General features: G+C 70.6%; 54 protein-coding genes (2 of these 54 cut by a window edge). 28 read left to right on the forward strand and 26 right to left on the reverse strand.

From position 1 onward, the window contains the following. A protein-coding gene (locus tag ACEJ41_RS12050; RefSeq protein WP_374012508.1) for a transglycosylase SLT domain-containing protein crosses the window boundary here: on the forward strand, positions 1-1030 show its 3' portion. 953 nt of this gene lie to the left of the window's left edge; only the last 1030 of its 1983 coding nucleotides appear in the window; its start codon lies beyond the left edge, outside the window; its stop codon occupies positions 1028-1030. Positions 1031-1123: 93 nt separating this feature from the next. Then, entirely contained in the window at positions 1124-2392 is a 1269-nt protein-coding gene (locus ACEJ41_RS12055) for a multifunctional CCA addition/repair protein (RefSeq protein ID WP_374012509.1), read from the forward strand. A 49-nt stretch (positions 2393-2441) separates the two neighbouring features. Here the strand turns inward: ACEJ41_RS12055 and ACEJ41_RS12060 are convergent, their stop codons facing one another. Both ACEJ41_RS12060 and nagA read right to left on the reverse strand, forming a co-directional pair. Beyond that, entirely contained in the window at positions 2442-2777 is a 336-nt protein-coding gene (locus ACEJ41_RS12060) for a hypothetical protein (protein WP_374012510.1), read from the reverse strand. A gap of 21 nt (positions 2778-2798) precedes the next feature. Beyond that, positions 2799-3947, reverse strand: a complete 1149-nt coding sequence (nagA, locus tag ACEJ41_RS12065) for an N-acetylglucosamine-6-phosphate deacetylase (RefSeq protein WP_374014139.1) — start codon at positions 3945-3947, stop codon at positions 2799-2801. Between the two features lie 136 nt (positions 3948-4083). Here nagA and ACEJ41_RS12070 point away from each other — a divergent pair, with 136 nt between their 5' ends. After that, on the forward strand, positions 4084-5073 hold the full coding sequence (locus ACEJ41_RS12070) for a glucokinase (protein WP_374012511.1): 990 nt from the start codon (positions 4084-4086) through the stop codon (positions 5071-5073). 77 nt (positions 5074-5150) lie between these two features. Here ACEJ41_RS12070 and ACEJ41_RS12075 read toward each other — a convergent pair whose 3' ends face one another. Both ACEJ41_RS12075 and ACEJ41_RS12080 read right to left on the reverse strand, forming a co-directional pair. Beyond that, positions 5151-5573, reverse strand: coding sequence for a VanZ family protein (locus tag ACEJ41_RS12075; protein WP_374012512.1), 423 nt, complete (start codon positions 5571-5573; stop codon positions 5151-5153). Continuing rightward, positions 5570-6754, reverse strand: a complete 1185-nt coding sequence (locus ACEJ41_RS12080) for a class I SAM-dependent methyltransferase (protein ID WP_374012513.1) — start codon at positions 6752-6754, stop codon at positions 5570-5572. Before ACEJ41_RS12080 ends, ACEJ41_RS12075 begins: the two co-directional genes overlap by 4 nt. A 52-nt stretch (positions 6755-6806) precedes the next feature. On the opposite strand from ACEJ41_RS12080, the gene ACEJ41_RS12085 reads away from it, so the two are divergent. Beyond that, positions 6807-7556 carry a pteridine reductase gene (locus tag ACEJ41_RS12085; RefSeq protein WP_374012514.1) on the forward strand — a complete coding sequence of 250 codons (750 nt, stop codon included), beginning with the start codon at positions 6807-6809 and terminating at the stop codon, positions 7554-7556. A 160-nt stretch (positions 7557-7716) separates the two neighbouring features. On the opposite strand, the gene folK is transcribed toward ACEJ41_RS12085, so the two are convergent. The 4 genes from folK to tsaD all read right to left on the reverse strand — a co-directional run bounded on the left by folK (position 7717) and on the right by tsaD (position 11203). Beyond that, entirely contained in the window at positions 7717-8196 is a 480-nt protein-coding gene (gene folK, locus ACEJ41_RS12090; protein WP_374014140.1) for a 2-amino-4-hydroxy-6-hydroxymethyldihydropteridine diphosphokinase, read from the reverse strand. Positions 8197-8403: 207 nt separating this feature from the next. Continuing rightward, positions 8404-9717, reverse strand: a complete 1314-nt coding sequence (locus ACEJ41_RS12095; protein WP_374012515.1) for a mechanosensitive ion channel family protein — start codon at positions 9715-9717, stop codon at positions 8404-8406. Continuing rightward, the gene (gene folB, locus ACEJ41_RS12100; RefSeq protein WP_374012516.1) at positions 9718-10083 is read right to left on the reverse strand and encodes a dihydroneopterin aldolase; all 366 of its coding nucleotides are present in this window, start codon (positions 10081-10083) and stop codon (positions 9718-9720) included. It abuts the gene before it with no gap. A gap of 88 nt (positions 10084-10171) precedes the next feature. After that, complete coding sequence (gene tsaD / locus ACEJ41_RS12105) at positions 10172-11203, reverse strand: tRNA (adenosine(37)-N6)-threonylcarbamoyltransferase complex transferase subunit TsaD (RefSeq protein ID WP_374012517.1); 1032 nt, start codon at positions 11201-11203, stop codon at positions 10172-10174. 113 nt (positions 11204-11316) lie between these two features. On the opposite strand from tsaD, the gene rpsU reads away from it, so the two are divergent. From rpsU to ACEJ41_RS12130, 5 genes are all read left to right on the forward strand, one after another. After that, positions 11317-11532 carry a 30S ribosomal protein S21 gene (gene rpsU / locus ACEJ41_RS12110; protein WP_013533886.1) on the forward strand — a complete coding sequence of 72 codons (216 nt, stop codon included), beginning with the start codon at positions 11317-11319 and terminating at the stop codon, positions 11530-11532. 144 nt (positions 11533-11676) lie between these two features. After that, a complete protein-coding gene (locus ACEJ41_RS12115; protein WP_374012518.1) occupies positions 11677-12138 on the forward strand; it encodes a GatB/YqeY domain-containing protein in 462 nt (153 codons plus the stop codon). An 85-nt stretch (positions 12139-12223) separates the two neighbouring features. Then, positions 12224-13150 carry a YihY/virulence factor BrkB family protein gene (locus ACEJ41_RS12120; RefSeq protein WP_374012519.1) on the forward strand — a complete coding sequence of 309 codons (927 nt, stop codon included), beginning with the start codon at positions 12224-12226 and terminating at the stop codon, positions 13148-13150. 954 nt (positions 13151-14104) lie between these two features. Next, the gene (gene dnaG / locus ACEJ41_RS12125; RefSeq protein ID WP_374012520.1) at positions 14105-15823 is read left to right on the forward strand and encodes a DNA primase; all 1719 of its coding nucleotides are present in this window, start codon (positions 14105-14107) and stop codon (positions 15821-15823) included. Between the two features lie 216 nt (positions 15824-16039). Continuing rightward, positions 16040-16783, forward strand: a complete 744-nt coding sequence (locus tag ACEJ41_RS12130; protein WP_374012521.1) for a TerC family protein — start codon at positions 16040-16042, stop codon at positions 16781-16783. Between the two features lie 34 nt (positions 16784-16817). Here ACEJ41_RS12130 and ACEJ41_RS12135 read toward each other — a convergent pair whose 3' ends face one another. The 4 genes from ACEJ41_RS12135 to ACEJ41_RS12150 form a co-directional block, all read right to left on the reverse strand. Continuing rightward, entirely contained in the window at positions 16818-17717 is a 900-nt protein-coding gene (locus ACEJ41_RS12135) for a heme o synthase (protein ID WP_374012522.1), read from the reverse strand. After that, positions 17714-18901, reverse strand: a complete 1188-nt coding sequence (locus tag ACEJ41_RS12140) for a heme A synthase (RefSeq protein ID WP_374012523.1) — start codon at positions 18899-18901, stop codon at positions 17714-17716. The genes ACEJ41_RS12135 and ACEJ41_RS12140 overlap by 4 nt, the downstream gene beginning before the upstream one ends. Before the next feature lie 11 nt (positions 18902-18912). Further along, complete coding sequence (locus ACEJ41_RS12145; protein WP_374012524.1) at positions 18913-19488, reverse strand: hypothetical protein; 576 nt, start codon at positions 19486-19488, stop codon at positions 18913-18915. 70 nt (positions 19489-19558) lie between these two features. Next, positions 19559-20278 carry an SURF1 family protein gene (locus ACEJ41_RS12150; protein WP_374014141.1) on the reverse strand — a complete coding sequence of 240 codons (720 nt, stop codon included), beginning with the start codon at positions 20276-20278 and terminating at the stop codon, positions 19559-19561. A 93-nt stretch (positions 20279-20371) separates the two neighbouring features. Between ACEJ41_RS12150 and ACEJ41_RS12155 the strand changes: the two genes are divergently transcribed. After that, complete coding sequence (locus ACEJ41_RS12155) at positions 20372-20590, forward strand: twin transmembrane helix small protein (RefSeq protein WP_374012525.1); 219 nt, start codon at positions 20372-20374, stop codon at positions 20588-20590. A 118-nt stretch (positions 20591-20708) separates the two neighbouring features. Here the strand turns inward: ACEJ41_RS12155 and ACEJ41_RS12160 are convergent, their stop codons facing one another. The 5 genes from ACEJ41_RS12160 to coxB form a co-directional block, all read right to left on the reverse strand. Next, a complete protein-coding gene (locus tag ACEJ41_RS12160) occupies positions 20709-21584 on the reverse strand; it encodes a cytochrome c oxidase subunit 3 (protein ID WP_374012526.1) in 876 nt (291 codons plus the stop codon). A gap of 22 nt (positions 21585-21606) precedes the next feature. Further along, positions 21607-22200 (reverse strand): cytochrome c oxidase assembly protein, encoded by a 594-nt coding sequence (locus ACEJ41_RS12165; protein WP_374012527.1) that lies wholly within the window; start codon positions 22198-22200, stop codon positions 21607-21609. Then, positions 22197-22328 carry a hypothetical protein gene (locus ACEJ41_RS12170; protein WP_374012528.1) on the reverse strand — a complete coding sequence of 44 codons (132 nt, stop codon included), beginning with the start codon at positions 22326-22328 and terminating at the stop codon, positions 22197-22199. Before ACEJ41_RS12170 ends, ACEJ41_RS12165 begins: the two co-directional genes overlap by 4 nt. Positions 22329-22384: 56 nt before the next feature. Next, positions 22385-23998 carry a cytochrome c oxidase subunit I gene (gene ctaD, locus ACEJ41_RS12175; protein ID WP_374012529.1) on the reverse strand — a complete coding sequence of 538 codons (1614 nt, stop codon included), beginning with the start codon at positions 23996-23998 and terminating at the stop codon, positions 22385-22387. A gap of 76 nt (positions 23999-24074) precedes the next feature. Further along, complete coding sequence (coxB, locus tag ACEJ41_RS12180; protein WP_374014142.1) at positions 24075-24974, reverse strand: cytochrome c oxidase subunit II; 900 nt, start codon at positions 24972-24974, stop codon at positions 24075-24077. A gap of 216 nt (positions 24975-25190) precedes the next feature. Between coxB and ACEJ41_RS12185 the strand changes: the two genes are divergently transcribed. Continuing rightward, positions 25191-25907: a helix-turn-helix domain-containing protein gene (locus tag ACEJ41_RS12185; RefSeq protein ID WP_374012530.1), complete on the forward strand. Its 717-nt coding sequence runs from the start codon at positions 25191-25193 to the stop codon at positions 25905-25907. Between the two features lie 178 nt (positions 25908-26085). Continuing rightward, positions 26086-29325 carry a bifunctional proline dehydrogenase/L-glutamate gamma-semialdehyde dehydrogenase PutA gene (gene putA, locus ACEJ41_RS12190; protein WP_374012531.1) on the forward strand — a complete coding sequence of 1080 codons (3240 nt, stop codon included), beginning with the start codon at positions 26086-26088 and terminating at the stop codon, positions 29323-29325. 29 nt (positions 29326-29354) lie between these two features. Here the strand turns inward: putA and tyrS are convergent, their stop codons facing one another. Further along, positions 29355-30581, reverse strand: coding sequence for a tyrosine--tRNA ligase (gene tyrS, locus ACEJ41_RS12195; protein ID WP_374012532.1), 1227 nt, complete (start codon positions 30579-30581; stop codon positions 29355-29357). 297 nt (positions 30582-30878) lie between these two features. Between tyrS and ACEJ41_RS12200 the strand changes: the two genes are divergently transcribed. Together ACEJ41_RS12200 and ACEJ41_RS12205 are read left to right on the forward strand one after the other, a co-directional pair. Then, positions 30879-32300 carry a peptidoglycan DD-metalloendopeptidase family protein gene (locus tag ACEJ41_RS12200; RefSeq protein ID WP_374012533.1) on the forward strand — a complete coding sequence of 474 codons (1422 nt, stop codon included), beginning with the start codon at positions 30879-30881 and terminating at the stop codon, positions 32298-32300. A 111-nt stretch (positions 32301-32411) separates the two neighbouring features. Further along, on the forward strand, positions 32412-33524 hold the full coding sequence (locus ACEJ41_RS12205) for an anhydro-N-acetylmuramic acid kinase (RefSeq protein ID WP_374012534.1): 1113 nt from the start codon (positions 32412-32414) through the stop codon (positions 33522-33524). 63 nt (positions 33525-33587) lie between these two features. On the opposite strand, the gene ACEJ41_RS12210 is transcribed toward ACEJ41_RS12205, so the two are convergent. The 3 genes from ACEJ41_RS12210 to ACEJ41_RS12220 form a co-directional block, all read right to left on the reverse strand. Further along, entirely contained in the window at positions 33588-33815 is a 228-nt protein-coding gene (locus ACEJ41_RS12210) for a hypothetical protein (protein ID WP_374014143.1), read from the reverse strand. A gap of 75 nt (positions 33816-33890) precedes the next feature. Continuing rightward, positions 33891-35183: an MFS transporter gene (locus tag ACEJ41_RS12215; protein WP_374014144.1), complete on the reverse strand. Its 1293-nt coding sequence runs from the start codon at positions 35181-35183 to the stop codon at positions 33891-33893. A 20-nt stretch (positions 35184-35203) separates the two neighbouring features. Beyond that, positions 35204-36022 (reverse strand): exodeoxyribonuclease III, encoded by an 819-nt coding sequence (locus tag ACEJ41_RS12220; protein ID WP_374012535.1) that lies wholly within the window; start codon positions 36020-36022, stop codon positions 35204-35206. Positions 36023-36598: 576 nt separating this feature from the next. Here ACEJ41_RS12220 and ACEJ41_RS12225 point away from each other — a divergent pair. From ACEJ41_RS12225 to ACEJ41_RS12235, 3 genes are all read left to right on the forward strand, one after another. Further along, the gene (locus tag ACEJ41_RS12225) at positions 36599-37192 is read left to right on the forward strand and encodes a hypothetical protein (RefSeq protein ID WP_374012536.1); all 594 of its coding nucleotides are present in this window, start codon (positions 36599-36601) and stop codon (positions 37190-37192) included. Between the two features lie 114 nt (positions 37193-37306). Then, a complete protein-coding gene (gene pyrE, locus ACEJ41_RS12230; RefSeq protein ID WP_374012537.1) occupies positions 37307-37966 on the forward strand; it encodes an orotate phosphoribosyltransferase in 660 nt (219 codons plus the stop codon). A 22-nt stretch (positions 37967-37988) separates the two neighbouring features. Then, positions 37989-38654, forward strand: a complete 666-nt coding sequence (locus tag ACEJ41_RS12235; RefSeq protein WP_374012538.1) for a hypothetical protein — start codon at positions 37989-37991, stop codon at positions 38652-38654. 120 nt (positions 38655-38774) lie between these two features. On the opposite strand, the gene ACEJ41_RS12240 is transcribed toward ACEJ41_RS12235, so the two are convergent. Genes ACEJ41_RS12240 through coaBC form a run of 3 tightly spaced genes read right to left on the reverse strand, consistent with a single transcriptional unit; the run spans position 38775 to position 42826 of the window. Next, positions 38775-41114, reverse strand: coding sequence for a phosphomannomutase/phosphoglucomutase (locus ACEJ41_RS12240; RefSeq protein WP_374012539.1), 2340 nt, complete (start codon positions 41112-41114; stop codon positions 38775-38777). Positions 41115-41132: 18 nt separating this feature from the next. Continuing rightward, positions 41133-41606 (reverse strand): dUTP diphosphatase, encoded by a 474-nt coding sequence (gene dut, locus ACEJ41_RS12245; protein ID WP_374012540.1) that lies wholly within the window; start codon positions 41604-41606, stop codon positions 41133-41135. Then, positions 41603-42826, reverse strand: coding sequence for a bifunctional phosphopantothenoylcysteine decarboxylase/phosphopantothenate--cysteine ligase CoaBC (gene coaBC, locus ACEJ41_RS12250; RefSeq protein WP_374012541.1), 1224 nt, complete (start codon positions 42824-42826; stop codon positions 41603-41605). The genes dut and coaBC overlap by 4 nt, the downstream gene beginning before the upstream one ends. A gap of 221 nt (positions 42827-43047) precedes the next feature. Here coaBC and ACEJ41_RS12255 point away from each other — a divergent pair, with 221 nt between their 5' ends. The 7 genes from ACEJ41_RS12255 to ACEJ41_RS12285 all read left to right on the forward strand — a co-directional run bounded on the left by ACEJ41_RS12255 (position 43048) and on the right by ACEJ41_RS12285 (position 48999). Beyond that, complete coding sequence (locus ACEJ41_RS12255) at positions 43048-43386, forward strand: hypothetical protein (protein ID WP_374012542.1); 339 nt, start codon at positions 43048-43050, stop codon at positions 43384-43386. A 4-nt stretch (positions 43387-43390) separates the two neighbouring features. Next, positions 43391-43810 carry a DUF2231 domain-containing protein gene (locus ACEJ41_RS12260; protein ID WP_374012543.1) on the forward strand — a complete coding sequence of 140 codons (420 nt, stop codon included), beginning with the start codon at positions 43391-43393 and terminating at the stop codon, positions 43808-43810. Positions 43811-43936: 126 nt separating this feature from the next. Next, positions 43937-44647 carry an RNA polymerase sigma factor gene (locus tag ACEJ41_RS12265; RefSeq protein WP_374012544.1) on the forward strand — a complete coding sequence of 237 codons (711 nt, stop codon included), beginning with the start codon at positions 43937-43939 and terminating at the stop codon, positions 44645-44647. Positions 44648-44798: 151 nt separating this feature from the next. After that, entirely contained in the window at positions 44799-45473 is a 675-nt protein-coding gene (gene radC / locus ACEJ41_RS12270; protein ID WP_374012545.1) for a DNA repair protein RadC, read from the forward strand. 102 nt (positions 45474-45575) lie between these two features. Beyond that, on the forward strand, positions 45576-47264 hold the full coding sequence (gene argS, locus ACEJ41_RS12275) for an arginine--tRNA ligase (RefSeq protein WP_374012546.1): 1689 nt from the start codon (positions 45576-45578) through the stop codon (positions 47262-47264). Between the two features lie 28 nt (positions 47265-47292). Further along, positions 47293-48057, forward strand: coding sequence for an SPOR domain-containing protein (locus tag ACEJ41_RS12280; protein WP_374012547.1), 765 nt, complete (start codon positions 47293-47295; stop codon positions 48055-48057). A gap of 192 nt (positions 48058-48249) precedes the next feature. Then, positions 48250-48999, forward strand: coding sequence for an SDR family NAD(P)-dependent oxidoreductase (locus ACEJ41_RS12285; protein WP_374012548.1), 750 nt, complete (start codon positions 48250-48252; stop codon positions 48997-48999). Positions 49000-49417: 418 nt separating this feature from the next. Here ACEJ41_RS12285 and speA read toward each other — a convergent pair whose 3' ends face one another. After that, on the reverse strand, positions 49418-51301 hold the full coding sequence (gene speA, locus ACEJ41_RS12290) for an arginine decarboxylase (protein WP_374012549.1): 1884 nt from the start codon (positions 51299-51301) through the stop codon (positions 49418-49420). Positions 51302-51454: 153 nt separating this feature from the next. Between speA and speE the strand changes: the two genes are divergently transcribed. Together speE and ACEJ41_RS12300 are read left to right on the forward strand one after the other, a co-directional pair. Next, complete coding sequence (gene speE, locus ACEJ41_RS12295; protein ID WP_374012550.1) at positions 51455-52315, forward strand: polyamine aminopropyltransferase; 861 nt, start codon at positions 51455-51457, stop codon at positions 52313-52315. A gap of 200 nt (positions 52316-52515) precedes the next feature. Continuing rightward, complete coding sequence (locus ACEJ41_RS12300; protein WP_374012551.1) at positions 52516-53181, forward strand: phosphotransferase; 666 nt, start codon at positions 52516-52518, stop codon at positions 53179-53181. A 31-nt stretch (positions 53182-53212) separates the two neighbouring features. Here the strand turns inward: ACEJ41_RS12300 and ACEJ41_RS12305 are convergent, their stop codons facing one another. Next, the gene (locus ACEJ41_RS12305; RefSeq protein ID WP_162310641.1) at positions 53213-53551 is read right to left on the reverse strand and encodes a P-II family nitrogen regulator; all 339 of its coding nucleotides are present in this window, start codon (positions 53549-53551) and stop codon (positions 53213-53215) included. 189 nt (positions 53552-53740) lie between these two features. Between ACEJ41_RS12305 and ACEJ41_RS12310 the strand changes: the two genes are divergently transcribed. Both ACEJ41_RS12310 and ACEJ41_RS12315 read left to right on the forward strand, forming a co-directional pair. Further along, positions 53741-54016 carry an accessory factor UbiK family protein gene (locus ACEJ41_RS12310; RefSeq protein ID WP_374012552.1) on the forward strand — a complete coding sequence of 92 codons (276 nt, stop codon included), beginning with the start codon at positions 53741-53743 and terminating at the stop codon, positions 54014-54016. A 10-nt stretch (positions 54017-54026) separates the two neighbouring features. Beyond that, a protein-coding gene (locus ACEJ41_RS12315; protein ID WP_374012553.1) for a YifB family Mg chelatase-like AAA ATPase crosses the window boundary here: on the forward strand, positions 54027-55378 show its 5' portion. It continues 163 nt past the right edge of the window; the window shows 1352 of its 1515 coding nt (coding positions 1-1352); the start codon lies at positions 54027-54029; the stop codon falls past the right edge of the window.

Raw genomic sequence — 55378 nt, forward strand, 5'->3', positions numbered from 1 at the left:
GTTCCGGGTGCGCGAGGCGCTGGCCCGTGCCGACTGGAGCGGCGCGCTGGACGCGCTGCGCAAGCTGCCGGCCTCCATGCGCAACGACTCGCGCTGGCAGTGGTTCGAAGCGCGCATGCTGGAAAAGCTCGGCCGTGGCCCCGAAGCGCTGGCGATGTTCCAGCGCACCGCCACCGCGCCGAACTTCCACGGCTTCCTGGCCGCCGACCGGCTCGGCCTGCCGTACGCGCTGTGCCCGTGGACCCATGCGCAGACGCCGGCGCTGCGCGCCGAAGTGGCACGCGATCCGGCACTGGTACGCGCGCTGGCCCTGTACCGCATCGACCGTGCGGGCTGGGCCGTGCGCGAGTGGAACCACGCCATGGCGCGTTTCGACGATGAGCGGCGCCACATGGCCGTGGCCATCGCCCAGGACAATGGCTGGTTCGACCGCGCCGTGTTCGCGCTGGGCAAGCGGCCGGAGGAGCAGCGCCTGTACACCCTGCGCTTCCCGCTGCACCACGATGCCGAGATCCGCGCCGCCGCGCGCCGCCATGCGCTGGACCCGGCCTGGATCGCCGCCGAGATCCGCGCCGAGAGCATCTTCAATCCCAATGCACGCTCCCACGCCAATGCACGCGGCCTGATGCAGTTGCTGCCCAGCACCGCCGCAGCAGTGGCAAAGCGCATTGGCCACGCCTATGCCGGGGCCGAGAGCCTGTACGACGCGGCCACCAACATCGCCCTGGGCAGTGCCTACCTGCGCCAGATGGAAGACAAGTACGCCACCACCTACCAGGCGATCGCCGCCTACAACGCCGGCCCGGCGCCGGTGGCGCGCTGGCTCTCGCAGCGCGGCAGCTACGACCCGGACCTGTGGATCGAGACCATCACCTACAAGGAAACCCGCGAGTACGTCGCCCGGGTGCTGGCCTTCAGCGTGATCTACGACTGGCGCCTCAACGGCGACGCACTGCCTGTCAGCGACCGCCTGATGGGCCGCACCGAAGGCAAGCGCAAGGCCTTCGCCTGCGCGGCCAAGCCGGAGTAGCCGGCGTCGGCCGCCCAGCGCGCGCCAGCGCAGTCGCCTGCACGGCGAGCGGCTGCACGGTCACCTGCACGGCAGCACGCTAGGATGCGGCGCATGGATACCTACCTGGTCGGCGGCGCGATCCGCGACGAACTGCTCGGCCTGCCGCCCGGCGACCGCGACTGGGTGGTGGTGGGCGCCACCCCGCAGCAGATGCTGGACGCCGGCTTCCGGCCGGTCGGCCGCGATTTCCCGGTATTCCTGCACCCGCACACCGGTGAGGAACACGCCCTGGCGCGCACCGAGCGCAAGAGCGGGCGCGGCCATCGCGGTTTCGTGGTCGACGCCGATCCCTCGGTCACCCTGGAACAGGACCTGCAGCGCCGCGACTTCACCATCAATGCCATCGCCCGCGATGGTGCCGGCACGCTGGTCGATCCGTATGGCGGAGTGGCCGACATCGAACGGCGCGTGCTGCGCCATGTCGGCCCGGCGTTCGCCGAAGACCCGCTGCGGGTGCTGCGCGCGGCGCGATTCATGGCCAGGCTTGCGCCGCTGGGCTTCCAGGTGGCACCGGAAACACTGGCGCTGATGCGGCAGATGGTCGAAGCCGGCGAGCTGGACACACTGGTGGCAGAGCGGGTCTGGCAGGAGTTGCGCAAGGCGCTGGCCGCCGCGCGCCCGTCGGCATTCCTGTCGACCCTGCGCGAGTGCGGCGCACTGGCGGCGGTGCTGCCCGAAGTGGACGCGCTGTACGGCGTGCCGCAGCGCGCCGAGTTCCACCCCGAGGTCGACACCGGCGTGCACCAGCAACTGGTCAGCGACATGGCCGCGCAGCTTGCGCCGGGCGATGACCTGGTCGGCTTTGCCGCGCTGACCCACGACCTGGGCAAGGCGCTCACCCCGGCGCACGTGCTGCCGCGCCACATCGGCCACGAGGCCGCCGGGCTGAAGCCGCTGGCCACGCTGTGCGAACGCCTGCGCATCCCGACCACCCATCACCGCCTGGCGCAGGCCGTGTGCCGCGAGCACCTCAACGTGCATCGCCTGGCCGAACTGCGCGATGCCACGGTGCTGGAGTTGCTGGAACGCTGCGACGCCTTCCGCCAGCCCGCGCACGTGGCGCGCATCGCACTGTGCTGCGAGGCGGACAAGCGTGGCCGCCTGGGCCACGCCGACGCGGACTATCCGCAGGGTCCGGAGCTGGTGCGCCTGCATGCGGCCGCGGCGGCGGTCAACGCGCGCGACCTGGACCTGGCCGAAGGGCTGGATGGACCGCAGGTCGGCCGTGCGCTGCGCCAGGCCCGCATCGACGCCATCGCCGCGGCACGCACGCTGCACAACGGCACGCCGCAGCCGCCGCCGCCGGCGTCGGCGCGCTGACAGCATCGAATCCGGGCGACAGGCCTGGCCCGGCGCAGCGTCGCAACACTCACTCCCGGGTCCACCACTCGCCTTCCTGGCTCCAGTCCACGCCGTGCCACTGGCTGGCCAGCCGGCGGAACTCCGCTCGGTCGATTTCCTTCCATTCGTCGCGCCAGCACCACTGCCGCGCGCCGGCAGGGAACAGCACCTTGGTCGGCCCCTTGCCGAAGATGCCGCCATGCAGTGCCCGCTGGTCCGGGCACGCGTAGTACTTCTCGACGATCAGGGCGAAGGCCGGCGGCTGCTTGCGCGCTTGCCACCACACGTTGGCAAACAGGCCCGCGATGGCCACGGCGACCACCGCGATGACGGCAAGCACGACGATGAGCACGGTCTTGAACATGGATCTCCTCACGTCCGCGGATCAGGCACCGGAGGACACCCCGCCGATCCAGGTTTCGCGCACCTGCAGCGTCTGGTCCAGCAACACCAGGTCGGCCTGCAGGCCTGCGGCAATGCGGCCGGTGCGTCCCTCCAGGCCGAGGAAGCGCGCCGGGTAGGTCGCAGCCATGCGCGCGGCCTCCTCCAGCGGCAGGCCGAGCAGTTGCACGCAGTTGCGCACGGCGGTGGCCATGTCCAGCGCCGAGCCGGCCAGGGCGCCATCGCCATTGCGCACCACCCCGTCCACGGCGGTGATGGCCTGCCCGTACAGCTCGAACGATGGGTCGTCCGAGCCCACCATCGGCATCGCATCGGTAACCAGGAAGACCTTGCCGCGCGGCTTGGCCGCCAGCGCCACGCGCAGGCTGGCCGGGTGCACGTGCACGCCGTCGACGATCACGCCGCACCAGCTGTCGCGATGCTCCAGCGCCGCGCCGACCACGCCCGGCTCGCGGCCCTGCAGCGGCGACATCGCGTTGTACAGGTGGGTGAAGCCACGCACGCCGGCGCCCAGCCCCGCGCAGGCCTGCGCGTAGGTGGCGGCGGTATGGCCGGCGGCCACGATCGCCCCGCGCGCGACGAAGGCACGGATGATGTCCGCGGGCACCTGTTCCGGCGCCAGGGTGACCAGGGTGATGCCGTTGTCCAGGGCGGTGGCCATGGCCACTTCCGCCGCGTCCGGCACGCGGAAGCGGCCGGCGTCATGCGTGCCCTTGCGCGCCGGCGCCAGGTACGGGCCTTCCAGGTGGATGCCAAGCACCCCGGGCACGCCGGCGGCGATCGCCGCGCGGACCGCGCCGATGGCGCGTTCCATCACCTGCGCGCCGTCGCTGATCAGGGTGGGCAGGAAACCGGTGGTCCCGAAGCGGCGATGCGCCCGGCCAATCGCGGCAATCGCCTCGGGGCTGGTGTCGTTGTTGAACAGCACGCCGCCACCGCCATTGACCTGCGCATCGATGAACCCCGGCAGCAGCCAGCCGCCGCCCAGGTCCTGCACGGTGCCCGCGTGCTGGCGCGCCTGCGCATCAGGCACCAGCGCGGCGATGCGCCCGGCATCGTCGAGCACCAGCGCCAGGTCGTCGTGGAAGCCGTCGTCCAGCAACACCCGGGCTCCGGCCAGCGCGCGCGCCATCATGCCTCCTGCCAGTTCGGATTGATCGGCGCCCATGATGCGGCAATCGACCGCCGCGTGGCAGTCGCGGTTGCCAGCCGGCCCGTGTGCGGACCACACTCGCGCCGGTTGCGGCCACGGGCCGCGGAGAGCTTGCGTGCACCCACATTCCCCTGCCGAGGTATTGCTGGCCGCCGACGTGGGTGGCACCTATGCACGCGTGGCGCTGCTGGAAGCCGGTGCCGGCGATGCGCCGCCGCACCTGCTGCACTACGCCAAGTACGTGAGCGCGGAGTTTGCCAGCCTTGCGCCCATCCTGGCCGACTTCCTGGCCATGGCCAGGATCAGCGTGCGGCACGCGGTCATCGCCTCGGCCGGCTGCGCGATGGACGATGGCACGGTGATCGCGGCCAACCTGCCCTGGCCGCTGCCTGCGCGCCAGCTGCAGGACCAGCTCGGGCTGCAGCAGCTGTGGCTGATCAACGATTTCGAGGCGCTGGCGCATGCCGCGGCCCGGCTGGATCCCGCGCAGGCAACCCACCTGGGTGGACCGGCGCAGCCGGCGCCTGGCCCGGTGCTGGTGCTGGGGCCGGGCACCGGCCTGGGTGCGGCGCTGTGGGTGCCCACGGCCGGCGCGCCCCGGGTGCTGGCAAGCGAAGCCGGACAGGCAGCCCTGGCGATGGCAACGCCACTGGAAGCGGCGCTGCTTGAGCACATGCGCCAGGGGCGCAGCCATGTGCCTGCCGAACACGCAATCTCCGGCCCCGGCCTGCTGCATCTTTACCGCGCGCTGGGCGCGCTGCGTGGCACGCCGGTACCGCTGGAGACACCGGCGGCACTCACCGCCGCAGCCGCCGCCGGCGACCCGCCCGCACGCGAGACCCTGGAAATCTTCTGCGGCCTGCTCGGCAGCGTGGCCGGCGACCTGGCATTGGTCAGCGGTGCCAGCACCGTATGCCTGGCCGGCGGCCTCCTGCCACACCTGGGCCCACTGCTGGACCGCGAACGCATCGTTGCGCGCTTCCTCGACAAGGGCCCGATGCGCCAGCGCCTGGCGCAGGTCTGCATCCGCCTGCTCGAGCATGGCCAGCTCGGCGTCACCGGCGCCGCGTACTGGTACCGGGAACAGGGCACCAACCCGTCCTGACCCGCGCACCACCGCACGCCCTTCGGTGATTGGCAGCCGCCGCCTGCGTGCGCAGGGCGCGGCCGGGTGCACGCGCGTCAACCGCCGCCGATGCGCCGTTCCAGGCGCAGCAGCGCATCGCGCCACGGACTCACGGCACTCAGCAGGCCCAGGATGACGCCCACGGTATTGGCCACCGCATCGGCGATGTCGGGCTGGCGGGTGGCGGTGAAACTTCCCTGCATCCACTCCAGCGCCACGCCCAGCAGCACCAGCCCGGCGCCGGCCAGGACCAGCGTCCGTCCAGGCACCAGCACCTGCACCAGGCCGGCCGCCAGCACCGCGTAGGCCAGCAGGTGTTCGACCTTGTCACCGTGCTGCGGCATCGGCATCTGCGGCGGCGGCACCAGGCTCAGGACCACCACCAGGGCCACGGCCAGCAGCCACAGGCCCAGCCACAGCAGCGGCCGGCGCAATGGCTTGAGCACGCCTTGGTGCACGCGGCGACGGGCCTGGCTCACAGCCGCCAGCTCAGGTCGCCGAACAGGAACGCCGCATCCAGGTCGACCCCGCGCGCGAACGCCATGGCCTGGAACCGCTCGCCCATCTGCTCGGGCAGGGTCAGGCGCTTGAGTTCCTGGCGCAGGCGCAGCGTGCCGGCCTCGTCGCTGCGCGCCTGCGCATCCTCCAGCAGGCGATCCACGCCATTGCCCAGCAGGAAGCTGGCCTGGCTGCAGTAGCCGGCCAGGTCGAAACCGGCGCCGGTACCGGCCTCGGCCAGCGCGGTGAAGTCCACCGATGCGGTGATGTCCTGCAACCCCGGCCAGCGCAGCACGTCCTCGTGCATGCGCTGGCGGTAGAACGCGCGCAGGGTGCCGTCGCTGCGCTGCGGCTGGTAGTACTCGCGGCGCGGATGGCCGTAGTCCACGAACAGCATCGCACCCGAACGCAGGCCGCCGGCCACCGCCTGCACCCAGTAGGGCAGCTGCGGCAGCAGTTCGGAGCGGTAGCCATCCGGCAGCGCCGCGTCCAGGCCCTGCTCGACGTGGCGCACGGCGGCGGTCATCAGCGCGTCGGCCGGCCGGTCCACGCGCACGAAACCGTCGTTGCCATCCAGCGCCACGTGCTCCTCCAACACCTCGCCGGCGCGCAGGCAGAAGCGCGGCGTGGGCAAGGCATCGATCACCTCGTTGGCAAACAGCACGCCGTCCCACGCATCCTCGAACGGGCCGTCCAGCCAGCGCACCAGGTCGAACACCGGCGGGCTCAGGGTGCGCTGCAGGTGGTCGCGCTGGCGCGCGCGCAGGTCGGCGCTGGGCTCGAGGATGGCGTAGCAATCCGGCAACGCATCCAGTTGCAGCAGCCGCTTGAGGGTGACTTCGGCAAACGCGCCACTGCCGCCGCCCAGCTCCAGCACCCGCGCCTGGGTGCCGAGCTGGCGCAGCGCCACGGCAAGCACACCGGCCACCGTGGCGGCGAACAGGCGCCCGGATTCGGGGGCGGTGACGAAATCGCCGGCCTGCCCGAACTTGGTGCTGCCGGCGCTGTAGTAGCCCAGGCCCGGCGCATACAGGCACAGCTCCATGAAGCGCGAGAACGGGATGCTGCCGCCGTCGCGGGCAATCTGGGCGCGGATGTAGCGCGCAAGTTCCTCGCTGTGGCGCAAGGCATCCGGGTCGGGCGAAGGCAGGTCGGCGTGCATCGGCGAAGATGGGCGTGGACAATGTTCAGGATAGCCCGAGCGAGCTGGCGCAATGCGACATCCACGCCCCGTGGTCCTGGTGACCGGCGCTGCGCGCCGGATCGGTGCGGCAATCGCGCGCCGGCTGCATGCCCACGGCTACGACCTGGCCCTGCACCACCATCATTCGGTGGCCGATGCGACGGACCTGGCCGCTGCGCTGGAAACCGCGCGCGACGGCAGCACCCTGCTGCTGCAGGCGGACCTGGCCCGGTTCGACCGCCTGCCCGAACTGGTGGCCGCGTGCGTGGGCCACTTCGGCCGCCTCGACGGGCTGGTCAACAATGCATCGCTGTTCCAGCCCACGCCGCTGGCCACCGCCACGCCTGCGCAGTGGGACGCGATGATGTCCACCAACGCGCGCGCGCCCTTGTTCCTGGCCATGGCCGCCGCGCCGCACCTGCGCGCGGCCGGCGGCGCGGTGGTCAACGTGACCGACCTGTATGCCGGGCGCCCGCTGCACGGGCACGCGTTCTATTCGGCCAGCAAGGCCGCGCTGGTGTCACTGACCCGTGCACTTGCCCAGGAACTGGCGCCGGACGTGCGGGTCAATGCGGTCGCCCCTGGCGCCATCCTGTGGCCGGAGCAGGCGAGTGATCCGCAGCAGGCGCAGGCCAGGCAGCGCGCGATCCTCGACGCCACCTCGCTGGGCCGCAGCGGCGCGCCCGGGGACGTGGCCGCAGCGGTGCACTGGCTGCTGTCGGCCGATGCCGGTTACGTCACCGGCCAGGTCCTGCATGTGGATGGCGGGCGCGAACGCTGAAACCGGCAGGCACCGCATCCGCAACGTGCCTGTCCACCGACGCAAAGGACCCGGGGAAAGCCGCCTCGTCGCGTGACAAGGGTGCCCCTTGTAGGAGCCGGTCTTGCCGGCGACCGCAGGACGCCTTCCAGCCATTGCGAGGTCGGCCCGAGGGACGCTCCTACAGGGAAATCGCCTCGAACGCATCGCCGTGCTGCGGATGCGCGCGCCACAGCTCGCCCAGGGTGCGGCCACTGAGCGGATCGACGAAATCCGCGGCGATGTCGGCCATCGGCTTGAGCACGAAGGCGTGCTTGAGCTCCGGGCGCGGTATCCGCACCCGCGCCCCGTCACGCAGCACCCGGTCGCCATAGAACACCACGTCCACGTCCAGGGTGCGGTCGGCCAGGCGCGGGCCGTCGCGGCGGCGGCCGTGGCGGTCCTCCAGCGCGTGCAGCCAATCCTCCAGCGCCGCCAGCGGCATGCCGGTGCGGATGGCGACGGCGTTGTTGAGGAACACTGCGCCGTCGAAGCCCACCGCCGGCGTGCGATACGCCGGGGACACGGTCATTTCACCGAAGGTGGCGCGCAATTCCGCCAGCGCCGCGCGCAGGTGGCATTCGGGCTCGATGTTGCTGCCCAGGCTGAGCAGCACCCGGATGGCTGCCGGGGTATCGCCGCTGGCGTCCGCTGCACCGTGCACCACGGCACTCACGCCCGCTGCCCGTGGCCGTGCGCGTCCGCGCCGGCCGCAACCTGGAGCGGGTCCATCTCGATGCCGGCGCGTGGAGTCATGCAATGCCCGTGGATGTGCGCGGCGATTCTAGGCAGCAGCCCGCGCCGTGACCAGCGCCGCGCAGGCGCAGGCTCAGGGCGCGGCTGCCGGCGCCGCATCGGTCCCGGCTGCGCGCGTGCCCACCAGGGCGTGGAAATCGGCGCCGCCCGGATTCTGGAACACGCGCAGGCCGAACTCCGGCAGGATCGCCAGCAGGTGGTCGAAGATGTCCGACTGGATGCCTTCGTACACCGCCCAGCGGGTGTCGTTGGTGAAGCAGTAGATCTCCAGCGGGATGCCGTCGGCACCCGGCTGCAGCTGGCGCACCAGCAGGGTCATGTCCTGGTGCACGCCCGGGTGCCGGCGCAGGTAGCGCTCGACGTACGCGCGGAAGGTACCGAGGTTGGTGATGCGGCGCGCGTTGAACGGCAGCTGCCCGTCCTCGCCGAGGCCGGCGTTCCAGTCGGCCAGCTCGCGCTCCTTCTGCGCCAGGTACTCGCGCAGCAGCACGAAGCGGCCCAGGCGCTGGCGCTCATCCACCTCAAGGAAGCGCACGCTGGACTGGTCCAGGTACAGCGAACGCTTGATCCGGCGCCCGCCCGCCTCCTGCATGCCACGCCAGTTCTTGAACGACTCGCTGATCAGCTTCTTGGTCGGGATCGTGGTGACGGTCTTGTCCCAGTTCTGCACCGTGACCGTGTGCAGGGCGATGTCGATCACGTCGCCGTCGGCGTTCTGGCTGGGCATCTCGATCCAGTCGCCGATGCGCACGCGGCCATCGCCGCTGATCTGCACGCTGGCCACCAGCGACAGCAGGGTGTCCTGGAACACCAGCATCAGCACCGCGGTTGCCGCACCCAGGCCGGTCAGCAGGTGCAGCAGCTTCACCCCGGCCAGGGTCGCGACGATCGACAGACCGGCCAGGGCGAAGATCACGATCTTGGCTACCTGCAGGTAGCCCTTGATCGGCTTGTTGCGCGCGTCGGGACGGCGCTCGTACAGCTCGTTGACCGCATCCAGCGCATGCGACACCGCCAGCGCGAGGGTCAGCACCACCCAGGCCTGGCAGGCACCGTGGACGAAGGCCACCAGTGCCGGCGGCAGGCCGGGAATCCAGCCGATGCCGGAGGAGATCACCATCGCCGGGACCACGTTGGCCAGGCGCGGGATCACCCGCATGTCGGCGATGCCGGGCTTGCCGGCCTGGTTTGCGAGCATCGCCAGCAGCCGGCGCAGGCCGCGCAGCAGGATCCGCTTGGTGACGAAGTTGGCGACGGCCGCGGCGAGGACCAGCAGCGCCAGCAGCAGTGCCGGCCAGGCCCAGGGCCACGGTGCCAGCAGTTCCCTCAGGCCGTGCAGGCCGATGGCGCTGGTCCAGTCACCAGCGCTCGATACTCCAGGATCCACTTACGACTCCTTCGACGGCGCACTGCGCTCGATGATCACGCCCACCGACTGCGCGCCGCGCACCGCGCCGGGCTTGCCCAGCCTGAGCCGTACCCAGCACACGCCGAACTCGGCGATCACCAGCTCCGCGCAGCGCTCTGCCAGCGTCTCCACCAGGCCGAAGCTTGACTGCTGCACGTACTGGACCAGGCGCTTGCTGATGGCCTTGTAGTCCAGGGTGTCGGCGATGGCGTCGCTGGCCGCCGGCCGGCGGTTGTCGAAGGCCATTTCCAGGTCCAGGCGCAGGGGCTGCCGGATCCGGCGTTCCCAGTCGTAGATGCCGATCAGCGCGTCGATTTCCAGGCCTTCGATGAATACCTTGTCCATGGAGGGGGTCCGTGGCTGGTGACCGATGATGGTAACGACTCGGGCGCCTGCCTGCCCCACATGCATGCCGCAGCGACCATCGATGCGGTCAGGCATCCGCCGTCAGCGGTGGCAGATCGGCCATGTCCCAGCGCGGAGTCACTTTCACCTGGCTGTCCTGGCGTTGCCCGGCTTCAAGCCGCAACGCGCCGGCAAAGGCGATCATCGCGCCGTTGTCGGTGCACAGCGATGGCCGCGGGAAACAGGCGCGGCCGCCGCGGCCGGCGCACATGGCCTGCAACTGCGCGCGCAGGCGCGTGTTGGCACCGACCCCGCCGGCCACCACCAGCACGTCGCTGCCGGCCGCATCCAGCGCGCGCGCGCACTTGATCGCCAAGGTATCGACCACCGCGTCCTCGAAGCCACGGGCGATGTCGGCCCGGGTCTGCGCGGACTGGTCGGACTGCTGCCACGCCAGCAGCACCTGGGTCTTGAGCCCGGAGAAGCTGAAATCCAGCCCGGGGCGGTCGGTCATCGGCCGCGAAAAGCGGTATGCGCCGGGGGTGCCCTGCTCGGCCAGCGCCGCCAGCTGCGGGCCGCCCGGATACGGCAGGCCCATCAGCTTGGCTGTCTTGTCGAATGCCTCGCCGGCGGCGTCATCCAGGGTTTCGCCCAGCAGCCGGTAGCGGCCGATGGCCTCCACCGCCACCAGTTGGGTATGCCCGCCGGACACCAGCAGGGCCACGAATGGCGGCTGCGGGGGGTTGTCTTCCATCAGCGGCGCCAGCAGGTGGCCTTCCATGTGGTGGACGGCTACCGCCGGCACGTCCAGCGCCCAGGCCAGCGCGCGCGCGGTCCCGGCACCGACCAGCAGCGCCCCGACCAGGCCCGGCCCGGCGGTGTAGGCCACGCCATCCAGGTCGGCCACGCCCAGCCCGGCCTCGGCCAGGGTCTGGCGGACCAGCGGCAGCAGCTTGCGCACGTGGTCGCGGCTGGCCAGTTCCGGCACCACTCCGCCATATTCGGCGTGCAGGGCGATCTGGCTGTAGACCGCATGCGCGCGCAGGCCGGCCCCGGGGGCGGTGTCGTACACGGCCACGCCGGTTTCGTCGCAGGATGTTTCGATACCGAGGACGCGCATGGCTGCTCCGGCCGGAAAAGGGGGCGGGACCACCGGCTTGCAGGCGGCCCCATGGCGCGGATATGATACGCGGCTCACCGGGCCAGCCCCGGTCTTTTGTGTCCGGAGATTCCATGCCCAGCGTCAAAGTCCGCGAGAACGAGCCCTTCGAGTTTGCGTTGCGTCGCTTCAAGCGCACCTGCGAAAAGGCCGGTGTCCTGGCCGAAACCCGCAAGCGCGAGTACTACGAGAAGCCGACCCAGGAGCGCAAGCGCAAGGCCGCCGCGGCGGTGAAGCGCCAGCTGCGCCGCATGTCGCGCGACGTCACCAAGCGCCAGCGCCTGTACTGATCACGGCGTTGCGTTCCACGGGGCGCCCGGCCGGGCCTGCCCTGCGGCACGAGGCAACCGAAAGCCGGCACGCACGCGCGTGACCGGCTTTTTGTGTTTTCCGCAATTCCCGATCCGCCCCACCACTCAACCCAAAGGTGCGCGATGAGCCTGAAGCAGCAACTGACCGAAGACATGAAGGCCGCCATGAAGGGTGGCGACAAGGACACGCTGGGCGTGATCCGGCTGATCAATGCGGCGATCAAGCAGCGGGAAGTGGACGAGCGCATCGAGCTGGACGACGCGGCCGTGGTCGCCGTGCTGGACAAGATGGTCAAGCAGCGCCGCGATTCGGTGACCCAGTACGAGGCCGCCGCGCGCGAGGACCTGGCCGCGGTGGAGCGCGCCGAAATCGTGGTGATCGAGCGCTACCTGCCGGCCAAGCTGGACGAGGCCGCGATCGTGGCGGCGGTGGATGCGGCCATTGCCCAGGTGTCTGCCGGCAGCGGCGGAGCCATCGGCCCGGCCGACATGGGCAAGCTGATGGGCGTGCTCAAGCCGCAGCTGGCCGGGCAGGCCGACATGGGCCAGGTCTCGGCACTGGTGAAGAAGCGCCTGGCGGGCTGACGCCCCGGCGCGGCGCTCACGGCGCGGCCACGCAACCGCGGCCAGACTGGCGGCTCCGGCGTGCCGCCGCCGCCATCTGCGCCGCATGAAACGCCCCTCGTCCGCCAAGCTCGGCGTGTTGCTCGAGCGCCTGTCCGACAGCCTGCCGGTGGCGCTGGTCAAGCGCTTCGTGGAAGCCAACCTGATCAGCCAGGCCGCTTCCCTTTCGTTCTACACCCTGCTCTCGCTGGCCCCGCTGCTGCTGTTGCTGCTGTGGATGACCGCCTCGCTGTACCCGCCGGCGCAAGCCTCGCTGGTGGCGCAGATCGGTGAACTGGCCGGCGACAACGCCGCCACCGTCGCGGCCACGGTGATCCGCAATGCCAGCGACCAGCCCAGCATGGGATCGCTGGCCGGGCTCTGGGGCACGGTGCTGTTGCTGGCCGGCGCCACGGTGGTCTTCGCCCAGCTGCAGGGTGCGCTGAACCTGATCTTCCGCAGCGAAGGCCGGCGCCTGGGCGGGCTGCGCGCATGGCTGCGCAAGCGCGTATTCTCGCTGGGCGTGGTGCTGGCGCTGGGCTTCCTGCTGATCGTGTCGATGATCGCCACCACTGCGCTGCAGGTAGCCTTCGCGCACCTGCCCTCGCTGCTGCCCGTGGTCGGCTACGTCACCACCCTGGTGCTGTTCGCGATCGCCTTCGCCTTCCTCTACCACTACCTGCCCGACCGCCGGGTGGCCTGGCGGCAGGCGTTCCTGGGCGGGGCGATCACCTCGGTGCTGTTTGCCCTGGGCCGCTACCTGATCGGCCTGTACCTGGCCCACGCCGCGCCGGGCAGCGCCTACGGGTCGATGGGTGCGCTGGTGCTGCTGCTGGTGTGGATGTATTACGCAGCGGTGGTGTTCTTCGCCGGCGCGCTGATCACCGCGGTGATCGATGAGCGCGCGCAGGCCCGCAAGGACGCGTCCCGCCCGGACAAGGCCGACGCGGAGCCGGGCCGGGATGCTGGCCGGGCGGCGCCCGCTGCGGAATAAGGCATCTGCGCCAGGTGCAGGGAGACGGATGCAGTGCCGTGGCTGCGGGCGCTGCCGGGCAAGGTGTTCAGCATGCGCCCGGTGGAGACGATGCAGTGCCGCAGCGCCGTGTGCCGCCGGGCAAGGCTTTTCGGCATGTGTCCAAGTGGAGACGGAGGCAGCGCCGCGGCGCTGTGCGCTGCCGGACAAGGCTTTTCCGCATGTGCCCGGTGGAGGCGGATACAGTGCTGCGGGCGCCGTGCGCTGCCGGGCAGGCTTTTCAGCATGTACCCGGTGGAGGCGGAGGCAGTGCGGCGGCGCTTTGGCACGTGGTGTGCTGCCGCTCATGTCCCCCGGCCCCGGCCCTGCGGGCCAGGACCTCCTCCTTGACCTCCCGTCAGCACACCACGCACCAAATCGCTCCAGACCTGGTTGGCGCCCTATGTAAAAGCCGACGCCGTACATCAACGCCGGCGCCTTTCGTGCGGGGCGTAGCCGCCTCCTGTAGGAGCCGGCCTCGCCGGCGACCGCGGTGCGGGGTGGCGTGTCACGATGCTGCAGCCTGCATCGGGTCGCCGGCAAGACCGGCTCCTACATGTGGGGGCCGATGAACGTTGGACGGTGTGGTGCGATGCCTGCTGACGGGAAGTCAAGGAGGAGGCTGCGGCCGCAGGCCGCAGCCGGGGACTTTCGTGCGGGGCGTGGACGCCTCCTGTAGGAGCCGGCCTCGCCGGCGACCGCGGTACGGGGTGGCGTGTCGCGATGCTGCAGCCTGCATCGGGTCGCCGGCAAGACCGGCTCCTACACGTGGGGGCCGGTGAACGTTGGACGGTGCGGTGCGGCAAACCATCCCTCCCAGCGCCGCACTCAAGACAAGCCCACGCGCCTGCGCCACCAGGCACCCCGCCCCGCCGCATTGACCAGGCCCTCGCCACGATACCCGCCAACGATGGGCCGCAGTGGCATGCTATGCCGATGGCCCGCCTGTCCGACGCCTTCATCGACGACCTGCTCGCGCGCTCCGACATCGTCGAGGTGGTGGGCGCGCGCGTGCCGCTCAAGCGCAAGGGCCGCGAGTACGCCGCGCCGTGTCCGTTCCACGACGAACGCACGCCATCGTTCTACGTCTCCCCGACCAAGCAGTTCTACCACTGCTTCGGCTGCGGCGCGCACGGCACCGCGATCAGCTTCCTGATGAATTACGACCGCCTCGAGTTCCTCGACGCGGTGGAGGAACTGGCACGTCGCGCCGGCATGGAAATCCCGCGCGAAACCCGCCAGAACAACCAGGACAGCGACCTGCGCGACCAGTACGCGGCGCTGGAGGCGGCCGCGAAACTGTTCCAGCGCCAGCTTGCGGAAACCCCGCGCGCGCGCAGCTATCTGGACGACCGCGGCGTGGACGCCGACACCCGCACCCGTTTCGCCATCGGCTACGCCGCCGATGGCTACACCACCCTGAAGGACGCCCTGGGCACGGACGAGCGCCGGCTCAAGCTGCTCGACCGCACCGGGATGTTGTCGAAGAACGACCGCGGCCACGTCTATGACAAGTTCCGCGACCGGGTGATGTTCCCGATCCACGACCGCCGCGGCCGGGTGATCGCCTTCGGCGGCCGCGTGCTGGACAAGGATGCCAGCCCCAAATACCTCAACTCGCCCGAAACCCCGCTGTTCCACAAGGGCCGCGAGCTGTACGGCCTGTGGCAGGCGCGCCAGGCCAACCAGAAGCTGGAGCGGCTGATCGTGGTGGAGGGCTACATGGACGTGGTGGCCCTGTTCCAGCACGGCATCACCCAGGCCGTGGCCACCCTGGGCACGGCCACCACGCCCGACCACGCCGAGCTGCTGTTCCGCAACGCGCCGGACGTGCACTTCTGCTTCGACGGCGACGCCGCCGGCCGGCGTGCGGCCTGGCGGGCGCTGGAATCGGTGCTGCCGCGGATGAAGGATGGCCGCCAGGCCTTCTTCCTGTTCCTGCCCGAGGGCGAGGACCCGGACAGCATCGTGCACAAGGAAGGCGCTGCCGGCTTCGATGCGCGCCTGGCCCAGGCCACCCCGCTGTCGCAGTTCTTCTTCGACGAACTGGGCCGCGACATCAACCATGCCACCCTGGACGGGCGTGCCCGCCTGGCCGAGCGCGCGCGCCCGCTGCTTGCCCAGCTCCCGGACGGCGCCTTCGCCGACCTGATGCGCCAGGAACTGCAGCGCCGCACCGGCGTGGACACCGCCCGGCCCGCCAAGCCGCCACCGCCACCGCAGCGCAATGCGGCCACCGCGCAGCGGCGCAGCCTGGTACGCAGCGCCATCGCCCTGCTGTTGCAGCAACCATCGCTGGCCCTGCAACTGGAACGGCCGTACCGCTTCGCCGGGCTGCGCCTGCCCGGCATGCCGCTGCTGCTGGAACTGCTGGACGCGGTGGTTCAGCGTCCCGAGATCAGCACCGGCGCACTGCTGGAGGCGTTTGCCGGGCACGAGCAGTCCGACGCCCTGCGCACGCTGGCCGCCAGGGCCCTGCCCGGCGACGCCGACAGCTGGGCGATCGAGCTGCACGACGCGACCGCCCAGCTGGAACGCCAGGCACTGCAGCAGCGCATCGACGAGCTGCAGGACAAGCAGCGCGCCCAGGGCCTGGACGACACCGACAAGTACGAGATGCGGATGCTGCTGCAGGCGCTGGCCGGACGCACGTGAGCGGCCCGGCCACGGGCGGCATGCTAGGATCGCGCATCGAAGGGGAGTAGCCCTCCCGCGCTGTCGTCGTCATGACGGGCCTTGCGGCCCCGGCGCAGCGGCAGGCCACCGGCCTGTGGGCAAGACCTTCGCCGCCCCGCGGCGAAGGCGCATCGCTCCAAGCTTGTCGATGCCGTCCGCCGTGGCCCAGGAACACCCCGGACCCGATCGCCCCCAATGGACAACCTGCTCAACCCCGAAATCTGGATCGCCCTGGCCACGCTCACCGCGCTGGAGCTGGTGCTGGGTATCGACAACATCATCTTCATCTCGATCCTGGCCGGGCGCCTGCCGCCGGGACAGCGCGATCGCGCGCGCAAGCTCGGCATCGCCGCGGCGGCCATCACCCGGCTGGGGCTGCTGTTCACCATCGCCTGGATCATCGGCCTGACCAAGCCGCTGTTCGAGCTGTTGGACCACCCGTTCTCCTGGCGCGACCTGATCCTGATCGGCGGTGGCCTGTTCCTGATCGCCAAGGCCACCCACGAGATCCACCAGAAGATCGAGGGCGCCGGCGACGGCGGCCCGAACCTGGCCCGCGCCGCCACCTCCTTCGGCGGGGTGATCGTGCAGATCATGCTGCTGGACATCGTGTTCTCGCTGGACTCGATCATCACCGCGGTCGGCATGGTCGACGAGCGCTGGGTGATGGTGGCCGCGATCCTGATCTCGATCGTGTTCATGATCGTCTTCGCCGGGCCGATCGGCGACTTCGTCGAGCGCAACCCGACGGTCAAGATCCTGGCCCTGAGCTTCCTGATCATGATCGGCCTGGTGCTGATCGCCGACGGTTTCGGCCAGCACATCTCCAAGGGCTACGTGTACGCAGCCATGGCCTTCTCGGTATTCGTGGAGACCATCAACCTGTGGATCAAGCGGCGCGAGCAACGGGCGACGGCGCCGGAAACCACGGACCGCTGACCCGGCGCCGGCACCACCCAGGTGGTGCCGGCTCCTACGGCAGGGGCACCAGCGGCAGCCAGTGGTCCACCAGCAGGAACGCGAACAGCGCCATCAGGTAGACGATGGACCAGTTGAACACCCGCATGGCGAAGAACTCGTCCGGCGGATCAAGCAGGCGCCAGGCATACCAGAGGAACACGCTGCCCAGCACCAGCGCACCGCCCAGGTAGAACAGCCCGCTCATGCCGAACAGCACCGGCAGGATGCTCACCTCCACCAGCAGCACGGTGTAGAACAGGATCTGCCACCGGGTGTAGGTGACGCCGTGGGTGACCGGCAGCATCGGGATCAGCGCGCGCGCGTAATCCTGGCGACGGAAGATCGCCAGCGCCCAGAAATGCGGCGGGGTCCACACGAACACGATCAGCACCAGCAGCAACGCGTGCTGCCAGTCCCACGGGCCACGCATGCCGGTCACCGCCGCCCAGCCCAGCAGCGGCGGGGCCGCGCCGGCAATCCCGCCGATCACGATGTTCTGCGGCGTGGCGCGCTTGAGGAAGCCGGTGTAGATCACCGCATAGCCGATCAGCGAGGCGAAGGTCAGCACCGCGGTGACGGTATTGACCCACGCCAGCAGGATCGCCATCGACACGATGCCCAGGACCAGGGCGAACACCAGCACCTGGATCGGCCGCAACGCGCCGGTGGCCAATGGCCGGTGCGCGGTGCGGACCATCACCTTGTCGATGCGCTGGTCGATCAGGTGGTTGATCGCCGCGGCCGAGGACGAGGCCAGCCAGATGCCGAGCAGGCCGGCCACGCCCTCCTGCAACGGCGGCAGGCCGGGGACCGCCAGGAACATGCCCACCAGCGCGGTGAACACCAGCAAGGCGACCACGCGCGGCTTGGTCAGCTCCAGGTACTGGCGCCACAGGGGAATGGCGGCACTCATGCAACCTGCTCGGGTTCGGTCACCCGCGCCAGCAGGGTCACCAGCACGAACAGCAGGGCGGTGGCGCCGGCGTTGTGCAGCACCGCCACCGACAAGGGCAGCGCCAGCTTCACGTTGAGCACGCCCAGGCCCACCTGGACCAGGACCAGCGCGCCCAGCGTGGCCGCCCAGGCGCGCATGCCCGGGGTGCGCCGCAGGCGCAGCGCCAGCCACAGCAGGTACACCGATGCCAGCACCGCCATCAGCCGGTGCGCCATCTGGATGGCGATGCGCGATGCGCCATCGAGCACGCCGCCTTCGTAGTCCACCCCGATCCCGCGCCACAGCACGAAGCCTTCGCGGAAATCCGCCGGAGGCCACCACTGGCCCACGCACCTGGGGAAATCAAGATAGTGGTGTTGCGCGGTGGTCCAGCCGCCGCCGCCGCAGGCCAGCGCAGCGTAGTTGGCGCTGGTCCAGCCACCCAGCGCAATCTGCACGCCCAGCACCGCGATGCCCAGCGCGACCCAGCGCCGCAGCGCGCGCGCGTAGGCCATCTGGATCGGCAGGTCGGTGGCGCGCCAGGCCATCCACACCAGCAGCGAGAACGTGGCCAGGCCGCCAAGCAGGTGGCCCATCACGATCACCGGCTTGAGCAGCAGGGTCACCGTCCATTTGCCCAGCAACGCCTGGAACACGATCACCGCCAGGGTGAGCACCGCGGCGCGGGCCAGGTCGATGTTGGACCAGCGCAGCGCGGCCAGCAGCAGGATCGCCTCGCCGGCGCCGGCCAGGGCGAAGGCCAGGCCGATGTGGCCGTACATGTAGGCGGGGATGGCCGCCGCCACCAGCAGCGATGCACCGATGATCCGGGTCACGCCCAGGCGCCTGCGGCGCGCGGCCACCAGCGCCAGCCCCAGCACCAGCACTCCCAGGGTCGCAGCCAGGTGGCGGTGGACCTGTTCGCGCCAGGCCTTGGTGGTGTCGAAGGCACGGATCTCGCTGGCCGCATGGGCGGCGGCATCCTGCTGCGCGGATGGCCAGGTCGCACGGCCGTAGCAGGTTGGCCAGTCCGGGCAGCTCAGGCCGGCATCGGACAAGCGCACGAACGCACCGAACACCACCACGCAGGCGGTCAGGGCCACCGCCAGCCACGCAATGCGGTGGAAGTGACGGGCGAACCTGCGAGGGACGAGCGGAATCATCGGCATCGCCCTCAGCGCAGCTTGAGCAGCCTGGCCACGTCGGTGCGCAGGTGGCCGGGGTCGGTGCCTGGCCGATAGCGCAGGATCACGAAGCCGTTGGGATCGACCACGTACAGCGGGATGCCGGCCGGGTCGGCCGAGCGCGGCAGCGCGCCGCGCAGCGCGGCGTCATCCTGCAGCACATGCAGGACCCGCAGCCGCTCCGCATCGGGCGGCGGCGCACCCAGCCACAGCACATCGACGTGGTCGGCCTTGTGCCCGAACAGGCGCCACACCTTGTCCAGCTGCTCCAGCACCTGCGCGCAATCGGCGCCACAGCCGGCAGCCGGAGCGACGGCCAGGATGCGCCAGGTGCGCGCTTCCGGCTCCCAGGCGTAGTGGCCGCCACCGGCCAGCTGCGGCGGGTGCTGGCGCAGATCCACTGGCGGTTGCAGCAGTTCGCCATGATTCTTCAGCCCGGCGGGCATCCAGCCACTGAAGCGGAGCATGCCCGCACCCAGCGCCGAACCGAAGAACAGCACGAACAAGCCGATCAGTACCAGGCGGCCGCGGCCGGTGCGCGCGGAATCTTGGGCAGGAACAGTCATGTTGCTGATTTTCGCATGCCCGGGGCCGGCCGGGGTCGCAGCGCCGCGATCGGCGCCGGCCGCCGCCCCGTCACCGGCGCGACCGGCGCTGGCGCAAGGTCAGCACCAGCGCCACAACCAGCACCGCGGTGGCCAGCGCGAACCATTGCACCGCGTAGCCCAGGTGCTTTTGCGGCGGCAACGTGTTGGGCAGCAACTCCAGGTCGCGCGCGTAGCCCAGCGCCAGGTCCGGGTCCGCGCGCAGCACGCGCGGCGCCAGCGCCGGCAAGGCCAGTGCGGCGGCTACCGCGGCCGGCTCCAGGGCCACCACCAGCACGGTGCCGTCGGCCTGTCGGGCCGGTGCCGCGCGCAGCAGCCCCGCCGAGGGCGGCGGCAGCAGCAGGCCTTCGATGTGCGCCACCTCCGGCACCGGCACCTGGGGCATGCGCCGGTCGCCCGGCAGCGGCAGCCAGCCCAGCTCGACCAGCAGCGGCGTCGCCGCGGCGCCCGCGGCCTCCGGCACGAACACCCGGTAGGCGCGTACGCCCGGCTGGCCGTCGCGGTTCTGGTTGTCCAGCAACACCGCGGGCAGCGGTGCGAAGCGGCCGCTGCCGCCCGCCCAGTCGTAGCCGCGCGCGCGCGACGGATCGGCGGCCAGGGCCAGTGGCCCGGCGCTGCGCTGCTCCAGCACCTGCGCCGATGCGTCCAGCAACGCCTGCTTGGCGTGCATGCGTTGCAGCTGCCAACTGCCCAGGCCGGCGAACAGCGTGGCCACCACCAGGGCCAGGGTCCACCCGGCCCACAGCGGCATCCGCCGCCGGCTCACCGCCCGCCTCCACACGCGGCAGCAACCCCGGCCTGCGATAATGGCGCATCCTTCCGTGCGCCCGCCGAGGCCGAACCCGTGAGCGATTCACTCAAGACCCTGATCGTGGTCGCGTTCCTGCTGGTCATCCTGTGGAACCTCGGCTCGGCGCTGTATTACCTGATGGTCGACCGTGGCGAGAGCAAGCGCACGGTCAATGCGCTCACCCGCCGCATTGGCCTGTCGGTGGCGCTGATCCTGCTGGTGGTCCTGGGCATCTGGACCGGGGTGATCCAGCCGCACGGGGTCGGACGCTGACCCCAGGGCGGTCGTGGCGCGGTAACCCCCCAAACGACAAGGGCGCCGCATGGGCGCCCTTGCCTGGACATCTTCAACGGATCCGCCTCCGGCCGATCCCGCCCGCCCGTGCCGCTGCTTACAGCACGTAGACGAACAGGAACAGGCCCAGCCACACCACGTCGACGAAATGCCAGTACCAGGCCGCCGCCTCGAAACCGAAATGGCGGTCGCGGGTGAAGTGGCCCTTGAACGCGCGGCCCCACATCACCGCCAGCATGATCGTGCCCAGCGCCACGTGCACGCCATGGAAGCCGGTGAGCATGAAGAAGGTCGAGCCGTAGATGCCCGAACCCAGGGTCAGGTTGAGGTCGCGGTAGGCGTGCACGTATTCCTCGGCCTGGAAGACCAGGAACACCAGGCCCAGGACCACGGTCAGCCCCAGCCAGAACAGCAGCGCGCCGCGCTTGCCGGCCTTGAGCGCATGGTGGGCGATGGTCAGGGTGACGCCGGAGGTCAGCAGGATCAGGGTGTTGACCAGCGGCAGGCCCCAGGCCGGGATGATCTGGAACTGGCCGCCCACCTCGCCCGGGCCGGCGCTCGGCCAGGCCGCGGAGTAGCCGTCCCACAGCAGCGCGTTGGTCATCACGCCGTCGCCCTCGCCGCCCAGCCAGGGCAGGGTGAACTGGCGGGTGTAGAACAGCGCACTGAAGAACGCGCCGAAGAACATCACCTCGGAGAAGATGAACCAGATCATCCCCATCCGGAACGAGCCGTCCACCTGGCGGTTGTAATTGCCGCCCTGCGATTCGCGGATGACTTCGCCGAACCAGTAGAACAGGGTGGCCACCATCATCGCGATGCCGGCGAAGAAGGCCCACTTGCCGCCTTCGGCTTCGTTGAACCAGAAGGCCACGCCCATCATCATCACGAACATCGACACCGATGCGAAGAACGGCGCCTTGCTCTTGGCCGGCACGAAGTAGGCGGTGGCGTCGGTCGGGATTTGGGCCATGGCGAGGATTCCGTTGCTCTGGTCAGGGTGCCGAGTGCGGCAGGTCCGAGGCCGCGCCCGCGCCCAGTTGCGCGGTCATGGTCTCGTTCTTGAAGAAAGTGTAGGACAAGGTGATGGTGTTCACGCCGGCCGGCAGGTCCGGGTCGACGATGAAGCGCACCGGCATGTCGCGCTGCTCGCCCGGCTGCAGGGTCTGGGCGGTGAAGCAGAAGCATTCGGTCTTGGTGAAATAGCCCGACGCGCGCGCCGGCGCCACCGACGGGACCGCGCTGCCGACGATGGCGCTGTCGCTGTCGTTGCGGGCGAAGTACATCGCCTCGTTGAGCTCGCCCGGCACCACCTTCATGGTCAGCTGCTCCGGGTGGAATGCCCACGGCAGCTTGGAGTTCACCCCGCCATCGAACTGCACCGTCACCGTGCGCGACGGATCGGCGCCGGCAACCGCGGCACGCACCTGCCCCGGCCCCTGTTCCAGGCGGATGCCGAACACCTTTTCGCAGGCGATCCGGTACAGCGGCACCAGCGAGAAGGTGAAGGCGAAGGCCGCCAGGGCCACGCCGACCATCTTCAGGCCGCCTGCGCCACGGCGCGCGGGAGTCGGGCGGTGGGCGTTCATGCGTTGAGCACCCCGGACAGGATGAAGGCCACGTACACGCCGATGGCGATGACCCCCACCACCCAGGCGGTGCGCACGGCCGCCTTGCGGCGCCTGGCGATGTCCTGGTTGTCGGTGGGTGTGGTCATCGATTCCGCGTGTCCGGTGGCCCCGGCCGCCGGCGAACCGGCGGCGGGCAACGGGTTCAGTGGCTCACGTCGCCGTGGGCCAGGTCGCCGTCCTTGATGACCGGCGGCAGGGTGAAGGTGTGGTGCGGCGCCGGCGAGGGAATGGTCCACTCCAGGCCCTTGGCACCTTCCCAGGCGCGGGCATCGGCCTTGGCGCCCTTCTTCAGCGAGTGGAACAGGATGCCGAACATCAGGAACGGGGTGATGAACATGCCGAACGCGCCGATCGAGCTGACCAGGTTCCAGTCGGCGAACACCACGTTGTAGTCCGGGATGCGGCGCGGCATGCCGGCCAGGCCCAGGAAGTGCTGCGGGAAGAACAGCAGGTTGGAGAACACCATGGTCCACCAGAAGTGGAACTTGGCCCAGCCCTCGTGGTACATGCGCCCGGTCCACTTGGGCCACCAGTAGTACACCGCGGCGATCAGCGCGAACACCGCGCCGGTCACCAGCACGTAGTGGAAGTGGGCCACCACGAAGTAGGTGTCGTGGTACTGGAAGTCGGCCGGCACGATCGCCAGCATCAGGCCGGAGAAGCCGCCGATGGAGAACAGGATCACGAAGGCGATCGACCACAGCATCGGCGCCTCGAAGGTGAGCGAGCCCTTCCACATCGTGGACACCCAGTTGAACACCTTCACCCCGGTCGGCACCGAGATCAGCATGGTGGCGAACATGAAGTAGATCTCGCCGCCCAGGGGCATGCCCACGGTGAACATGTGGTGCGCCCACACGATGAACGACAGGAACGCGATCGCCGCAGTCGCATAGACCATGGCCTGGTAGCCGAACAGCGGCTTGCGGCTGAAGGTCGGGATGATCTCGCTGACCACGCCGAAGGCGGGCAGGATCATGATGTAGACCTCGGGGTGGCCGAAGAACCAGAAGATGTGCTGGTACATCACCGGGTCGCCGCCGCCGGCCGCGTTGAAGAACGAGGTGGCGAAGAACTTGTCGGTCAGCAGCATGGTCACCGCGCCGGCCAGCACCGGCATCACCGCGATCAGCAGGAACGCGGTGATCAGCCAGGTCCAGCAGAAGATCGGCATCTTCAGCAGGTCGATGCCGGGGGCGCGCATGTTGAGCACGGTGGCGATGATGTTGATCGCGCCCATGATCGAGCTGACGCCCGCCACGTGGATGGCGAAGATGCTGAAGGCGACGTTGTAGCCGCCCTGCAGCGACAGCGGCGGGTACATGGTCCAGCCGCCGGCCGGGGCGCCGCCGGGCAGCGCGAAGGTGATCAGCAGCAGGCTGAAGGCCACCGGCAGCAGCCAGAACGACCAGTTGTTCATGCGCGGCAGCGCCATGTCCGGCGCGCCGATCTGCAGCGGGATCATCCAGTTGGCCAGGCCCACGAAGGCCGGCATCACCGCGCCGAAGATCATCACCAGCGCGTGCACGGTGGTCATCTGGTTGAAGAAGTACGGCGAGACGTGCTGCAGGCCCGGGTGCATCAGCTCCAGGCGGATCACCACGCTCATCGCCGCGCCGACGATGAACATCAGGAACGAGAACATCAGGTACAGCGTGCCGATGTCCTTGTGGTTGGTCGAAAACACCCAGCGCTCGATGAACCCCTGCTTGTGGCCGTGATGGTCGTCGTGGTGGTCGACTGCGGAATGGGCCATGGCGTACTACCTCTGCAATGCTGCTGTCTGCGTGACGGCCCGCGGGCGGGCCGTTGCGTCGTGTCTGTGCGTCGTGTCAGGCCTGGTCGGCCGGCGCGGCGGGCGCTTGTTCGTCTTCCACCGGCGCCTCGTCGACGGCGGCCGGCGCGGGCTCGGCAGCCGGGGCCGGCTTCTGCGCGGCCAGCCAGCGGGCGAACTCTTCCTTGGACACCGCCTCGACCACGATCGGCATGAAGGCGTGGTCCTTGCCGCACAGTTCGGCGCACTGGCCGCGGTACACGCCGGGGGTGTCGATGCTGGCCCAGGCCTCGTTGATGATTCCGGGCACGGCGTCCTGCTTCCAGCCCAGGGCCGGCACCCACCAGGCGTGGATGACGTCGTCGGCGGTGATCACGAAGCGGACCTTGGTATCCACCGGCAGGATCAGCCGGTTGTCCACTTCGAGCAGGTAATAGGGGTTCTTCTCCGGGTCCACGCGCTCACCGCTCTGGCGGATGCGGTCGGACTCCTGGTCCATGCGGCTGGTGAACTCCACGCCCTCGCCCAGGTACTCGTACTTCCACATCCACTGGTAGCCGGTGACCTTGACCGTGATCTCGGCGTCGCGGGTGTCGTACATGGCGATCAGCTTGGCCGTGGCCGGCCAGGCCATGGCGATCAGCAGCACCACCGGGATCGTGGTCCAGATGATCTCGGCGGTGGTGTTGTGGGTGAACTGCGCGGCCACCGCGCCCTTGGACTTGCGGAACTTCCACATCGCATATCCCATCGCGCCGAACACCAGCACGCCGATGACCACGCAGATGATCAGCACGATCATGTGCGCCTCGTAGGCATTCACCGACGAGGGGGTGACGCCGCGCCCCATGTTGAGTTGCCAGCGGTGCGGGTCCGCCGCCTGCGCCCATGCCAGCACCGGCGCCGCCATCAGCAGGCCCGTTGCGGTCAAACGCTTCCACCAACCCTTCGCTTGCATCATTGCCTGGACCCTGTTTGCGTCATCGGTTGCGGCCGCTGGCGGCCACCCGACAGCCTGCGGAAAACTCCATGATGGTAAGCGTTCAGCAGGGCCAGCGGCAACTCGCAATGATCCAGCTCAAGCCCGTGCCGGACGCGGCGGCGGGCGCTTGCGGGCCGCCGTAGAATCCCCGGAACCGGCCTGCGCCGGTCCTTCCTCCCCGCCAGGGCCACCGTGAAGCACGCCTGCGCCACCGTCGATGCCGCCGAGCTCGAGGCCCTGTTCGACTCGATCCCGGAGGTGCTGTTCTTCATCAAGGACCGCCAGGGCCGCTACACCCACGTCAACGCGACCATGCTGCGGCGGCTCGGCCTGCGCTCGCGCCGCGACATCATCGGCAAGCGCGCCGGCGACGTGTACCCGGGCGGGCTGGCCGCCAATTACGGCCTGCAGGACCGCCAGGTGCTGGCCGGCGCGGTGATCGACAACATCCTGGAGCTGCACCTGTTTTCCGACCAGGAGCCGGGCTGGTGCCTGACCGCCAAGCGCCCGCTGCGCGGCGCCGACGGCCAGGTGAGCGGGCTGATCGGGATTTCCCGCGACCTGGCCGGGCGCGCCGGCCTGGAAGCCGACTATCTCTCGCTGCGCGAAGCGCTGCTGCACATGAACCACCAGTTCGCCGGCAATGTCCGCATCCACGACCTGCTGGCGATCACCGGCTTCTCCGAATCCAAGCTGGAGCGCACCTTCCAGAAGGTGTTCCAGCTGTCACCGCTGCAGGTGCTGGGGCGGATCCGGATCCAGGCCGCGATGAGCCGCCTGCACGGGCCGGACACGATCGCCCAGGTGGCCCAGGCCTGCGGCTTCAGCGACCAGAGCGCCTTCACCCGCCGCTTCGTGGCCGTGGCCGGCATGACCCCGGGCGAATACCGGCGGCTGCACGCCGGCTGAGCCGCCGGACGTCGGCAACCTCCCGCGCGGCGCGCTTGTGCCGGGGCGGGCGCCGGACCTGCGGGAATCGTTCAATCCGCCTGCACACGGCCGCGGCGATGATGGCGCTGCCCGGCACGACCGTGCGCGCAGGCCCGCCTGCACGTCCGCGCCGGCCTGCCCCCTTTCCGGCCCACCCATGACCACTGCGCCCGCCAGCGTTCCGCCCGCCCCCGGCCGCCCCAGCCCCATCGCGGTCACCGCACCGGTGCCTGCCGCGTCGCCGCTGCGTGCCGCGATCACCGCCGCCTGGCTGGGCGACGAGACCGCCCACGTGCGCGCGCTGCTGGCCCAGGCCCGGCTGGACCCGGAAGCCCAGGTCCGGGCCGATGCGCTGGCCACCGCACTGGTGCAACGGGTCCGCGCACGCGCCGGCGACCAGGGCGCGATCGAGGCATTCATGGGCGAGTACGACCTGGGCAGCGAGGAAGGCGTGCTGCTGATGTGCGTGGCCGAAGCCCTGCTGCGCATTCCCGACCAGGACACCGCCGACCGGCTGATCCGCGACAAGCTCGGCGATGCCGACTGGGAACGCCACCTGGGCCAGAGCGGGTCGGTGCTGGTCAACGCCTCGACCTGGGGGCTGATGCTCACCGGCAGGCTGGTGCAGCTCAACGACCTGGCCCGCGGCGACCTGCGCCACGCGTTGCGGCGCATGGTCGGCCGGCTGGGCGAGCCGGTGGTGCGCCTGGCCGTGCGCCAGGCGATGCGGATCATGGGCCACCAGTTCGTGATGGGCCGCACCATCGACGAAGCCCTGGCACGCGCGAACAAGGGCGCCAGCGCCGGCAGCCGCCAGTCCTTCGACATGCTCGGCGAGGGCGCGCTGACCATGACCGACGCACGGCGCTACCTGCAGGCCTACCACGATGCGATCCAGGCCATCGGCGCGCACCATCGGCGCGCGCAGCCGGGCCCGGACCGCGCCGGCGTGCCAGCAGCCGAGGCAGTGCTGGCCGCGCCCGGCATTTCGATCAAGCTCTCGGCGCTGTTCCCGCGCTACGAGCATGCCAAGCGCGAACGCGTGCTGGCCGAGCTGGCACCGGTGCTGCTGGACCTTGCGCAGGCCGCCCGCGCCCAGGGCATCGGCCTGACCATCGACGCCGAGGAGAGCGAACGCCTGGAGCTGTCGCTGGACCTGGTCCAGGCCACCTTCGGCGATCCGTCGCTGGCCGGCTGGGACGGCTACGGCCTGGCCGTGCAGGCGTACCAGAAGCGCGCGCCTGCGGTGATCGACTTCCTCGCCGACCTGGCACGCCGCGGTGGCCGGCGCATGCCGGTGCGCCTGGTCAAGGGCGCGTACTGGGACGCGGAGATCAAGCGCGCCCAGGTCGAGGGCCTGGCCGGCTACCCGGTGTTCACCCGCAAGCAGAACACCGACGTGTCCTACCTGGCCTGCGCGCGGCGCATGTTCGGGCATGGCGATGCGCTCTACCCGATGTTCGCCACCCACAACGCGCAGACCATCGCCGCCATCCATGCGCTGGCCCAGGGCCGCCCGCACGAGTACCAGCGCCTGCATGGCATGGGCGAAAGCCTGTACGCCGAGGTGACGCCCGCCAACCGCCTGGGCGTGCCGTGCCGGGTGTACGCGCCGGTGGGCAGCCACGAGGACCTGCTGCCCTACCTGGTCCGGCGCCTGCTGGAAAACGGCGCCAACTCCAGCTTCGTCAACCGCATCACCGACGCGGACGTGGCGGTGGCCGACCTGGTCCGCGACCCGGTGGCCGCCGTATCCGCGTTCGAGACCATCCCCCACCCGCGCATCCCGTTGCCGCGCGACCTCTACCGCCGCCAGGGCCACGACCGGGACAACTCCATGGGCCTCAACCTCGCCGACGACACCGTGCTGCAACACCTGGCCACGCGCCTGGGCGAACACACCGGCCCCTGGCGCGCCACGCCACTGGTACCCGGCGCAACCCCCGCCGGCGCGCCGCTGGAGGTACGCAACCCGGCCGATCGCCGCCAGGTGGTGGGCCAGTGGCAGCCGGCCGATGCGGCCACGGTGGAGCGTGCCCTGGCCAATGCGGTGAGCGCGCAACCGGGCTGGGATGCGACCCCGGCCGCCGACCGCGCCGCGATCCTGGAGCACGCTGCCAACCTGCTGGAACAGCGCATGGCGCAGTTCATGGCGCTGTGCGTGCGCGAAGCCGGCAAGACCCTGCCCGACGCGGTGGCCGAGGTGCGCGAGGCGGTCGACTTCCTGCGCTACTACGCCGCCCAGGCGCGCGCCCAGTTCGGCGCACCCGCGTGCCTGCCCGGGCCGACCGGCGAATCCAACGCGCTGCAGCTGCAGGGACGGGGCGTATTCGCCTGCATCAGCCCGTGGAACTTTCCGCTGGCGATCTTCCTGGGCCAGGTGGGCGCGGCGCTGGCCGCCGGCAACAGCGTGCTCGCCAAGCCGGCCGAACAGACCAGCCTGGTCGGATTCTTTGCGGTGAAGCTGCTGCACGAGGCGGGCGTGCCGGAGGCGGTGCTGCAGTTCGTCCCCGGCGACGGCAGCAGCGTCGGCGCGGCGCTGACCTGCGACCGGCGCGTGGCCGGCGTGGCCTTCACCGGCTCCACCGATACCGCCCATGCCATCAACCGCGCGCTGGCCGCGCGCGAACAGGCGCCCATCGCCACACTGATCGCCGAGACCGGCGGCCAAAACGCGCTGATCGCCGATTCATCCGCGCTGCCTGAGCAACTGGTCAAGGATGCGCTGGCCTCGGCCTTCACTTCCGCCGGGCAACGCTGCTCGGCTGCGCGGGTGCTGTTCGTGCAGGCCGACATCGCCGACAAGGTGATCGACATGCTGGCCGGCGCGATGGCCGAACTGAAAGTGGGCGACCCGGGCCTGCTGTCCACCGATGTTGGCCCGGTGATCGATGCCGACGCGCTGGAAACGCTCAAGGCGCACGTGCAGCGGATGGACCGCCAGGCCACCCATATCGCGACCGCGCCGTTGGACTCGGACCTGGCGCTGGGCACCTTCTTCGCCCCGCGCGCGTACGAGCTGGAGGCGCTGTCATCGCTGCAGCGCGAAGTGTTCGGCCCGGTGCTGCACGTGATCCGCTGGGAGGCCGGCCAGCTGGACGCGGTGATCGACCAGGTCAACGCCACCGGCTACGGCCTGACCCTGGGCATCCATTCGCGCATCGACGCCACGGTCGAGCGCATCGTCGCCCGTGCCCGGGTCGGCAACATCTACGTCAACCGCAACCAGATCGGCGCGGTGGTGGGCGTGCAGCCGTTCGGCGGGCAGGGCCTGTCCGGCACCGGCCCCAAGGCCGGCGGACCGCACTACCTGGCGCGCTTTGCCACCGAAAAGACGGTGACCGTCAACACCACCGCCGCCGGCGGCAACGCCTCGCTGCTGACCCTGGGCGACTGACCCCGCACCAGCGCGCGCCGGCCTGACCCTCAGCCTGCGACCAGCCGCACCCGGGCGAAATTGCGCTTGCCCACCTGCAGCACGCCCTCGAAGCCGGGCGCGAAACTCAGGCCTGGGTCCTCGACCACGGCGCCGTCCACCTTGACCGCACGCTCCTTGAGCTTGCGGTTGGCCTCGGAGTTGGAAGGGGTGATGCCGGCGGCGGTGAGCAGCGCGGCGATGCGCAAGCCCTCGGCCGGCACCACCACGTCCTGCAGTTCCAGCAGCGAGGTATCGCCCTGGCCGGTGACCACCGCGTGCCAGCCGGCGATGGCCTGCTCGGCCGCGGCCGCATCGTGGAAACGGGTGGCCAGTTCGCGGGCCAGGCGCAGCTTGACCTCGCGCGGGTTGAGCGCGCCGGCGTCCACCTCGGCCTTCAGCTTCGCCGCCTCGGCCACCGAAATGTCGAAGCTCAACAGCTCGATCCAGCGCCAGGTCAGCTCGTCGCCGATCTTCATGGTCTTGGTGACGATGTCGATCGCCGGCTCGGCGATGCCGATGTAGTTGCCCAGCGACTTGCTCATCTTGTTGACCCCGTCCAGGCCTTCCAGCAGCGGCATGGTCAGCACGATTTGCGGGGCCTGGCCGTGGTGCTCCTGCAGGCCGCGGCCCATCAGCAGGTTGAACTTCTGGTCGGTGCCGCCCAGTTCCACGTCCGCCTGCAGCGCCACCGAGTCGTAGCCCTGCACCAGCGGGTAGAGGAACTCGTGGATGGCGATGGACTGCTGGGCGGCGTAGCGCTTGGCGAAGTCGTCGCGCTCGAGCATGCGCGCCACGGTGTGCTGGCCAGCCAGGCGGATCATGTCGGCCGCGCTCATCTTGCCGAACCACTCGCTGTTGAAGCGCACTTCGGTGCGCTCGCGGTCCAGCACCTTGAACACCTGTTCGGCGTAGGTTTCGGCGTTTGCCAGCACGTCCTCGCGGGTCAGCGGCTTGCGGGTGATGCTCTTGCCGGTGGGGTCGCCGATCATCCCGGTGAAGTCGCCGATCAGGAAGATCACCTGGTGGCCCAGGTCCTGGAACTGGCGCATCTTGTTGAGCAGCACCGTATGCCCCAGGTGCAGGTCCGGCGCGGTGGGATCGAAACCGGCCTTGACCCGCAGCGGGCGGCCGCCGGCCTTGATCGACGCCGCCAGCCGCGCTTCCAGCTCGTCGCGCTTGAGGATCTCGTCGGCGCCGCGGGCGATCAGGGCAAGGGATTGTTCGACGGACGGCACGGGCGGCTCCACGCTGCGGGGGACGGAAGGATGGCCATTGCCGCGCACGCATCGCAACCCGGTCACAGGCCACGCGCGTGGCGTTGCCGCAGGTTCCGCGTGCGCAGGATGGGACGGAATCCGGATGCATGGCCGCCAGGCCGGCACCCTCATTCCGCTGAACGCGATGTTAAGTGCGGGTTAACCGAAAAGCCAGCCAAAAGTGCAGGTTCTTCAATGGTTTGACGCACGCATGTGACCTGATTATTTTAGCCTCCGATGGGCCGCGCTCCGGGGTCCCGTGAAGGAAATCGACGCATGTCCCTGACCGAGCACGGCCCCGTCCGCCGGCAGCAATTCCATCAACGCCTCGGCATTCTTCATCACACCCACCTGCATCGCACCCTGATGGCGCGGTTCCCGGCCGCGTTCAACACGCGCTGGACCCGCCGCCACTGGCTGCACGCCAGCCTGTTCGTCACCGTGGGCGTGCTGCTGGCCACCATCGTGCCGGGATTCTCCTCGCAGTTGCAGCCGGCCACGCCGCTGCACGCCACCTTGCCGCTGAGCCTGCCACCGCAGACGGTCAAGCCGCCGGTGGCCAGCCAGCCTGGGCACCAGTGGGAGGTGGTCCAGGTGCAACCCGGGCAGACCCTGGGCGGGCTGTTCTCGCAGATGGGCGTGCCGGCGCGGACCATGCACCAGATCCTGGAACAGCCGGGCAACCGTGAACCGCTGACCCGCCTGCGCCCGGGTGCGGAGCTGGCCTTCGCCCTGGACGAGAGCCGCGCGCTGCGGGGCTTCCGCTTCGACCGCAGCCCGACCCAGCGGGTGGAGCTGAGCCTGGCCGGCGACAAGGTGCACGAGAAGGTGCTTGAGCGCGCCACCACCACCCGGGTGGCGGTGACCAGTGCCGAGATCGACCACTCGCTGTACGCGGCCGGGCGCAAGGCCGGCCTCAGCCCGGCGGCGATCGCGGTGATGACCGACCAGATCTTCTCCTACGACATCGACTTCAAGGACGTGCAGCCAGGCGACCGCTTCAGCGCGGTGGTCGAGGAGACCTGGCGCGAGGGCGAGCGGGTCGGCCCCGGCCGCATCCTGGCAGCCACCTTCGCCACCGGCGGCAAGACCTACACCGGCTTCCGCTTCGAGCGCGAGGGCAAGGCCGAGTACTTCACCCATGACGGGCGCCCGCTGAAGAAGAGCTTCATCCGCATGCCGATCCCGTATGCACGGCTGTCGTCGAAGTTCGGCGCGCGCCGGCATCCGGTGCTGGGCAAGATGCGCATGCACAAGGGCGTGGACTACGCCGCCACCACCGGCACCCCGATCATGGCCGCCGGCGATGCGCGGGTGCAGTTCGTCGGCCAGCAGCGCGGCTACGGCAACGTGGTGATCCTGGACCACGGCAAGGGCCACACCACCCTGTACGCGCACATGTCGCGCTTCGGCAAGATCAAGCGCGGCCAGCACGTTGGGCAGGGCTCGGTGATCGGCTACGTCGGTTCCACCGGCCTGGCCACCGGCCCGCACCTGCATTACGAATTCCGGGTCAACGGCGTGCACCGCAACCCGCTGTCGGTGACCATGCCGCCGCCCGAGCCGCTCAAGGGTGCCGAACTGGCCGCATTCCGCGCCCAGGCCGCCCCGGCCATGGCCCGGATCGAATCGATGGAACGGCTGATGTACGCCACCGCCTCCGCGCAGAAGGCCGCCCCGCGCAACAAGCGCGGCTGAGCCGCCAGCCAGCGCGGTCGCCGGCAAGGCCCGCTCCTGCATGGGTGCACGGCCCGGGGGTGAATCGACCTGCCGCGCCTGGATGACCGGGCCGTTGCCTACAATGCCGGCATGTCGCATCTCTTCCTTGGCCTGATCTCCGGCACCAGCGCCGACGGCATCGATGCCGCGCTGGTGGAGTTCCCCGTTCCCGACGCCACTGCCGGCCTGCGCCTGCACGCCGCGTGCGTGCACCCTTGGGCGCCGCCGCTGCGCGAACGCCTGGTCGCGCTGGGCCAGGGCGGCGCGCTTGCCTCGCTGGATGAACTGGGCCGGCTGGACGTGCAGGTCGGCCATGCGTTTGCCGATGCCGCGCGCACCCTGCTGGAGGAGGCAGGCGTGACTCCGGCGCGTGTGCTGGCGATCGGTTCGCACGGGCAGACCGTGCGCCACCGCCCGCACGGCGATGCACCGTTCACCCTGCAGATCGGCGATGGCAGCGTGATTGCCGAGCGCACCGGCATCGCCACCGTGGCCGATTTCCGCCGCCGCGACGTGGCCGCCGGTGGCCAGGGCGCGCCACTGGTGCCTGCCTTCCACGCGGCGCTGCTGCATTCGGCCGACGAGGACCGCGCCGTGCTCAACCTGGGTGGCATCGGCAACTACACCCTGCTGCCGCGGGCCGGTGCGGCCAGCGGATTCGACACCGGCCCGGCCAACGCACTGCTCGATGCGTGGTGCCTGCGCCATACCGGGCAGGCATTCGACGCCGACGGCACGTTCGCGGCAACGGGGACGGTGGATGCGCCGCTGCTGGCACGGCTGCTGGACGAACCATGGTTCGCGCAGCCGCCGCCCAAGAGCACCGGCCGCGAGCAGTTCCACCTGGAGTGGGTGCAGGCGCGGCTGCACGGCGGCGAATCGGCGGCCGATGTCCAGGCCACCCTGATGGAACTGAGCGCGGCCACCATCGCCGATGCGCTGCACCGGCAGCAGCCCGGCACTGCGCGGCTGATCGCCTGTGGCGGCGGCGTGCGCAACACGCGCCTGATCCAGCGCATCGCCGCGCGCCTGCCCGGGGTGATCGTGGAGTCGAGCGCGGCCCACGGCCTGGACCCGGATTACGTCGAGGCGATGGCGTTCGCCTGGCTGGCGCGCGAGGCGCTGGCCGGGCGGCCGGGCAACCTGCCGGCCGTCACCGGCGCACGCGGCCCGCGGGTGCTGGGCGTGGTGCATCCGGCCTGAGCGCCGGCACGACGACGGGCCATGACGGTCGCGTCGCGGCCGCCTTGCCGGCGACAGCCGTGTTCAGAATCCCTTGCCGGCGGGCAGCAGCTTCAGCGCGGCGATCGCATCGGACAGCGCGCCGACCTCCATGTTCTCGAAACCACCGCGCACCTCCTCCTCGGAGGCGAACAGGCCCTGTTCGAGCAGGCGCAGGACGGCCTCGTCCGGACTCCAGCCACGGGCCTGGGCCACGCGGCGGATGCGCTCGGAAAGGATCGGATCGATGTCGCGCAGCACCAGGTCGGTCACGGCGGGCGGCAGCTCCAGGAAGTCAACGACGGAGACTGCCATGGATGGCGTCGGCGGGGAATCATCGCCGCCCCGTCAACCGGTGGGCGGCGGTACCTCGCGGACACGCGGCCACAACCAGGCCAGCAGTGCCAGGGTGGGCACCACGGTGACCGCACTGAGTACGAAGAAGGTCGAGTACGAGCTGGCTTCCACCACGTAGCCGGACACGCCACCGGCAAACTTCCCGGGCAGGTTGGCCAGCGACACCAGCAGCGCGAACTGGGTGGCGGTGAAGTTGCGGTCGGTCAGCGAGGACATGAACGCCACCAGCACGGTGCCGGCGAATCCCTGGGCCACGTTGTCGGCGGTGATGGCCGCGTAGAACGCCCAGATCTGCGATGGATACTGCGCCATCAGCAGGAACGCCAGGTTGGACAGCGCCACCCCCAGCGTCGCCACGAACAGCATCCTGCGGAAGCCGAACGCGGCCACGCACAGCCCTCCCAGGAACGCCCCGCCGATCCCGGCCCAGATGCCGTAGAGCTTGGATACGGTGGCGATGTCGGCCTTGGTGTAGCCCGAATCCAGGTAGAACGGGCCGGCCATGACCCCGATCACCTGGTCCGGGAACTTGAATAGCCCCACGAACACCAGCAAGGCCAGCCCCAGCGCCAGCCCGTTGCTGGCGAAGAAGCTGGAGAACGGCTGCCAGAACGCGCCGATGAAATCGATCCGCCGCTGCACCGTGGCTTCCGGTGCCACCGGCTCGCGCGACAGCAACGTGGCCAGCAGCGGCAGCGCCATCAACGCGGCCATGCCCAGGTAGGCGATCTTCCAGCTGGAGAATTCGGCCAGGTACAGCGCACCGGCACCACCGGCGATCAAGCCAATGCGGTAGCCTAGGGTGTAGGTCGCCGCCAGCGCGGCCTGCGCCTGCAACGGCGCGATTTCGATGCGATAGGCATCCACCACCGAGTCCTGGGTGGCGCCGGCGAACGAGGTGAACAGCACCCAGCCCACCAGCGCACCCACCCCCAGCTCCGGGCGGGTGAACGCCAGCGCCGCCAGGCCCAGGGCCACGCCCGACTGCGCGGCCAGCAGCCACGAGCGGCGCCGGCCCAGCAGGCCCAGCGGCGCGAACACGTAGCGGTCGATCAGTGGCGCCCACAGGAACTTCAGCAGGTAGAAGAAGCTGGCCAGGCTGATCAGGCCGATGCTGCCCAGGTCCAGCCCGCTGTCGCGCAGGCGGGTGGACAGGGTCATCGAGGCGATCGGCAGGAACGGCAGGCCGCAGCCGAACCCCAGCACCGCCATGGTCAGTGCCGAGGGCGTGCCGAAGGCGCGGCGGATGCCGGCCCAGCCCTTGTATGTCGGCTTTTTCGTCACCGCGTCCGGGGCGGACGCACTCACGCCAGCGGCCCCGCGTAGTTCACGCTGAACGGCGCGTGGTCGGAAAAACGGTCGGCGCGATGGATCGAGCACGCACGCAGGCGTTCGCGCAGCGACGGGGTGGCCAACTGGTAGTCGATGCGCCATCCCACGTTGTTGGCGCGCGCCGCGCCGCGGTTGCTCCACCAGGTGTAATCCTGGCCTTGCGGATGCAGCACGCGGTAGGCGTCGGCCCAGCCCTGCGCGGCAGCCGGCTGCGGCGTGCCGTCGCTGCCGTCGTCGGCGCCGATCATGCCGTTGAGCCAGGCGCGCTCCGGCGGCAGGCAGCCGGAGTTCTTCTGGTTGGACCTCCAGTTGCGGATGTCGCGCTCGCTGCGCACGATGTTCCAGTCCCCGCACAGCACGTAGTCGCGCCCGCTGGCCAGCCACTGGTCCAGCAGCGGCCGCAGCCATTCCATGACCTGGAACTTGTAGCCCTGGCGCAGCTCGCCCGACGAGCCGGAGGGGATGTAGAACGACACCACGCTCAGGTTGCCGAAGCGCGCCTCGATGTAGCGCCCCTCTTCATCGAAGTCCGGCCGGCCCAGCGCGGTGCGCACTTCATCCGGTTCACGCCGCGCGTAGATCGCCACGCCGCTGTAGCCCTTTTTCGTGGTCGCATCGCGGAACCACGCCTTGTAGCCGGCAGGCAGGAAGGCCGGCCCGGCCAACTGGTGCTCCTGCGCCTTGGTCTCCTGCACGCACAGCACGTCGGCATCCTGCTGGCCGAACCAGTCGAAGAACCCCTTGCTGGCGGCCGAACGCAGGCCATTGGCGTTGAAGCTGATGATGCGCATGCACACGACACGGAAGCGGGACAGGCCGCTAGCCTAGCGAATCGCGCGCCGCAGGTGCGGGTCGCCGTACCCCGCCGCCTAGCCACACCTTCCCGGCCGCCTTGCGCCACGCCTTGTCCCGCTGCCCTGCGCCACGCCCTGCGCCATCGCCCTGCGCAACGCCGTGGCCCATCTCCCTGCGCAACGCCTGTCCGGTCGCCTTGCGCCATTCCTCGTAGGAGCCGGTCTTGCCGGCGACTGCGGTAGTGGGAACGCCCGCGTGCAGCCAGATGCCACTGGTTCATTCCCCCGCGGTCGCCGGCGCTCTCCACGGACGAATGTCCGGTCTCCCGGCTCCTACAAATGCGTTGCGCCGCCTCCGGCGCGGGAGGGGAGCCGCATTCCGCCGTGAGGCCGGCAAGGTCTGCCCTGCACATGGCCGGGATATGGTTCATGCGTGCCTGCCCGCTTTGCTCCTGCGACACTCCCGGCCGGCTACCCTGGCCAATCGACCAGGGCGGCGTATACCTTTCGGCCTTCGTCGGCACGGCCGTCGTACACCCTTGACCTGTCACGCCGCCTTCCCACGGAGACACGATGCCCCGCCCGCCCCTGTTCGCCTGCCTGGTGTTCGGTAGTGCCATGGCCGGTGCGGTGGTGCTGGCCTGGCACCAGCAGTGGACCGCCGCGCTGCTGGCTGCAGGCGCACCAGGCGTGGGCATGGCCGCCGTGGTGCTGCTGGACATGCTGCTGTCCCCGATGATGGCCGTGCAGCAATCCCTTGCGCAGCGCCCGGGGAGCCGTGGCGGCGCATGGACACTGCGCCTGCTGGCCAGCCTGACCGGACGTGCACTGCTGCTGGCCTACACCGCCGGCATGATCATCGGCATGTTGCGCGTGCCCGGCCCGCCGCGCTGGGTGGCGCTGGGCACCGGGCTGGCCCTGGCCAGTGCGCCGTTCGTGTGGATCAGCGGCGCCATCGACAATGGTTCCCCGCGCATGCAGCGCGCCACTGGCGTGGCCGGCATCGTGCTGGTGGCGCTGATGCTGTGGTGGGGCGCGGGCGGGCCGGCAGCATCCGCGTCCAGCGTCCTCCTGCTCGCGGTGGTGGCCGCCATGCTGCTGGGATGGAACGCGCGCAGCGCGGCCGCCACGCGCCTGGCCGACCTGATGTACCGCCAGGTGCTGTAGGCGCAGGCGCGGCCGGCCGCCATCGCAGCCCGTGAAGGGCGACGGATGTCACGGCGCGCAGGCGCAATGCAGCCGGAAGGTATGCTTGGCCGGTCACCGGCTTTCCCGTACCCCATGTCCGACCACCGCACCCGCTTCCTGCAACTGGCCCTGGAGGCCGACGCCCTGCGCTTCGGCCAGTTCACCCTCAAGTCCGGGCGGGTCTCGCCCTACTTCTTCAACGCCGGGCGCTTTGACAGCGGCGCGTCGCTGGCCGCGCTGGCGGAGTGCTATGCCGACGCGATCGATGCGGCCGGGCTGCAGTTCGACCTGTTGTTCGGCCCGGCTTACAAGGGGATTCCGCTGGCCACTGCGCTGGCCTGCGCGTACGCGCGCCGCGGCCGCGACCTGCCGCTGGCGTTCAACCGCAAGGAGGCCAAGGCACACGGCGAGGGCGGCAGCCTGATCGGCGCGCCGCTGGCCGGGCGCCGGGTGCTGGTGGTGGACGACGTGATCACCGCCGGCACCGCGATCCGCCAGGCGCTGGAGTTCATTGCCGGCGAAGGCGGCACGATGGCCGGGATCGTGGTGGCACTGGACCGGCAGGAGATCGCCGCCGACGGCGACCGCCGCTCGGCCGCGCAGGCGGTGGCGGCGCAGGCCGCCGTGCCGGTGCATGCGGTGGCCGGGCTGGCCGATCTGCTTGCATTCGCCGCCGGAAACGACAAACTGGCCGCATATCATGCCCCACTCCGGGCCTACCGGGACCAGTATGGGTGCGATGCGACGGACTGACTGACAGCAGGGGGCTGCCGTGATGCCGAATCAAATCCGAAGGCTGTTGCCGTGGATGGCCTGCCTGGCCCTGGTGCCGGCACTGGCCAACGCGCAGCAAAAGCCGGCCTCCACCAAGAAGCTGTATTGCTGGGACCAGAACGGCCAGCGCGTATGTGCCGACTCGCTGCCGCCAGAGGCATTGGGCGTGGCCCGCGACGAGATCAGCGTCAACAGCGGCATGCGCACCGGCCAGGTGCAGCGCGCGCTCACCGACGAGGAGCGCGCCGCCCAGGCCGACGACGAGGCCGCGCGCCGCACCGAGAAGCTGGCCGCCGACACCCGCCGCCGCACCGACCAGGCATTGCTGTCCACGTTCCAGACCGAGGACGAGTTGCGCCGGGTGTTCACCGAGCGCACCACCCTGGTGGAGAACAGCATCCAGACCTCGCGCTACAACGTGACCAGCCTGCGCGAGGGCCTGGTGACCCTGCTGCGCACCGCCGGCGAGCGCGAGCTTGGCGGCAAGCCGGTGCCGGACAAGCTGGCCGACGATATCCGCCAGCGGCATGCGCAGTTGCTCTACAACGAGTCGCTGCAGCGCAGTTTCGAACGCCAGCGCGAAACCCTGGACGCGGAGATCGCCGATACCCTCGAGCGCTACCGCGCCCTGAAGGCCGCCGACGCCCAGGGCGGGCGCGGCGCGTAGGAGCCGGTCTTGCCGGCGACCGCCATGGCGGACGCGTCTGCAAGAAACCGGCTGCCATTGATCCGTCCGCCTCCACGGTCGCCGGCGCTCTCCACGGACGAATGTCCGGTCTACCGGCTCCTACAACTCCAGCGGCGCGTCGTCCGGCAGCAGCCCGCGCAACTGCTCGCGGTACAGGTCGCGGATGCGCACCAGCGCGGCCTCGTTGTCGGCCTCGAAGCGCAGCACCAGCACCGGGGTGGTGTTGGACGCGCGCAGCAGGCCCCAGCCGTCGCTCCAGTCCGCGCGCAACCCGTCGATGGTGGTCAGGCGCGCGCCCGCGAACGGTGAGTCCTCTTCCTGCGCGGCGGCGGCGAAGCGGCCCACGATCTCGTGCGGGCTGCCATCCACGGCCACCTTGATCTCCGGGGTGGACACGCCATCGGGCAGTTCGTCCAGCACCTCGGATGGCGTTTCCATGCGCCCGGCCAGGATCTCCAGCAGGCGCGCGGCCGAGTACAGGCCGTCGTCGAAGCCGTACCAGCGCTCCTTGAAGAAGAAGTGGCCGCTCATCTCGCCGGCCAGCTCGGCCTCGGTCTCGCGCATCTTCGACTTGATCAGCGAATGGCCGGTCTTCCACATCAGCGGGCTGCCGCCGTTGCGCAGGATGTAGTCGGACAGCTTGCCGGTGCACTTGACGTCGTAGATCACCATCGCGCCCGGGTTGCGCTGCAGCACGTCGGCTGCAAACAGCATCAGCAGGCGGTCGGGGAAGATGACCTTGCCGTCCCTGGTGACCACGCCCAGGCGGTCGCCGTCGCCGTCGAAGGCCAGGCCCAGGTCGGCGTCGAACTGCTTGACGGTCTGGATCAGGTCTTCAAGGTTGGCCGGCTCGCTCGGGTCCGGATGATGGTTCGGGAAGGTGCCGTCGATCTCGCAGTACAGCGGCACCACCTCCGCGCCGATCGCCTCCAGCAGGCGCGGGGCGATGTCGCCGGCAACGCCGTTGCCGGCATCGGCCACGACCTTCAGCGGCCGCTCCAGCTGCACGTCGTCGGCGATGCGCTGGATGTAATCGTCGGCCACGTCCTGCTGCAGCAGGCTGCCGGGCGCGGCCTCGTGGAGGCGGCCCTCGGCGATGCGCGCGTACAACCCGGTGATCGCATCCCCGGACAGGGTCTCGCCGCCGACCACGATCTTGAAACCGTTGTAGTCCGGCGGATTGTGGCTGCCGGTCACCGCCACCCCGCTGCCGGCGCGCAGGTGGTAGGCGGCGAAGTACACCACCGGCGTGGGCACCATGCCCACGTCGATAACGTTGCGCCCGGCCTTGCGCAGGCCCTCGATCAGGCCGCCGACAAGGTCGGGGCCGGACAGGCGGCCGTCGCGGCCGACCACGATGTCGGTCAGGCCCTGCTCGGCCATCACGCTGCCGATGGCCTGGCCGATGCGTGCGGCCACCTGCGCGGTCAGCTGGGTGCCGACCACGCCGCGGATGTCGTAGGCGCGGAAGATGCCCGGGTCCAGCGCCACGTCGGGCAGCGGTTCCGGTTCGGTGCGGGCGGGGCGGGCGGCGGCCACCGGCGCCGGTGCATCGGCGGCTTCGCGCTCCAGGGTCTGGCCGAACGTCGGCTGCGGCTCGCCCGCCGCCGCCTCGCGGGCCCGGCCCGGGCGCGGCATCCAGCCGCTGGCCACGACCAGGGCCAGCAGCGCAAGCACCGCCAGCACGCCCGCCAGCACCAGACAGCCCATGGCACCAAGCTGGAACGGCGCGGAGCCGGCATCGGGCACGGCCGCGGCAGTGCGCAGGCCGCTCTTGCCCACCTCGCGCGACAGCGCGTCGGCACTGCCCGAAAGCGCGCCCGCACCACGTTCGGAGACGTTGTAGTTGCCCTGGCGCAACGCCAGGTAGCTGCCTTCGGGCACTGCCACCTGGTCCAGCGTGGCGGTGAGCGTGCGCAGCGGCAACCGCGCGTAGGCCACGGCCGCCGCGCCGGACATGCGTGCCGGCGCAGCCACGCCCAGGCGGATGTCCTGCCCGTCGCGGACCACGGCGGCCACCGCGGCATCGGTGCTCAGGGCGCGCTCCAGCAGCGCCAGGCGTGCGTAGCCGAACTCGCCGGCATCGGCATAGGCCGGTGCCAGGTCGGCGCGCCAGAACAGCACCTCTTCCACGTCCGGCCAGGCGCCCCGCAAGACCAGGGCGGCGGTATCCGGATCGCCTTGCTCCAGGGCCGCCTGCACCTGCGGATCCTGCAGCCGCTGCGCCAGGGCGCGCTCCTGCGCGGCCACCGCCGCCGCGGTTGCGGCCACCACCTGGTCACGGGCATCGGCCAGTTGCTGTTCACGTGCATCGGCGCGCCACTGCTGCGCACCGCTCCAGCCGAACCAGCCGGCCAGCAGGATCAAAAGCACCGCCAGCAGCCGTCCGGCGCGCTTGATTTCAGGAGGCGCCTGCCTGCCTGTCTCCATCTTGGTCATGCTCCGTCCTCTCGATTCTCAGCCCAGGCCGGTATGGCCGAACCCGCCGCTGCCACGCTCGCTGGCGGCGAAGGCGTCGACCACCTTGAGGCTGGCACGCACAATCGGTGCCAGCACCAGTTGCGCGATCCGGTCGCCCGGGCGGATGGTGAATGTCTCGCGGCCGCGGTTCCACACACTGATGAGCAACGGGCCCTGGTAGTCGGCATCGATCAGCCCGGTGCCGTTGCCGAGCACGATGCCATGGCGGTGGCCCAGGCCCGAACGCGGCAGCACCAGCGCACACAGGCCCGGGTCGGCAATGTGGATGGCCAGGCCGCTGGGCACCAGCGCCGCGTCGCCCGGGGCCAGCACAAGTTCGGTCTCCAGCGCCGCGCGCAGGTCCATGCCCGCGCTGGATGCGGTGGCGTACTCGGGCAGCGGCCAGTCCGCGCCGAAGCGCGGGTCCAGCAGCTTCACTTCCAGTTCGTGGCTGCGCACCGGTGCGTTCATGCCTGCAGCCGCTCTGCGATCAGCGCGACCAGGCCATCGGCCAGGGCGGTCTTGGGCCCCGCCGCAAACTCGCGCTCGCCGGTACGCCAGTAGGCGGTCATGGCGTTGGTGTCGCTTTCGAAACCGCAGCCGGGCACGCCGACGCGGTTGGCCACGATCAGGTCCAGCCGCTTGGCTGTCAGTTTCTGACGCGCATAGTCAGCCACGTTGTCGGTCTCGGCCGCAAAGCCCACCACCAGCCTGAGGCCGGCATCGGTGCGCTGTGCCACTTCGGCCAGGATGTCGGGGGTGCGCACCAGGTCCAGGGCAAGGGTCTGCCCGGTGCCGGTCTTCTTGATCTTGTTGGGCGAATAGCTGCGCGCGGTGTAATCGGCCACCGCGGCGGCGCCGATGTAGATGTCGGCCGGCAATGCATCGGCCACCGCCTGGCGCATCTGCGCAGCCGAGCGCACATCCACCCGGCGCACGCCCGGCGGCGCCTGCAGTTGCACCGGGCCCGACACCAGCACCACCTGCGCGCCCTGGCGCGCGGCGGCGGCGGCCACGGCAAACCCCATCTTGCCGCTGCTGCGGTTGCCCAGGTAGCGCACCGGGTCCAGGTCCTCGTAGGTGGGGCCGGCGCTGATCACCACCTTCAGCCCCTGCAGCAGGCCGCTGCCGGCGCCGGTGGCGGCCAGCGCGGCGACGATCGCGTCCGGTTCGCTCAGCCGGCCCGGACCGGACTCGTTCTCGGCCAACGGGCCGTCCTCGGGGCCGATCACCTGCACCCCGCGTGCGCGCAACACCGCCACGTTGGCCTCGGTGGCCGGGTGCCGCCACATGCGGTGGTTCATCGCCGGGGCCACCGCCAGCGGCGCCTCGGAGGCCAGGCACAGGGTGGTGACCAGGTCATCGGCCAGGCCGTGGGCCAGCCGTGCCAGCAGGTCGGCGGTGGCCGGGGCCACCACGACCCGGTCGGCCCAGCGGGCCAGCTCCAGGTGGCCCATGGCCTGCTCGGCGGCACCGTCCCACAGCGTGGTCCGGGTCGGATGCGCGGACAGGGCCTGGAAGCTGAGCGGGGTGACGAACTGCTGGGCACCGGCAGTCATGGCGACCTGCACCGTGGCGCCGGCGTCGCGCAGCCGCCGCACCAGCTCCAATGACTTGTAGGCGGCAATGCCCCCGCCCACGCACAACAGGATCCGCTGTCCCGCCAGTGCGGCGGTGGCCGAGGAACTCACGTGGAGAACTTCCTACCCGGGATTGGCCGCCAAGCTTACTCCAAGCGCCGCGCAGCTCCGATTTCCGGGTGGCCGGGCCACCGGCGGCGGTCGATCCGGGAACGCAATCACCGGTCGCCGCATCCAATGGCCAAACACGACCACGATGGAACGACGCGGGCCGCGCATGCCCGGCCTGCGGCGCTCCCATCGCCCACCCTCCGAACCGCAAGGGGACCGCCATGCTCCACTACGCCATTACCGCATTCGCAATCGCCGCCCTGGGCGGGTTCTACCTTGCCGCGCATGTCCTGCGCGGCAGGCTGGCTCCCTGGGCCGTCTCGCTGCTGCACGCCGGTCTCGGCGCGCTGGGACTGGCCCTGCTGATCGTGCTGCTGGTCCAGGGCCAGGCCACGCAGGCCGTGCTTGTCGGCTTCGGCTTGCTGCTGGTTGCCGCGCTGGGCGGGTTCGTCCTGGCCTCGTTCCACCTGCGCAAGCGGTTGCCGCCCAAGGCGGTGGTCGTGGTCCATGCCGGCGCGGCGGTGATCGGGTTCCTGACCGTCCTGTCACAGGTGGTGTGAGGTCATGCGCCACCCCCTGCATCCGGCACTGGTGCATTTCCCGGTGGCCTGCTGGTCACTGGCGGTCGCCGCCGACGTGGCCAGCCTGTGGCTGGGCCAGGCGGCCTGGCAATGGTCCGCCGGGCTGCTCGCCGTGGGTGGCGCGATGGCCCTGGTGGCCATGCTGGCAGGCATGGCCGAGTTGCCGCGCATCCCCGAGGGCGCGCCGATGCGCGATGCATGGGTGCACATGAGCGCCATGCTGGCCGCCTTCTGCCTGTTCACGGCGCGCTTGCTGCTGCGGCTCGACCAGTTGCAGCCGCTTGCGCCCGACCCACTCGCGCTGGCGCTCGATGGCGGCGGGTTCATTGCCCTGGTCATCGGTGGCTGGTTCGGCGGCAGGCTGGTGTATGGCCATGGCATCGGGCAGGACCGACGCGCATGAAGCGCCGATGGCAACATCCCGCGCAACGGCCGCGATCTGCGACATTGCATGAGCCATGCGGGCCGGGCCGGTGCCTGGGCCTGTGCAATGCCCGCGGACTTTCCCGATCCACTGGAGGAATTGCCGATGCATCGCGCCCGCGATGAGGGAACGCCCCGGTACACCAATGCCACCGATGCCGACCTGGCAGGCCGCGCAGTGCAGGGCGATGGTGCCGCGTTCGAGGCGATCATGCGGCGCCACAACCAGCTCCTGTTCCGGACCGCGCGCGGCATCGTGCACAGCGACGCCCAGGCTGAAGACGTTGCACAGGAGGCCTGGCTGCGGGCCTGGCGAAACCTTGCCGGCTTCCGCGCCGAGAGCAGGCTGTCCACCTGGCTGGTCCGGATCGTCGTCAACGAAGCATTGGGCCGCATGCGCCGGAAGGGCGCGCAGATCATTCCACTGGAGGCAGCCATGGTGTCGCCCGGCAATGACACGCCGCCGGCGTTTACCGACGCAGCAGACCGCGGGCCGGCCCAGTCGGCCGAGCGCGCGCAGGTCAGGGCCCTCCTCGAAGCCCGCATCGCCCTGCTGCCCGGCACGTTCCGCAGCGTGTTCATGCTGCGTGCGGTCGAGGAAATGAGCGTGGACGAGGTCGCCGACATCCTCGACATCCCCGCAAGCACGGTGCGCACGCGGTATTTCCGCGCCCGCGCGCTGTTGCGCGAGAGCCTGGAGAAGGAGATCGATACGGCGATGGGCGATGTCTTCAGTTTCGCCGGCCAACGCTGCGACCGCATCGTGGCCAGGGTCATGGCCTGCGCGCGGGCAGAAGGCCTGTGCACGACTGACTGAGCGTCCCGCAGCGACGGCTCCGGCCACGACGCAATCAGGCCGGGCGCCCTCTGGCGTGGGGAACTTCCTACCCGGCCGTGGCCTGACGGCCTACTCCGGGCACCGTGATCCTCCGGTTCCAGCGCGGTGCACGGCACCGCATTCTTGGCCCATGCGCATCCGCGACTGGCCCAGCACCGAACGTCCACGCGAAAAGCTGCTGGCCCATGGTGCCGGCGCCCTGTCCGATGCCGAACTGCTGGCGATCTTCCTGGGCTCGGGCACCCGCGGCCGCGACGCGGTCGGCACCGCGCGCGACCTGCTCGCCGGCCACGGCCCGTTGCGCGGCCTGCTGGACCGCCACCCGGCCGAGCTGGCGCGCCTGCCCGGGCTGGGTCCGGCCCGTGCCTGCCTGCTGGCGGCCGCGCTGGAACTTGGCAACCGCCACCTGGCCGCCGCACTGGAGCGCGGCGACGCGCTGACCGACCCGGCCGCCGCCGGGCGCTATTTCGCCCGCCGCCTGCGGGTGCACGCCCATGAAGTGTTCGCCGCGCTGTTCCTGGACACCCGGCACCGGGCGCTGGCGTTTGAGGAAATGTTCCGCGGCACCATCGACGGTGCCGAGGTGCATCCCCGCGAGGTGGTACGCCGGGCGCTGGCCCACAACGCGGCGGCGGTGATCGTCGGCCACAACCATCCGTCCGGCTGCAGCCAGCCATCGGCGGCCGACCGCGCCGTCACCCAGCGGCTCAAGCAGGCGCTGGCACTGGTGGAGGTGCGCCTGCTGGACCACTTCGTCATCGGCGATGGGGAGCCGGTGTCGCTGGCCGCACGCGGCATGGTGTGACCGTCGCGCACGGCCGCCGGCCGGGGCCTGCGGGGGCTGGCCGGCGGCCACCGCGGCGGACCGGGTAAAATGCCGGCCTCACCGCACGAACCCACCCTCCGCGTGAACACCCTCCTCAACGCCCTGGTTGCCCAGGGTATCGACGCCCTGCGCGCCGCCGGCACCCTGCCAGCCGATGCAGCCACCCCCGACTTCGTCATCGAGCGGCCCAAGACCCGCGAGCATGGCGATTTCGCCACCAATGCGGCGATGCTGCTGGCCAAGGCCGCACGCACCAACCCGCGTGCGCTGGCGCAGGCCCTGGTGGCCGCGCTGCCGGCCAGCGAGGACGTGGCCCGGGTCGAGATCGCAGGACCCGGCTTCATCAACTTCCATCTGGCCCCGGGTGCATGGCAGCGCGAGGTGGCCGCGGCCCTGCGCCACGGCCACGCCTACGGACGCAACAGCACCGGCGCCGGCCGCACCGCCGGGGTGGAGTACGTCTCGGCCAACCCAACCGGCCCGCTGCACGTGGGCCATGGCCGCGCCGCGGCGATCGGCGACTGCATCGGGCGGGTGCTCGATGCCAATGGCTGGGCCGTCAAGCGCGAGTTCTACTACAACGACGCCGGAGTGCAGATCGACAACCTGGCCCGCTCCACCCAGGCGCGCGCGCGCGGGCTCAAGCCCGGCGACGACGGCTGGCCGGCCGACGCATACAACGGCGAGTACATCGCCGACGTTGCCGCCGCCTACCTGGCCGGCGAGGCGGTGCAGGTCGATGGCCTGGACCTGGCCGGCGCGCGCGACCCGGACGACCTGGACGCCATCCGCCGTTTCGCCGTGGCCTGGTTGCGCAACGAGCAGAACCACGACCTGGCCGCGTTCGGCGTGGACTTCGACATCTACTTCCTGGAAAGCTCGCTGTACGCCGACGGCAAGGTCGAGCAGACCGTGCGCGACCTCACCGCCAACGGCCACACCTACGAGGAAGGCGGCGCGCTGTGGCTGCGCACCACCACCTTCGGTGACGACAAGGACCGGGTGATGCGCAAGTCCGACGGCACCTACACCTACTTCGTGCCGGACGTGGCCTACCACCTGAGCAAGTGGCAACGCGGCTACGAGCGCGCAATCACCGAGCTGGGCGCCGACCACCACGGTTCCCTGGCCCGCGTGCGCGCCGGCCTGCAGGCGCTGGACGTGGGCATCCCGAAGGGCTGGCCCGAATACGTGCTGCACCAGATGGTCACGGTGATGCGTGGTGGCGAGGAAGTGAAGCTGTCCAAGCGCGCCGGCTCCTACCTGACCCTGCGCGAGCTGATCGAGGAAGCAGGGCGCGACGCGACCCGCTGGTTCCTGATCGCGCGCAAGCCCGATTCGCAACTGGTGTTCGACATCGACCTGGCGCGCCAGCAGAGCAACGACAACCCGGTGTTCTACGTGCAGTACGCGCATGCCCGCGTGGCCAGCCTGCTGCGCCAGGCCGACGAGAAGGGGCTGGCCCACGACCCGGCCAACGCCCTGGCCAGGCTGGAGCGCCTGGACGATGCCGGCTCACTGGCGCTGATGGTGGAGCTGTCACGCTGGCCGGAAGTGGTCCAGGCGGCCGGCCAGTCGCTGGAGCCGCACCTGGTTGCCCAGTACCTGCGCGAACTGGCCTATGCTTTCCACACGTGGTACGGCAACACACCGGTACTGGTGGACGAGGCGGACCTGCGCGACGCACGCCTGGGCCTGTCCCTGGCGGTGCGCCAGGTGCTGGCCAATGGCCTGGACCTGCTCGGCGTGAGCGCGCCGGAGCGGATGTGACCGGCCCGGCAAGACGGAGACAGTAGCAATGGCGGCAAGACGTGGCAGGAACCAGGCCCGGCGCACCAGTGGCAGTGGCCGCAGCGCCGGCCGGCCTGCATGGATCTGGCTGGTGGCCGGGCTGGCCATCGGCGCGGTGGCGTTCCTGGCGGTGCCGGGATGGTTCAAGGGCGAGGGCGATGGTTTCGCCCGCTTCGGTCCGCGTGCCAATCCGGACGCGCAGCCGGCGCCGATCGCCGATGGCGAGGCGATCGCCGATACCCCGGCGCCGGCAGGCCCGGCCACCACGCCGGCGCCACAGTACGATTTCTACACCGTGCTGCCCGGCAACGAGGTGCGCATGTCCGATGCCGAGCTGGCCGCCAGCGCGCGCGAGGAACAGGCGCGCCGCGAGCAGGCCGAAGCGCGGCGCGCGCGCGATGCGCTCGAAGGCCGCCTCCCGGCCCCGGTCAGCGAGGCACCCGCCGCCGCGAACAGCGCACCGGCTGCAACGCCCTCCGATCCGTCGGCATCGGCGCCGGCATCGGCGCCACCGGCAACCGGGGACACTGCGGCCGACACCGCCCGTTACATCCTCCAGGCCGGCGCCTTCGGTGCGCCAGGTGACGCGGAAGAAGTGAAGGCACGGATCGCCATGCTCGGCCTCAGTGCGCGGGTCGAGCCCGGACAGGCCGGCGGCCGCACCGTGTACCGGGTGCGCGTGGGGCCCTACGCCAGCGCCAGCGAACTGGCCGAAGCCAAGAACAAGCTCGCCAGCGGCGGCTTGCCGGCGATGGCGATCAAGGCGCAGTAGTTCCGCCTTGGCGAAACTACCCCAAGGTTTGCCGTGCAAACCTCGGGTCCCGTGCCCGTTGCATCCACAACTCCGCGCCTGCCGGCGCGCCCCCTTGACTCAAGGGGGCTGTTCCTCCGTTCCGTGTCTCCGGCGGACCATGGTTGGGCGATGGTGCGAGAATCGGCGGGCTTCCCGCACAAGGAATCGGCCATGTCCAAGACCGCCTTCATCACCGGCGCCACCTCCGGCTTCGGCCTGGCGGCCACGCACCGCTTCGTCGCCGCCGGCTGGAAGGTGGTGGCTGCCGGCCGCCGCGCCGCGCGCCTGCAGGCACTGGTCGACGAACTCGGCGCCGGCAACGTCCACGCCGCCTGCTTCGATGTGCGCGACAGCGCGGCGATGGACGCGGCCCTGGCCGCGCTGCCGGCCGGTTTCGCGGACATCGACCTGCTGGTCAACAACGCCGGCCTGGCCTTGGGCACCGCGCCGGCGCAGGACGCCAGCCTGGACGACTGGCGCACGATGATCGACACCAACATCACCGCCCTGGTGACACTGACCCACCGCCTGCTGCCGACCCTGATCGCGCGCAAGGGCGTGGTGATCAACGTCAGCTCGGTGGCGGGCGTGCATCCTTATCCGGGTGGCAACGTGTATGGCGGCACCAAGGCCTTCGTCAGCCAGTTCTCGCTGAACCTGCGCTCGGACCTGCACGGCACCGGCGTGCGGGTGACCACCATCGAGCCGGGCATGGCCCAGACCGAGTTCACCCTGGTGCGCACCCACGGCAACCAGGCCGCCTCCGATGCGCTGTACCGCGACGCGGCGCCGATCACCGCCGAGGACATCGCCGAGCAGATCCTCTACGTGGCGACCCTGCCGCCGCACCTGAACATCAACCGGCTCGAGGTCATGCCGGTGAGCCAGAGCTTCGCCGGATTCCAGGTCCACCGCAGCTGACCCGCCCCCGCAGGAGCCGGTCTGCCCGGCGACCGCCATCGGTTGCATCACCTGACCCACCGCCCACCGGCAGGCAGACCTGGCTGCGGTCGCCGGCAAGGCCGGCTCCTACGAAGAGGGCCAGGCGACCGGTGTGCGCTGCTGCGGTCGCCGGCAAGGCCGGCTCCTACGAAGGGGCCAGGCGACCGGTGTGCGCTGCTGCGGTCGCCGGCAAGGCCGGCTCCTACGAAGGGGCCAGGCGACCGGTGTGCGCTGCTGCGGTCGCCGGCAAGGCCGGCTCCTACGAAGGGGGCCAGGCGACCGGTGTGCGCCGCGTTTGTAGGAGCCGGTCTCGCCGGCGACCGCCAGGTGGAAAACCGCCGGCCGGCGATCCGCCAGCCATGAGGGCCGCCGGCGGATTTCCCGCCCAGGACGGTCCTCAGCCCGCCGGAGGGTCGGACAGATAGGTGTAACCGGTCAGCCCGGCTTCCAGTGCGGCGGCCATCGAGCTGGCTTCGGCCTGGTCAAGGCCGGCATCGGCCACGCGCCGGGCATAGATCTGGCGCAGGTCGTCCAGGCGGTAGCCAACGTAATCCAGCATCACGTCGGTGGTATCGCCACGGCGCTGCTGCGCCAGCTCGTAGCCGTCGGCGGTGAGCCACACCTCCACCGCATCGGTATCGCCGAACAGGTTGTGGATGTCGCCCAGGATTTCCTGGTAGGCGCCGACCAGGAAGAACGCAAGCCGGTAGCGGTCCCCGTGCACCGGATGCAGCGGCAACGAGGTGTCCAGGCCGCCGTTCTCGACGTAGGTCTTGACCGTGCCATCCGAGTCGCAGGTCATGTCGGCGATCACCCCGCGCCGGGTGGGCGGTTCGTCCAGGCGCTCGATCGGCACGATCGGGAACACCTGGTTGATCGCCCACGCATCGGGGATCGACTCGAACACGCTGAAGTTGACGAAATACTTGTCCACCAGGCGGTCGTCCAGCTCGTCCAGGACCGCGCGATGGCTGCGCTCGCCGCGGTCCAGGCGCGCCCGCACGCCATGGGCCAATGCGTAGAACAGGTCGTCCACGCGCGCGCGCTGGGGCAGCTCGATCTGGCCCAGGGCATAGGCGGCCAGGCCTTCGGCATGGAAGTGCTGGGCCTCGTGGTAGAGCTCCAGCGCCGGGCGCCGGTCCAGGTCGCCGTGCAGGTCGCGCAGGTGGCGGATGGCCGCCGGCTCGTCGTCGTGGGCGTCGGGCACGCGCCCTTCCGGCGCCTCCTCCACTTCGATGGTGTTGGCCACCAGCACCGCGTGGTGGGCGGTCATCGCGCGGCCGCACTCGGTGACGATGCGCGGCTGCGGCAGCCCCATCTGCGCGCACACCTCGGCCAGCGGCTGCACGATGTTGGACGCGTACTGGTTGAGGCCATAGTTGATCGAGCCCTCGCTGCGCGAGCGCGTGCCTTCGTAGTCCACGCCCAGGCCGCCGCCCACGTCCATGTAGCGGATCGATGCGCCCAGCCGTGACAGCTCGCCGAAATAGCGCACCGCCTCGCGCATGCCGTTGGCGATGTCGCGCACGTTGGAGATCTGCGAACCCATGTGGAAATGCAGCAGCTGCAGGCAGTCGGCATCGCCGCCGTCGCGCAGGGTCTTCCACAGGTCCAGCAACTGGCGCGGCGAAAGGCCGAACTTGGCCTTGTCGCCACCACTGTTCTGCCACTTGCCCGAACCCAGCGAGGCCAGGCGCATGCGCACGCCCAGGCCGGGCCGCACGCCGAGCGCGGCCGCCTCTTCCATCACCAGGGCCAGCTCGGAGGGCTTCTCGATGACGATGAACGTCTCCAGCCCCAGCTTGCGGCCGATCAGTGCCAGGCGGATGTACTCGCGATCCTTGTAGCCGTTGCACACGATCAGCCCGCCCGGGCGCGACAGTGCCAGCACCGCCATCAGTTCCGGCTTGCTGCCCGCCTCCAGGCCGAAGCCCGCGCCGTGGTGCGAGGCCAGGGTGCCGGCCACGCTGCGGTGCTGGTTGACCTTGATCGGATATACCGCGGTGTACCCGCCGGCGTAGTCCCATTCGTCCATCGCCTGGGCGAAGGCGTCCTGCAACTGCTTGAGGCGGTCGCCCAGCACGTCGGGGAAGCGCAACAGCAGCGGCAGGCGCATGCCCTGCGCGCGCGCGGCCTCCACCAGTTCGGGCAGCGGCAGCGAGGGACCGCCGGCGCCGCGCGGCAGCACCTGCATGCAGCCGTCGGCCACGTCGAAATAGCCGCCAGACCAGTGGGGAATGGACCAGGTCTTGCGGGCGTGGTCAGCGGACCAGTCGCTCATCTGCATGGGGCTCGGGCTGCGCAATGGTGGCGCATTCTACCGCTGCAACCGCGACGCTCCGTTACAATGCGCGCCCGAACAGCCCGCCCACCGCCGCGCCCGCCGCGGCAAACGCACCTGCGCGCGTTGCGCCACACCCAAGGACAGCCCCCAATGAGCCACCAAGACAACTGGTACATCGAGCGTTTCGAGCCGACCGGGTCGGCGATCGGCTACCGGGTGGAGGCCAAGCTGGACGAGGTGCAGTCGCCGTTCCAGAAGATCGAGGTGTACCGCACCACCGACTGGGGCAACCTGATGCTGATCGACGGCGCGGTGATGCTCACCAGCCGCGACAACTTCCTGTACCACGAGATGATCGCGCACCCGGCGCTGTTCACCCACGCCGCGCCCAAGCGCGTCGTCATCATCGGTGGCGGCGACTGCGGCACCCTGCGCGAGGTGCTCAGGCACCCGGGCGTGGAGAGTGCCACCCAGTGCGACATCGACGAGCAGGTCACGCGCATGGCCGAAAAGCACTTCCCCGAGCTGTGCGAGTCCAACGGCGACGCGCGCGCCGAGCTGCTGTTCGACGACGGCGTGGCCTACATGGCCAACTGCCCGGCCGGCAGCGTGGACGTGGTGATCGTCGATTCCACCGACCCGGTCGGGCCGGCCGAGGGCCTGTTCAACCGCGCCTTCTACGCCAGTTGCTACCGCGCGCTGAAGGACGACGGCATCCTGGTGCAGCAGTCCGAGTCGCCGCTGGCGCAGCTGGACCTGATCAAGGCCATGCGCGCGGAGATGGGCCAGGCCGGCTTCTCCACCTTCAAGACCCTGCCGTTCCCGCAGCCGTGCTACCCCACCGGCTGGTGGAGCGTGACCATGGCGCGCAAGGGCCGGGACTTCGCCTTCCGCGAGGCCGATGCGGAAAACAAGGGCTTTGCCACCGCCTACTACAGCGCGCACCTGCATCGCGGCGTGCTGGTGGCACCGCCGTTCGTGGCCCGGGCACTGGGCGAAACCGCCGGCTAACCTGAACGGTGCACGACCGCCGGCCGGGCCCCGCACTGGCCCGGCGCGCCGTGTTTCATGAAAATTGAACAAGTGTTGCAGCCATGCAACACACCTATGGCGCGCGCGGCGTTTCCCCCGATCCGGTGCCGGGCCTAGGCTTTACATCCCCCATGTCGATCCGGCCACGGCTCCGCCCGGCCGCCGGAGTTGTATTCCCCATGACTTCCCTGACCCTCTCCCTGCCGTGCCGGCTGGCGGCCGTTTCCGCCGACAACGCGCGCCTGCTCAAGCGCGGCGAGCGCCTGCTCGAACCGGATGTCTACCTGACCTGCCTGGACAACGTGCCCACGGTGATGAAGGACTACAGCCGCTACCGCCGCACGCCGCTGGCCCCGCTGGCACGCCTGCTGGTGCGGCGCGAGGCGCGCACCCTGCGCCGGCTGCGCGGCTGGGCGCATGCGCCGATGCTGCTGGGCATCGTCGGCGGCCTGGCGCTGGCGATGGAATTCGTGCCCGGCGAGCCGCTCGGCAGCCAGGCCCGGGTCGATGAGGACACCTTCCGACGCCTGCGCGGCGCGGTGGTCCACCTGCACGCCAACGGCATCACCCACAACGACCTGCACCCGGCCAACATCATGGTCGACGGCGAACGCGTGGTGCTGCTGGATTTCACCGCCTCGCTGCGGTTGCCGCGATGGATGCGCAATGCCCCGCTGCTGCGCGAGCTGCGCCGCGGCGACCTGGCCAACGCGCTCAAGATCGAGCAGCGCCTGACCGGGCGCGCGCCCGGCGGATACACCTCCAGCGTGCTGGCCGACCCGCGCTGGGTGACCGCGGTGCGCGGCGGCTGGAAGCGGCTTTACCGCTACCTCAAGCGCGCCTGAGGCCGGCAGGCGCAGGCCCGACGCGCCGGCGTTACAGCGCGTCGGCGTCCACTTCCCCGGTGCGGATGCGCACCACCCGGCCAAGGTCGTACACGAACACCTTGCCGTCGCCGATCTTGCCGGTGCCGGCCGATTTGACGATCGCCTCCACCACGCCCTCGACCTGGTCGTCGGTGACGGCCACCTCGACCTTGACCTTGGGCAGGAAGTCCACCACGTACTCGGCGCCGCGGTACAGCTCGGTGTGCCCCTTCTGCCGGCCGAAGCCCTTGACCTCGGTGACGGTGATGCCGGCGATGCCCTGGCTGGCCAGCGCTTCGCGCACGTCATCCAGCTTGAACGGCTTGATCACGGCCATGATCATCTTCATCCGGCGGTCTCCAACGATGCGATGGTTGCGGGGATGCACAGGATAGCGCGCCGCGCGCTTGTCAGCCCCCTCCGCCTCCGGTTCAATGCCGGCACGTGATCGGAATTTCCCGACGCGTCCGCGCGGCGCATGCCGATGCCCCCGCCACGCGCCCCGGCGCACGCTGCCGGTACCGCCGGAGGAATACCCATGATCGACCTGGACCACATCGACGACCTTGCCCGGCGCCTGAGCGCACTGGTCCCTCCCGGGCTGCGCGAGTCGGGCGAGGAGCTGCAGGCCGGCTTCCGCAGCGTGCTGCAGGCGGGGCTTGCACGCCTGGACCTGGTAACGCGCGAGGAGTTCGAGGTGCAGCGCGCGGTGCTGTTGCGCACCCGCGAAAAACTCGAAGCGCTGGAGCGCACCGTGGCGCAGCTGGAATCACCCGCCAGCGGCGGCGAGCCGTCCGGCGCCGGCACGCACTGAGCCTGCGGCCGTGAGCCTGGCGCTGGTGCACAGCCGCGCCCGGTCCGGGATCCACGCACCGCCGGTCCAGGTCGAGGTCCATCTTGGCGGCGGCCTGCCCAGCACCCAGATCGTCGGCCTGCCGGCCGCGGCAGTGCGCGAATCGCGCGACCGCGTGCGCGCGGCGATCCTGTGCGCGCAGTTCGAATACCCGCAGCGCCGGATCACCATCAACCTGGCCCCGGCCGACCTGCCCAAGGACGGCGGCCGCTTCGACCTGCCGATCGCCCTGGGGATCCTCGCGGCAAGCGGCCAGATCGACCGCAACACCCTGGCCGATTGCGAGTTCCTCGGCGAGCTGGGATTGACCGGCGAGCTGCGCCCGGTCGACGGGATCCTGCCCGCGGTACTTGCCGCCACGCGTGACGGGCGCCGGCTGGTGGTACCGGCCGGCAGCGGCGCCGAGGCCGCGCTGGCGCCGCAGGCCCAGGCCTATACCGCACGCACCTTGCTGGAAGCCTGCGCCGCGCTGGGCGGCCGCACCGAACTGCCGCGCGCGCAGGCACCGGCCCACGTGACCTCGCTGGCCGCGGCGGACATGGCCGATGTGCGTGGGCAAGCCCAGGCGCGGCGCGTGCTGGAAGTGGCTGCGGCTGGCGGCCATCACCTGCTGATGAGCGGACCGCCCGGTTGCGGCAAGACCCTGCTGGCCTCGCGCCTGCCCGGGCTGCTGCCGGAGGCCAGCGAATCCGAAGCCCTGGAAACCGCGGCGGTGGTCTCCACCAGCGGCCGCGGCCTGGACCCGACGCGCTGGCGCCAGCGCCCCTGGCGCAGCCCGCACCACGGCGCCAGCGCGGTGGCCCTGACCGGTGGCGGCAATCCCCCGCGGCCGGGCGAGATCTCGCTGGCGCACAACGGCGTGCTGTTCCTCGATGAATTGCCCGAATGGAGCCGGGCCGCGCTGGAAGTCCTGCGCGAGCCGCTGGAATCGGGCCGGATCACCGTGTCACGGGCCGCGCGCAGCGCCGAGTTCCCGGCCAGGTTCCAGCTGGTGGCCGCCATGAACCCGTGCCCGTGCGGCTGGGCCGGCGATCCCTCCGGGCGCTGCCGCTGCACCCCGGACATCATCCGCCGCTACTGGAGCCGGCTGTCCGGGCCGTTGCTGGACCGCATCGACCTGCACCTGGCCATGGCCCGGCTGCCGCTGGCACTGCTGCGGCCCGATGCCCCGCCCGGCGAATCCACCCGGAGCATCCGCACGCGGGTCGAGGCGGCACGCACGCGCCAGCTGCAACGCAACGGCCGGCTCAGCGCACACCTGGACCCGGCGGACGTGGCCGCCAGCTGCCGCCTGACCGCGGCCGACCAGGACCTGCTCGAACA

Source organism: Pseudoxanthomonas koreensis, from assembly GCF_041890415.1.
Taxonomy (GTDB): Bacteria; Pseudomonadota; Gammaproteobacteria; order Xanthomonadales; family Xanthomonadaceae; genus Pseudoxanthomonas; species Pseudoxanthomonas koreensis_A.

What these genes read in the sequence shown, in the direction of transcription:
- ACEJ41_RS12055 (WP_374012509.1), top strand. Translation starts at nt 1,124, where the DNA reads ATGGATACCTACCTGGTCGGCGGCGCGATCCGCGACGAACTGCTCGGC.
- ACEJ41_RS12060 (WP_374012510.1), bottom strand. Translation starts at nt 2,777, where the DNA reads ATGTTCAAGACCGTGCTCATCGTCGTGCTTGCCGTCATCGCGGTGGTC.
- nagA (WP_374014139.1), bottom strand. Translation starts at nt 3,947, where the DNA reads ATGGCGCGCGCGCTGGCCGGAGCCCGGGTGTTGCTGGACGACGGCTTC.
- ACEJ41_RS12080 (WP_374012513.1), bottom strand. Translation starts at nt 6,754, where the DNA reads ATGCACGCCGACCTGCCTTCGCCCGACCCGGATGCCTTGCGCCACAGC.
- ACEJ41_RS12085 (WP_374012514.1), top strand. Translation starts at nt 6,807, where the DNA reads ATGCGACATCCACGCCCCGTGGTCCTGGTGACCGGCGCTGCGCGCCGG.
- folB (WP_374012516.1), bottom strand. Translation starts at nt 10,083, where the DNA reads ATGGACAAGGTATTCATCGAAGGCCTGGAAATCGACGCGCTGATCGGC.
- tsaD (WP_374012517.1), bottom strand. Translation starts at nt 11,203, where the DNA reads ATGCGCGTCCTCGGTATCGAAACATCCTGCGACGAAACCGGCGTGGCC.
- rpsU (WP_013533886.1), top strand. Translation starts at nt 11,317, where the DNA reads ATGCCCAGCGTCAAAGTCCGCGAGAACGAGCCCTTCGAGTTTGCGTTG.
- ACEJ41_RS12115 (WP_374012518.1), top strand. Translation starts at nt 11,677, where the DNA reads ATGAGCCTGAAGCAGCAACTGACCGAAGACATGAAGGCCGCCATGAAG.
- ACEJ41_RS12120 (WP_374012519.1), top strand. Translation starts at nt 12,224, where the DNA reads ATGAAACGCCCCTCGTCCGCCAAGCTCGGCGTGTTGCTCGAGCGCCTG.
- dnaG (WP_374012520.1), top strand. Translation starts at nt 14,105, where the DNA reads ATGGCCCGCCTGTCCGACGCCTTCATCGACGACCTGCTCGCGCGCTCC.
- ACEJ41_RS12130 (WP_374012521.1), top strand. Translation starts at nt 16,040, where the DNA reads ATGGACAACCTGCTCAACCCCGAAATCTGGATCGCCCTGGCCACGCTC.
- ACEJ41_RS12135 (WP_374012522.1), bottom strand. Translation starts at nt 17,717, where the DNA reads ATGAGTGCCGCCATTCCCCTGTGGCGCCAGTACCTGGAGCTGACCAAG.
- ACEJ41_RS12140 (WP_374012523.1), bottom strand. Translation starts at nt 18,901, where the DNA reads ATGATTCCGCTCGTCCCTCGCAGGTTCGCCCGTCACTTCCACCGCATT.
- ACEJ41_RS12145 (WP_374012524.1), bottom strand. Translation starts at nt 19,488, where the DNA reads ATGACTGTTCCTGCCCAAGATTCCGCGCGCACCGGCCGCGGCCGCCTG.
- ACEJ41_RS12150 (WP_374014141.1), bottom strand. Translation starts at nt 20,278, where the DNA reads ATGCCGCTGTGGGCCGGGTGGACCCTGGCCCTGGTGGTGGCCACGCTG.
- ACEJ41_RS12160 (WP_374012526.1), bottom strand. Translation starts at nt 21,584, where the DNA reads ATGGCCCAAATCCCGACCGACGCCACCGCCTACTTCGTGCCGGCCAAG.
- ACEJ41_RS12165 (WP_374012527.1), bottom strand. Translation starts at nt 22,200, where the DNA reads ATGAACGCCCACCGCCCGACTCCCGCGCGCCGTGGCGCAGGCGGCCTG.
- ACEJ41_RS12170 (WP_374012528.1), bottom strand. Translation starts at nt 22,328, where the DNA reads ATGACCACACCCACCGACAACCAGGACATCGCCAGGCGCCGCAAGGCG.
- ctaD (WP_374012529.1), bottom strand. Translation starts at nt 23,998, where the DNA reads ATGGCCCATTCCGCAGTCGACCACCACGACGACCATCACGGCCACAAG.
- coxB (WP_374014142.1), bottom strand. Translation starts at nt 24,974, where the DNA reads ATGCAAGCGAAGGGTTGGTGGAAGCGTTTGACCGCAACGGGCCTGCTG.
- putA (WP_374012531.1), top strand. Translation starts at nt 26,086, where the DNA reads ATGACCACTGCGCCCGCCAGCGTTCCGCCCGCCCCCGGCCGCCCCAGC.
- ACEJ41_RS12200 (WP_374012533.1), top strand. Translation starts at nt 30,879, where the DNA reads ATGTCCCTGACCGAGCACGGCCCCGTCCGCCGGCAGCAATTCCATCAA.
- ACEJ41_RS12205 (WP_374012534.1), top strand. Translation starts at nt 32,412, where the DNA reads ATGTCGCATCTCTTCCTTGGCCTGATCTCCGGCACCAGCGCCGACGGC.
- ACEJ41_RS12220 (WP_374012535.1), bottom strand. Translation starts at nt 36,022, where the DNA reads ATGCGCATCATCAGCTTCAACGCCAATGGCCTGCGTTCGGCCGCCAGC.
- ACEJ41_RS12225 (WP_374012536.1), top strand. Translation starts at nt 36,599, where the DNA reads ATGCCCCGCCCGCCCCTGTTCGCCTGCCTGGTGTTCGGTAGTGCCATG.
- pyrE (WP_374012537.1), top strand. Translation starts at nt 37,307, where the DNA reads ATGTCCGACCACCGCACCCGCTTCCTGCAACTGGCCCTGGAGGCCGAC.
- ACEJ41_RS12235 (WP_374012538.1), top strand. Translation starts at nt 37,989, where the DNA reads ATGCCGAATCAAATCCGAAGGCTGTTGCCGTGGATGGCCTGCCTGGCC.
- ACEJ41_RS12240 (WP_374012539.1), bottom strand. Translation starts at nt 41,114, where the DNA reads ATGACCAAGATGGAGACAGGCAGGCAGGCGCCTCCTGAAATCAAGCGC.
- dut (WP_374012540.1), bottom strand. Translation starts at nt 41,606, where the DNA reads ATGAACGCACCGGTGCGCAGCCACGAACTGGAAGTGAAGCTGCTGGAC.
- ACEJ41_RS12255 (WP_374012542.1), top strand. Translation starts at nt 43,048, where the DNA reads ATGCTCCACTACGCCATTACCGCATTCGCAATCGCCGCCCTGGGCGGG.
- ACEJ41_RS12260 (WP_374012543.1), top strand. Translation starts at nt 43,391, where the DNA reads ATGCGCCACCCCCTGCATCCGGCACTGGTGCATTTCCCGGTGGCCTGC.
- ACEJ41_RS12265 (WP_374012544.1), top strand. Translation starts at nt 43,937, where the DNA reads ATGCATCGCGCCCGCGATGAGGGAACGCCCCGGTACACCAATGCCACC.
- radC (WP_374012545.1), top strand. Translation starts at nt 44,799, where the DNA reads ATGCGCATCCGCGACTGGCCCAGCACCGAACGTCCACGCGAAAAGCTG.
- ACEJ41_RS12280 (WP_374012547.1), top strand. Translation starts at nt 47,293, where the DNA reads ATGGCGGCAAGACGTGGCAGGAACCAGGCCCGGCGCACCAGTGGCAGT.
- ACEJ41_RS12285 (WP_374012548.1), top strand. Translation starts at nt 48,250, where the DNA reads ATGTCCAAGACCGCCTTCATCACCGGCGCCACCTCCGGCTTCGGCCTG.
- speA (WP_374012549.1), bottom strand. Translation starts at nt 51,301, where the DNA reads ATGAGCGACTGGTCCGCTGACCACGCCCGCAAGACCTGGTCCATTCCC.
- speE (WP_374012550.1), top strand. Translation starts at nt 51,455, where the DNA reads ATGAGCCACCAAGACAACTGGTACATCGAGCGTTTCGAGCCGACCGGG.
- ACEJ41_RS12300 (WP_374012551.1), top strand. Translation starts at nt 52,516, where the DNA reads ATGACTTCCCTGACCCTCTCCCTGCCGTGCCGGCTGGCGGCCGTTTCC.
- ACEJ41_RS12305 (WP_162310641.1), bottom strand. Translation starts at nt 53,551, where the DNA reads ATGAAGATGATCATGGCCGTGATCAAGCCGTTCAAGCTGGATGACGTG.
- ACEJ41_RS12310 (WP_374012552.1), top strand. Translation starts at nt 53,741, where the DNA reads ATGATCGACCTGGACCACATCGACGACCTTGCCCGGCGCCTGAGCGCA.